Genomic DNA, 57,671 nt, shown 5'->3' on the forward strand with positions numbered 1-57,671 from the left:
TGGAAAGGCGAAAAGCGTAGTAATCAAAATTGAAAGGTTCGCGTTTACTGCTAATAACCTGACCTATTATATGGTGGGTGACAAGCTTGGTTATTGGCAGTTTTTTCCACCTGTTAATACAAGTAGCAACGAAAACTGGGGCGTTATTCCTGTATGGGGCGTGGGTCAAGTAATTAGCTCTAACAACGATGCAGTAGAAGTAGGAAGTCGCTACCTAGGTTATTTCCCGCCCGCTGAATATTTGGTGATGAGTAACACCACAGTTAATGGCGGTAACCTTATAGACTGTAGTCCTCATCGCTTGAAGCTGCCGCAAGGTTATAACGTCTATCGTCCACTGCCTGCCCAAAAGAGCGATGCTAACGCTGAATTAAACACTAAGCAGCACGAGCAAGAAAACTATCAGATGTTGCTGTGGCCGCTTTACGCAACATCTTACTGTTTATTAGAAGTAGTCGATGCTATACCTGAGCCAAAAAGACAACAGTTATTAGTTCTAAGTGCTTCAAGCAAAACCAGTTTAGGGCTTGCTTTTGCGTTAAAAGAAGCCGGTATTAGCGCGATAGGCGTCACCTCTGAAAAGCGCATTGCATCACTTGAAGCGTTAAATGTTTACAGCACCGTTATTAGCTATGAACAGCTGGAAATGTTGCAACTAAAAAGCACCGTTGTGGTCGACATGTCCGGCAATGCCAAGGTTAAAGACTCAATAAAACATAGACTTGGTGCGCACCTAACCAGATACATCAACGTTGGGCTTACTCATTGGCAGGATGTTAAGGCCACAAGCGATGAGGAGTTCTTCTTCGCGCCTGCTCATATACAGCAGCGCATGTCTGAGATTGGGGCTGCTGAGTACCAAAAGTTGAGTAGCGGGTTTGTATCAAAGGCCATTGCGTGGAGCGCCGGTTGGTTGAACGTTAAAGAGCGTGAAGGGTTGAGCGCATTACAAGATGACTTTAGCCAGCATCAACAAGGTCAGATTCCTTCAAATGAAGGAAGAATATACACACTTGTTTAGCGTGTAACCGAAGCACACGTTCTAAGTTCGAGCGCTTTGACAAAAGCGCTCGGTCAAAGGCAATATCACACGTATTGATTAAAGTAATCGGTGACTTTAGGCCATAAGCGCTGACATTTTCGTGAGAAAAACTTCATGTGGCCTATTTCTTTTACGTTGTTGGCCTGCGGGTCGAGTTCCTCCACCTCGGCTTCCATATTGGGGAAAACGCTAATCATATCGTGGACGTTGTGAATATTAGCAATGTCATCGTCATTGGCGAGTAGCCACTTAGAAGGTATCTGAATGGTGTCGTAGTGGTGCTGGTTTACATCACTGCCAAAGCCTGTTTTTACGTAGCCTTTACCGTTACACCATTTCTGCCATTGGCGCGCCACTTTTTTAGGCAGTGGCTCTCCCATGCCTACCCACTGAGATTTCGTATGGCCGAACAGTAAATTACTCACCGGGATATAGAAATTCATAAAGAAATGCGCTTTTAGCAAATAGCTTTTACGCATGTTCCGTAAGCTACCTGATGAACTACCAAAGTTACAAAAAGCAGTGAGGTCGTGGACGTTATACATCAAACCCAGTAGTTGACCACCTGCGCTATGGCCAACAAGAAAATAGGGTACATTAGGGAAATGAATCTTTAGTGCCTCTAGCACCGCCGGCATATCTTGTTCACCCCAGGTTACTAGTGATGCATCGCTTTGTTTAACGCTGCCGTTGACCGACTCGCCAATACCTCGGTTATCGAACGTGATAACGCCAAACCCTTGCTCACACAAATAAGTGGCAAATGCGCTGTAAAACTGACGTTTAATACCCGTAGCAGGACCAATCATTATAGCTGCTTTAGCAGGGCTGACTGGAGAGAAAAGGGAAGCTGCAAGCGGAGTACTATCAGCACAGGCAACAGTGATATCTTTAACACTCGTATTCTTTTGGGTGTCTTGTTGCTTTATTTTGCTCGACATGGAAAATCTCGAAAACTCATCTGGTCTAACCAGTAAACCTTCTGCACCAATAAAATGCAATATCCTAACTATTTATTTTGTTGATAGTTAGTGCTGAGTAATGAGTGAAGTCCAAGGAGAACGCAAATGCTATCGCTTAGCTGGGGTAAGTAAGCCATAGCATTAACGTTTTTAAATAGATAGGTCTCACACCGTAAGGGTAAACACCTTAGAATTACGCTGGAAGTTGTACAGCTCTTTTTTCACGGCAGGTAAAGCACTAATGTCTGCGGGCTCAAACCCTTGTTCTAGGAACCAGTGCGCTGTTACCGTTGTTAATACAAAAATGCTGTTAATACCCGCTTCTTTAGCACGCGCTCGTACTTCATCTAGAATCCGTTCGCCACGGTTTTTGCCGCGATAATCTTGGTGGGTCGCCACGCAAGCTAGTTCGGCACAGCCATCTTCTGGGTACAAATATAAAGCGGCGCAGGCGATGATCATGCCATCACGCACGATTACAATAAATTGATTAATCTCACTTTCTAAACGCTCACGAGAACGCTTCACTAACACGCCGCTTTCTTCTAGCGGTTTTATCAGTTTTAAGATACCACCCACATCTTCAATGGTTGCAGCACGTAATTGTTCGTAGTGATGCTCCATCACAAGCGAGCCCGTTCCGTCGCGAGTGAACAGTTCTTGAAGCAAGGCTCCGTCTTTTTCAAAGCTGATACAGTGAGCACGGGGCACACCGGCTGCTACGCTGGTGGTAAGAGCGCTTAACACCGTATCTTCGGTGGTAATGTCGCCCGCCATCATTAACTGTTCTAACTGAGGACGTTCAATGGTGCGAAGTAAACGACCTTCGCGGTTATATACGCCATCATAGTTTGAAAACACAATCAGCTTGTCAGCCTTAAGGGCGATAGCTGCCTGTGTAGCTACATCTTCATGGGATAAGTTGAACACTTCACCTGTTGATGAATAGCCCATAGGCGATAACAGCACAATCGAGCCATCGTTAAGATGGTCATTAATGCCAGTAGTATCAATACGACGCACTAAACCGGTGTTTTCAAAGTCTATACCGCCACGTACGCCCATAGGTTTGGCCACCACCAAGTTGCCTGAGCACACCCGTATTTGTGCACCGTGCATAGGTGAGTTTGGAAGCCCCATAGTAAGCAGGGCTTCTACCTGTGAACGAACCGAACCTGCGGCGTCTTTTACACATTCAAGGGTTTGCTTATCGGTAATGCGTACACCGCTTTCAAAGCGACCTTCAATATTGCGAAGGGCAACGCGCTGATCTATCTGCGGGCGTGCGCCATGCACTACGACCACACGTACACCAAGGCTGTTCAATAGAGCGATATCTTGAATTATGTTGGGAAAATTAGGATGTTCAATGGCTTCGCCACCGAACATCAGTACAAAGGTCTTTCCCTGATGAGCATTAATGTATGGCAGTGAACTGCGAAACAGTTTTATGCCATCTTGCTGCGCTAGTACCATCTAAGAAGTTCCTTACCGCTACCCTTGCTTATCTAAATCTTCCAACTCTTGATACAGTGCTTTGGTGACTGTTTCTTTGCTGGTTCCGCCAAGGATATTACGCTGGTTTACACCGTATTCTAATTGAAGTACTGGATAAACATCGTCTTCGATTTTATCGCAAATCGCCTGCATGTCGCTTAGCGGTAAATCTTCAATAGCGCAGCCTTTGTCGATAGCCTGAAGTACGACACGGCCCGCGATATCGTGGCCTGTTCTAAACGGTACCCCTTTGCCTACCAAGTAGTCGGCAAGCTCGGTTGCGTTAGAAAAGCCTTGAGTTGCCGCAGTACGACAGCGTTCTTCATTAAGCTGCAGTGAGTCGAGCACTTCACTAGCAATGCATAAACAAATATGCCACTGATTTACCGTATCGATAGCGCCTTCTTTGTCTTCTTGCATATCTTTGTTATATGCAAGTGGGAGACCCTTCATGGTAACCAAAAGTGCTTGTAACGAGCCAAATACTCGGCCGCATTTGCCACGCATTAACTCTAGTGCATCTGGGTTCTTTTTCTGCGGCATAAGCGACGAACCAGAAGTTACGCTATCGCCCAACTGCAAGAAACCTGCTTCGCCAGAGTTATAGAAAATCATATCTTCAGCAAGACGCGATAAGTGCATCATGCTAGTGCTGGCCACAAACAAAAGTTCAAGAACAAAGTCTCTGTCCGATACGGCATCAAGGCTATTTAGGCAAGGAGAATCAAAGCCTAGTTCTTCAGCAATGGCATGACGATCTACAGGAAACGTGGTACCTGCCAATGCGCCAGAGCCTAAAGGGCACTGATTCATGCGCACTTTAAGATCGTCCAAACGGCTTAAGTCACGCTTTAGCATTTCAACATAAGCTAAGCACCAATGCGCAAAGTGAATAGGCTGTGCACGTTGTAAGTGGGTGTAACCTGGAATAATGGCTTCTTGATGACGGCTAGCGGCATTTAGAAGTGATTTAATAACACCTAAAACATCAGCGCGAAGTGAGGCAATATGTTCTCGTACCCACAAGCGAAAGTCAGTAGCCACTTGGTCGTTTCGGCTACGACCTGTGTGTAGTTTACGGCCAATATCGCCAAGCTTTTCAATAAGCGCAGCTTCTACAAAGCTGTGAATATCTTCTTCGCTCGATGCGTTAAAGTCTAACTCTCCTGCATCGGCTTTCGCTTTTAACTCGCTAAGTGCTGCTTCAAGCTGGGCTTGTTCGTCAGCAGTTAGTACGCCTGCCTTTTGCAGCGCACGAGACCAGCTGATAGAGCCTTGAATATCTTGGCTTGCCATAACTTGGTCAAACGGCAGCGAGTCGTTAACCTGTTTAAACATACTACTTGCACCGGATTCAAACCGGCCACCCCACAACGCCATGCGATGCTCCTTAAATACTGTTTGTTGCCCTTGCTACCCGCGCGTAGCTGTTAAAAGCTACGCGCGGAATACAATTAACCTTGATTTTTTAGTGCTTCAATACGACTTGAAAGACTGAATAGGCGGATAAAGCCCTCAGCGTGCTTCTGGTCGTAAACATCGTCTGCACCAAAGGTAGCAAAGTCTTCAGAGTAAAGGCTGTTGGGCGATTTACGCTGGGTAACAGTAGCTTGGCCTTTATAAAGCTTAACCACTATCTCGCCTGTCACTTTCTTGGCAAAAGACGCAGCGCCAGCAAGCAGTGCATCGTTAAGGGCAGTAAACCAACGGCCATCGTACATAACGTGTGAGAACTCAAGGCCAATCTGCTCGCGGTATTTAAGCGCCGCTTTGTCTAGCACCATAGTTTCTAGCGCTTTATACGCTTTAAGTAATACAGTGCCGCCAGGCGTTTCATAACAGCCACGAGACTTCATGCCTACAAGGCGGTTTTCAACAATGTCGATACGTCCAACCCCGTGGGCTGCTGCTACTGTGTTTAGCTTAACCAGTGCTTGATAAGGCGATAATGCTTCACCATCAACATGGGTCAGCTTACCTTCGTCAAAAGACAGGGTGACGCGCTCAGGCGTATCTGGTGCATCTTCTGGGTCAACCGTCATGGTCCACACTTGCTTGGTAGGCTCTTGCCATGGATCTTCAAGCTCGCCGCCTTCGTGTGAAATGTGCCATGCGTTTGCATCACGGCTATAAATCTTTGTTGCTGACGCTGTTGTCGCGATATCGCGTTCAGCTAGGTAAGCAAGTAAGTCTTCACGGCTTACCATGTCCCACTCACGCCACGGCGCGATTACGGTTAGATCAGGGGCTAGAGCGGCAAAGGTGCTTTCAAAACGCACCTGGTCGTTACCTTTACCCGTACAGCCGTGGCATAGTGCGTCAGCACCTACTTTACGTGCAATCTCAACTTGCGCTTTGGCGATCACAGGGCGCGCCATTGACGTACCAAGTAAATATTCACCTTCGTATACCGCACCTGTCGTGATAGTAGGGAAGATATACTCGCTTACGAACTCTTCTTTCAAATCAACAATGTGGCACTCGCTTGCGCCAGATGCGATAGCTTTTTCATGAAGGCCTTCTAGCTCTTCATCACCTTGGCCCACATCTGCCGCAAATGCGACAACTTCACAGCCATAGTTTTCTTTTAGCCAAGGAATGATGGCTGATGTATCAAGCCCGCCTGAATAGGCCAGCACGATTTTTTTTACGTTTTGCATCTATGTAATCCTTTTAAGCGTCTTTTTAGGCGCCTGCTTAGGCGTTAAGTAATTGAGTAAGAATGGCGTTTTGGCCATGCATTCTATTTTCGGCTTGCTGCATTAATAGAGACTTATCGCTATCAATTAACGAGCCTGTAATTTCTAAGTCGCGATGGGCAGGCTGGCAGTGCATTACGTAGCTAGCCCCCGTTGCTTCCATCAGCGCTTCATTTACCTGATAAGGCATGAACTTCTCTTTGATCACCTCAAGCGGCGTATCGTCACCCATTGAAAGCCATGTATCTGCATAGATAACGTCTGCGCCGTTAGCGGCACTAAGGTCGGTGCTTTCAACAATCGATACGCCCGTTTTCTCAGCAATTGCTTTGGCCTGCGCCACTATCTCAGGAGCCGCTTCGTGACCTTCTGGTGTTACTACCACTTGGTTGCAACCTAAAAGCGCACCTACAATTAATAGTGAATGGGTCACATTATTGCCATCGCCTACGTATGCCATGGTAAGACCTTCGGTCTTGCCAAAGCGTTCAAACATAGTGAGGTAATCGGCAAGGCCCTGACATGGGTGGTATTTATCGCACAGTGCGTTAACTACTGGCACTTTTGCTGCCTTAGCGAAGGTCTCTAGGGTTTCGTGAGAAAACACGCGAGCGACAATCGCGTCAGCCCAGCAGGCTAGGTTAGCTGCGGTATCTACAGCATCTTCTCGACCTGCTAATTTGCCCGACTGTGCATCTAAGTACACCATATGACCGCCAAGCTTATTAATTCCAATATCAAAGCTTACGCGGGTTCGCAAAGACGGTTTTTCAAACAGGGCAACGATTGATTTTCCCGCTAGCACATTGCTGTAACTTGCCGGTGCTTGTTTAATTTCTACAGCCAATTGCAGCAAGTTTTTCATTGCGTCTGGTGTCCAGTCTGCAAAAGTAAGTAGGTCCTGTTTCATTGTACTTCTCCGGCATTGCCTTTTGTTACGTCGGTGTGGTGTAAGTCAGCGTTTGTCGACTCTGAGTTTGCCAGCGCTGCGGGCAGAATTTGTGTGCCCGTTTTCTTATTTAAAATATCGTTGATATCAGCTGCCCAGCTTGCGATGTAAACCGCGCGGTCTAGGCTTTCTGCAGACGCAAGTGCCGCATCTACTTTTACTTTCATTCCGTCCGTGATCACGCCTTCCTCAGCGTACTTTGAAATACTTGCAGCGTTAAGTTCGCTAACTAGCGCTTTGTCGCCGTCTAGTACACCTTCAACATTAGAAAGTAATAAAAGTTCCGCGTTAAGAAGTTCAGCGATAACCGTGGCTGCTTGATCAGCATTTACATTCAGTAACCTACCTTGTGGGCTTGAGCCAATAGAGCTAATTACGGGAAGTGTAGACTGCGCTAGTACGCTTTTTAGGAAAGAAGCATCAGCTGTTGAAGGTACACCTACCGCACCATATTGATCAGCTAGTGGTTCGCATACCACCATATTTCCATCTAGCAGAGATAAACCAACTGGCGTAATACCCGTGGCAAGTGCCGCTGCACAAAGCTGTTTGTTCGCAGAGCCTGCAAGTGCGCCACAGATATAAGGCATGTGCTCATCGGGCGTAACGCGAAGGCCATCAATTTTCGTACTTTGAAGACCTAGGCTTGCCATTAGGGTCTCAACCAACGGGCCGCCACCGTGCACGACCACTACGGGGCGTATGGCTTGAACTTCTTTTACGCTTAAAAATAAGCGTGTCATTGCTGCTGCATCGTCAAGCAATGCACCACCAACTTTAATTACGATAGGTGAAACACTCATAGTACTAACCCTGTTTCTACTGGTTGTTTCGTCATTATATTAAGGCACTGAATAGCCTGAGAGGCTGCGCCTTTCATTACGTTGTCAATTGCAGCGGTAACCACTGCATACCCAGATGCTTCATCTAGCTTCCAGTGAAGATCAACAAAAGGGGTATGAGCAACGTCGTCAATTTTTGGAAAACTGGTGCGTAAACGCACAATAGGTTTATCAGCATAGGCGTCAGTGTACGCTTGTTCAAGCTGCTCGCTGGTGGTACCAGCTTTAACCTTCACGGTGACCGTTGCCAAGATACCTCTTTTAAAGTTTCCAAGGTGCGGCGTGAAGATAACAGGCGTGCCTAGATACGCTTCAATTTCAGGCGTATGACGATGACCTAACACGCCGTATGCCTGAAGGCTGACCTCAAAAAAACTGGTGGTTAAACTGGCTTTTCTACCTGCACCCGATACGCCGGAAACGGCATTAATTACAGGGCGTACATTTGCATCAAGCAAGTTATTTTCAGCAAGTGGTTTAAGTGCACTAAGACTCGCAGTGGGGTAGCAACCCGGAACAGCAATTACATCTGCGCTGGCAATCTGTGCTTCGTGCCACTCGGCAAGACCGTAAACGGCTTGAGCTAGACTTTGCTTCTGCGTATGAGGGAAGCCATAAAACTGTTCGAAAACTTGGGTGTCTTTCAACCTAAAAGCGCCCGATAAATCAAGTACCTTTGCTTTACCTGAAGATAGAACAGGCATCCAGTCGTGGCTTGCTTCATGAGGTGTTGCCAGAAAAATAAAATCAACATCGTTAGCCATCTCTTTCAGGGCTGCATCTGAGATAGGCGTGAGCGTAGCGTTGACATGGGCCAAATTGCCGTGAAGCTGTGCGATATTTTTACCCGCATCGCTACTTTTCTCAGATACATAAGTACCCGCTAACTTAAGTTTTGGATGTTGAATAACCAACTGAACAAGTTGTGCACCTGTGTAACCACTGGCACCAATAATTGAAACGCTATACATAATTTAAAAATTCAATAAAAGGAGAAAAAAATCACTTTTTACCTTTGTAAACTGGTTGGGCGAATATCCTTGCCTAACCGCGACCACATTACAAAGGTAAAAAGTGTGCTACTGAATAAGCATAGATGTGCACACGCATCGTCGTGCGCTATGCATGGTGTAGCCAGCCAGGGGAGAGATAAACTCTTTATCGTTGCTAGTGGTTGAACCAACAACGCGAGTTGGTTGTGTCATCATCAATTCCTATAAAGTTACAACCCGAATTTACGGGTTGGATGCTTTAACCGTGGACTAGTGTATCTAATTTGAATGTTTATGCAATAAAAATGTATAAATATTTTATCTTATATTTATGCTGTTTCGTCTGTAAAAAGATACTTAATGATATATTTATAGTTATGACAGTAAGTTGACAACAAGCTCAATAGAACTGAATATTTATATTTGGCACCTAATAAGTAGTAGTTGTACTTATTTATGGCAGCGTTGCTGCTTAATAAGCTATGAATGTAGTCTGTTTCTGCAAAGGAAAACGGGCCCAAATTGTAAAGCGCAAGTAGCGCATGAAATCAGACAGTGATAAGTGATAGGTTGCTATAGGCCTAAGCAGAAGACTGTGAAAATAGGTTATTGGGATTGAACTCGGAAAATAAAATGAGCAAACTTACTTTAGCGCTGGTTGCGCACGATCATAAGAAGCCCGAATTGCTAGCATGGGTTAAACAGCATATTGACGTGCTTAAGCAGTGTAATTTGGTGGGGACAGGAACAACGGGCGGCTTAATTGCTAGCGAAACAGGATTAGACGTCACACGCTATAAAAGTGGCCCGCTTGGTGGGGACCAGCAAATAGGCGCGTTGATTGCAGAAAACAAGCTAGACGCGCTATTCTTCTTTTGGGACCCTTTAAATCCAGCGCCCCATGACCCCGACGTAAAAGCGCTATTGCGGCTGTGCTCAGTGTGGAACGTACCAGTAGCCTGCACACCAGCCACAGCAGATTTAGTGATCACATCACCGCTCTTCCTATCTCCTGAATACAAGCCAGTTAAACCCAACTTCTAAGGCCTTCGGGCAAACACTATTTTCTCTACGTGCGCTTGTTCAAAGTAGAGGCTTTAATTTAAGCCTCGTTGAACGAATTGGTAAGTAGCGTCCGCGGCCTTATTGGCTATTCCCGCCTTTATATCAGTAGTCTCGATAGACGTTGAGGCCAGTGCATTGTCATCAGAAACCTGTGAAGCACTATCTGCATTAATTTCGCTGAGGGACGATGACACTAGAGCTTGGCCCATTGACCACAGGTTATTTGAAATACTTTGCCCAGTAACGTTTTCAACGGCTAAGTCTACAGCGTTATACATAAGGCCACCTACGCCCCCATATAAAAAGCTACCAGCCAAACTTGCCGCGGCAGCAGTGTGGCTAGAAGTAGTTGCCTCGTAAATATCAGAAACTATAGGCAGGTGGTTTGCAATATTTAAGACATCAAAGCCATCTTTAAGGTTAAGCCCGTCATCACCAAATGCGTTTGTGTATAGGGTGTCGAATAAAGTTGGGCTGGCTTCATTTTGATTAATACTAGTATTGTCAATGTCAGAAGTTGCGCTGGTAGTAGCAGTATTAGTGGTGTCGCTATTGGAGGATAACGCTTGAAATATATTGTTTTGCAATGCAGTTAATAGCGTACCTTGCATAGCGACTATAGCATCATCTGAAAGTGCATTGCTCATGTTTGTCAGTGGTGAGAGTGCATCTGCTGCAAGGCTTGCAGCACTGATAGCCTCTTCTTTATCTGCAATAGTATCCGCACTGATATCCGCAACAATATCCGATGTACCCACTGGTTCATTCGTCTGGTTCTGTTGGTCAAGTAATAATGAGAAAATAGACGGCAAAGACTCGCCGCTTTTTGCCGCTTCATTATCTGATGTTGTTGAAGAATTTGTCGAATTTGCAGCTTTACTGTCATTGAAACCTGACGCTAAATCAAGTTTTGATAACAGTGCATTGAAGCCAGTTCCAACAGAGCTGGTGGTTGTGTTTTCTAAGGCCATAACATCCCCTTACCCGCAGGCATATAGTTGATTTGTAAAGGTTTTGCAAATAGAGAAAGTGAACGAGATTTCTTCTGATTTGTTCGTTTAAACTTGCTCCTGTCAGGTCATGGATGGCACTTAAATTACACACTGCATAAAAAATAATACTGAGCAATGTCATGAAAGTTCGATGCCATATACACACACTTATCGCAATCTTTACACTTGGGGGTTGCGCCCAAACAATTACTGAAGAAGAGCAGGTTGTTCAAAATAGCCCTACTAACCCCAATGTGTCGCAACGGGCAGTTAGCCAAATAGAAGACGAACCGAAACCTGGTCATCCGCGCTATTCACCACCCAGAGCGCAGCCCACACCCACTTTACATGTGCCTACCGGTTCTTTATTTAACCCTGAGCAATCAATAGGGCTTTATGAGCGCCATGCGAACTTTAAAGTAGGGGATATGATATTGGTTAAGCTCGATGAGCAGACCCAATCAGAGAAGTCTCTTGATTTTAATACCGACAAAAATACTTCGTTCGATTTGGCGCCCGTCACATTGAAACTAGGTGGTATTCGTGTTGAAGGCGACGATGTTGAAGTAGAGCATGAGCAAGACAGCGAATTTGCTAGCTCAGCTCAAACCAAACAATCAAATTCTATGAGTGGCAGCATTACTGTATACGTAACCGGTATAACCCCTGCTGGAAATTTACTTGTTACCGGAGAAAAGTGGATAACCATGAACAGGGGAAAAGAATACATTCGTTTTTCCGGAGAAGTACGCAAAAAGGACGTTGATGAAAGCAACACAGTATTGTCATCTAAAGTCGGTAACGCATTAATTGAATACAGCGGTACAGGTGATCTACAGGAAAATCAGCAGCCTACGGTAATCGGTAAACTGTTTTCAATTTTTGGTTAGTGACGAGAATTACATGTACAAGAGCCGATTACGTAAAACGCTTACTGGGTTAGTTTTATTCTCTTTTCTAATGGTGACTAAGTTAGCTTGTGCTCAATGGGTACAAGGCGAATCTACTGTAGCCCTCGCAGGGGCAGAGTTAAGCGATATAAGAACCAGTGCCATACAAAACGCTATCGCAGATGCGGCTTTTCATAGTGGCAGCACGATATCAGCGCAAGATATTATGGTAGATGGTTTACTGCTTTCTAGTAAGGCAGAAATTCGCTCTCAGGGAAGAATACAGCGTGTAGAAATTATAAGTGAAACACTTAAAGACGACCTGCTTACTGTAGTGGTGAACGTTAATATTACGCCTCTGTTTAACTGTACTAATAATGGATTAGCCCATCGGATACTAGTAACTGAATTTTCTCTAACTTCACCGCAGCAAGCTGCTACCGGTATGCTTTATTCATTTGGTAGTCATGTATCTCAACGTTTTACACAGCAGCTCAATGGGCTTTATAACGGCAATAGTGTTAGCCAAATTCCCGTTTCCCTCATTAACGTAAATACTTGGCTAACGTCTAGTCTCTCTGATGTCGATTTGACGGCGATGTCCACGTACCTTCGAAATGAGTATGGTCAGCAATTTGTGGTATTTGGGTTTGTTAAAGACATTTCGCTTTTTGAACAAGTGTCACAAGCAACGTCGGTATTTGAAAGCGATAGTACAGCACTTCGCAGAAACTTTACTGTTCAGGTTTACGTACTCGATACGTTTAAAGCAAAAGTTATTTTCAACGATAGCTATCACAGTGAAGCGGACTGGCCGTTCTCTCAACACGATTCTATAGATAGTAACAATAGCCTTTTGTGGCGAAGTGATTTTGGTCGAATGGTGCTAAACACTATACACGCTGCCATTACCGATATTCATGGGGCATTACAGTGCGAAACAACCTATGCGCAAGTTATAGATATATCGCCTGACTATATTGCAATCGACCTAGGTAAAAATAGCGGTTTGACGGCAGGAGATAAATTTTCACTCGTAAAGCAACGCGCGTTACCCACCCTAGGGTTATCAAGAAAATCGGGTTTATTTTCGAGTAATACCCTTACTTTAGAAGTATTTGAAGTGGCTGACGAGGTTAGCTTGCTTAAGGCTGAGCGAGGGAGTGATAGCGTACATCTTGGTGATTTTGTGACGCCACTGACCTTATCCGTAACACAAAAGTTGTCTGAGGCTCAGCCATAAAAAAGGCTGGCCGAAGCCAGCACTTTTTACGGTGGGTAAAAAGGTTAAAAAAGCTAAGCGTTAAAGCTTAAATAGCTCGTGTAGCTTACGTTCTTCTTCGCGCAGAGCTGCTAGTTGCGCTTGCTGCTCTGATGTTAGGACTTGAAACATGGCCTGATGCTGTCTAGCTTTTTCCACGCCGGCATTAACAAGGCTATCTTTGTATTGAGCGATAAGCGCGTCCCAAGCCTCTTCAGAGAAAGACTGGCTTCGAATTAAATCTCGCTGGGCGTCTTTAAAATTGCGTAGCGTCTCTCTATTTGTTTTCGATGTCTCTTTGAACGACTCGCGAAGCTCAGCAAGGCTTGCTATTTGTGCGTCGGTTAATTCAATGCCTTCGAACAAAAACTCCCTAGGCTTGGGTTTAGGACCTTGACCCTCACCATCCATTCGTTTGGCAAAGCGTGCTTCTTGTTTTTTGAAAGTATCATGATGTTTCTGTCTATCTACTTCTCTTTTAGCGTCTCGAGCTAACAGAATTGCTTGCTGTTCTTCATTCAGCACCTTGTAGATGTCGTGGCGTAGTTGAGCAAAAGCAAAATGCGTTGCTTCGCGCTCTTCAATCTGGGTTTGGATAAAAGCGCTGATCTGGGCTTCAGTGGCGGTAGCAAAATCTAAGTTAGGTTTTTCAATATCACCAAATTCAGGTCGAGGGTTAGCGTCTTTAAATGCGCTTACGAGTGTTTTTATTTCTTCGCGCTGCGCGTCACTTAAGCTGATGCCGCGAAGATGTTTAACAATTTCTTTTACCGGTTCGTGGTGACGCATTCCAGGCCCGGCAGGATGCGCAAGTGCGAGGCCACCTAAGCCAATTGCTGCTACTGTTACACTAGCAATTAATAACTTTTTCATTGTCGTCTCCTTTTTTTCGGACATGCTAACTCTAGCGTGCGCGTCTAAAAATGCAGTCAACGCAGTGTAAAGCTTATGTAAAGGTAAGACCGATTTGTGATTGTAAAGGTCTGAAAAGATATAGTACGCGTTTTGTCAGTGTTGTTTGTAAGCTTAAGGCGAAGCACCCCGAAAGCGTAGGTTGAGTTTTATCTAATTTACAGGCATTTTCATGAATCTAGCAGTTAAAGAGTTTAATACCATGAGTACAGATTTTCACTTGCAGTCTATCCTCGTTATTGATGATGACCTAGAGCTGACAGAAATGCTTTCCACCTACCTATCAGGTATGGGTTATCAGGTGCAAGTGCGCAACGATGGCGAAGAGGGGTTATCCGAAGCGATCTCTGGGCGTCATTACGACCTGATATTGCTTGATGTGATGATGCCTAAAATGGATGGGTTTGACGTATTAAAAAAGCTTCGAGCAAGTCACAGTACCCCTGTGCTTATGCTTACCGCGAGAGGCGATGACTACGACCGCATTTTGGGCCTCGAAATGGGGGCTGATGACTATCTACCTAAGCCCTTTAATCACAGGGAGCTCGTTGCGCGAATAAAAGCTATTGTTCGCCGTCATAATTTGTCATCAACGGGCGGAGCTGTTGAACAAGATTTATTTGTCAACGGGATCTTTTTAAGCCCTAGCAGTCAGCTGGCGAAAGTGGATGATGTCGAACTAACGCTTACAACAACGGAATTTTTAATTCTGCGACTGTTAATGCTCAATGCTGCTCAACGTGTTACGAAAGAAGAGATAAGCTTAAAGATACTAGGTAAGCCACTTCAGGCTTTTGATAGAAGTATCGATATGCACGTGAGTAACTTGCGCAAGAAAATCGGTGTAGTGGCCAGAGATGAAAAAATTAAAACCATCCGTGGTGTAGGGTATATGTTACTTGTTGGAAGCCACTAATGGTAAACCTGTTACGCAGTATAAGCCCAACCCGGGCCATTATGGGCCGATTGTTTCTTTGGTTTTGGGCAACATTCCTCGTTACCGCACTGTTGGCTATTTGGGGCAGCCGCCTTTTCTTTGAAGATCTTGAAATCGTGCCAATAAAGCCACGTGAAGTATCTGCCCTTAATCAAGTGGTGGAGCGCATTCAAAACGACCGTTTTCAAGATGCGCCATTACGCGGTGCGCTAGACCACCATTCTCGGGGAGGGAGAGGTCGAATGGTGGCTGTCGATATTAGTGATAATCGCGTCATTTCAGGTGGAGGCCCACCGCTTCGTAATGAGGATCGAGAAGATTTGCTCCGCTTAGTGAGTCAAACATCACCCATAGCGGTTAAGCGAGGGGCGTTTAAAATCTTGGGCCCAGTTTTCTTTGAGCGCAACGGCACTCGATTTGCGCTTTTTTCAGTAAGATTGGAAATGCCTGAAAAACAAACGCCTCCTGTCTTACTGTTTCTTAGTATCGCATTGATCACCACCATCTTGTTGAGTTGGTTGTTTGCGAAATCACTAACTAACCCCATATTGCGAATCCAAAGCTCAGCGAAACGCATAGCAAATGGCGATTGGCAGGCGCGAGTAGGCAGAGCAGCTAAGCGTCAGGACGAGCTAGGACAGCTTTCGCGCGACTTTAATAAAATGGCTGAGCAATTGGAGTCCATGTGGGGATCGCAAAAGCGCTTGTTAGCCGACGTTTCTCACGAACTGCGCTCACCGCTCGCGCGTTTGCAAATGGCGCTTGGTCTTGCCCATCAACAAAACGTAGATCCTGAAACGCTATCTCGGGTCGAGCGAGAGGCTGATCGCATGGAAGCGCTGGTAAGTCAGTTGCTTACACTAAGCCGTGCTGAAGCTGGCGAAGCGACAATGGAAGAGCAATTACTATCGCTAGTGCTCAACGATGTCTTTACCGATGCGAATTTTGAGGCGGCAAATAAAAACAAGCAGCTTAAAATTGATGATATTCCCACAAAGCGTGTAGTTATCGACAGTATGATGCTATGTCGCGCGGTTGAGAATGTTCTGCGCAATGCTATACGACATAGCGAGTTTTTAACACATGTTTCTTTTAGCGAAGATGCGAAGCAATGGTGCATTCATATTACCGATGACGGTAGGGGACTGACTGCAGAGGATTGCGAACGTATATTTTCACCTTTTTACCGCGCTACGCTTGCCAGAGAGCGAGAGTCAGGAGGTGTTGGGCTAGGTTTATCCATTGCAAAAGCGGCGGTTGAGTTGCATCATGGGCGCATTATCGCTGAACCTGTTGAGCGCGGTGGGCTGCGAGTCACTCTGTCATTCCCGAAGTAGTAACCTATACTTTGACAGTAGTATGTAGCTTCACAACGAGCGCAAATTGACCGTTATAGGGTATTTATGAACTGGACGTTCACGTCGGAAGAGAATTTAGCCAGCACCTTTGCCACTCACATCAACCCGTTTTGGCAGGAAAGTGTTACTGAAAACCACTTCACCGGCAAAGATGATATAAAGGTGCGTTACGCCTACTGTATTCCTGAATCGCCGCGAGCAACCATTGTTATCTGTTCTGGGCGTATAGAGTCTTATTTAAAATACAAAGAATTTATTTACGACCTCTATCAAAATGGCTTTGCGGTTTTTATTCTTGATCACCGAGGGCAAGGCCTCTCAGACAGAATGACACGGGATCCCCAACACGGCTATGTTGCGCATTTCGATGACTATGTAGACGATTTCGTTGCCTTCGTTGAGTCTATCGTTAAGCCTATGCAACAAGGTCCTCTGTTGTTGGTTTGTCATTCGATGGGCGGCGCTATTGGCGCGCTTACGCTGTTGCGTTTGCCCAACTTGTTTTCTAAAGCCGTTTTGGCTTCCCCCATGTTCGGTATTAAACCTTCATTGCCCAATTGGTTGGCGAACGGTTTAATTCGCACTGGTCTTGCGGTTAATAGAATGAAAAAAGCTGATGCAGGCTACTTTTTTGGGCAAACCCCGTATATCGCGTTTCCTTTTTCTTTGAATAAGCTTACCCATAGCAAATCCCGCTACGCATTGTTTCGTGAGCTTTATGATGAAGAGCAAGATATCCAGCTTGGGGGCGTAACGACTGAGTGGTTGGCCGCAGCCCATCAGGCCATGAATAGGATTGAAACTAGTGCGGGGGCAATCACTACCCCTTCACTAGTTTTAAGCGCAGACGATGACGCCATAATAGATAATAAGCGCCAACGGCGGGTGGCACACCTAATGCCAAATGCTGAGCTCGAAATTATACCAAGGGCTTATCATGAATTATTCACCGAGTCAGACGACATTCGCGAGCGCTCTCTTTCGACAATTCTAGACTTCTTGATCGCAGAGTAGGTGATGAATTTCCGTGTTTCGTTGTAGAATACGTCGGTTATTAACAGTGAAGGTCGTTTAAAAACATGCTTGATGTCGTACTTTATCAGCCAGAAATTCCGCCAAATACGGGAAATATTATCCGTCTATGCGCAAACAGTGGGTTCACACTACATTTAATCGAGCCTTTAGGTTTTGAGTGGGACGACAAGCGAGTACGACGTGCAGGTTTAGATTATCATGAATTTGCTCACGTTAAGCGCCATGCAAACTTAGAAGCCTACCTTGAAGATGCAAAACCGAAGCGAGTATTCGCTTGTACAACAAAAGGTAAAGCGTTTCATAGTGACGTATCGTATCAAAAAGGCGATGCACTCATATTTGGCCCTGAAACTCGCGGCTTACCGGACGAGTATATTCAATCATTACCTCCAGAGCAGCGCGTTCGTATTCCTATGTTGCCAGACAGTCGCAGCATGAACCTATCTAATGCCGTATCTGTCTTTGTATATGAAAGCTGGCGCCAGTTTGGCTACGAAGGTGCCCGATAGTAGAAGGTAGGCCAAAGCTGCCCGAAAATACACATGTTAAAAACGCCCTGTAACAAGGGCTTTTTTATGCCTAATGTAAAGACAGTGTAAAGCGCGCCAGAGTCAGTTTTCGTTCAGCTTCACTCATTAGTATAGCCATTGAATATACACAAATGAGTTAGGAGTAGCATTATGAAACGCATAACACTGAGTATCATTACTGGCGTTTGTTTACTAGTGGCCGGGCAGGCTAGCGCGCACTCAGGCCATCACTCTCATGGTAAAAGAGGCGGCAGTAAAACAGTAACTGTTATCTCGCAGCCCGTCCGTTCTTTGGTTGACGTAGTTATTAGCGTGCCTGAGATTGGGGTATTCGTTAACGTGTTACCAAGCGCACATAGGGTTGAGGTTGTTGACAACCACCGCTATTACGTTGCGAACAACCACTACTACCGCAAACATGGAAACCGCTATGTGGTTGTAGATTCACCCTATAAAAACGCGAAAAAAGCTAAACGTTATAAGCGCAACCAACACAGCTACCAAGGCAACAAGAAAGTTATCGTAGTAAGGGAAGGGCGTTAATAATTGGGTCTGAATGGTAAGGTCGTTAGCAGGAATTAAAGCGAAGCGTAATGAGAAATTACGCTTCGTTTTTCAAATCTCGCCCAAGCAGGGCTAAGGCCGCTTCCTTCGGTGATTTACCATGGTAAAGTACAGCATATATCTGTTCGCAAATAGGCATTTCTACACCCACCTTTTTAGATAATACATGCACTTCTTCTGTATTGCGGTAACCTTCAACAACCTGACCAATTTCTTCGATGGCCACATCTACACTTTTGCCTTGGCCTAACGCCAAACCAAAGCGACGATTGCGCGACTGATTGTCAGTACAGGTTAATACTAAATCGCCAAGGCCTGCCATACCCATGAACGTCTCTGGATTGGCACCTAGCTTTACGCCCAAACGGGTAAGCTCTGCCAAGCCTCGGGTAATAAGGGCCGTACGCGCGTTTGCGCCAAAGCCTAGACCATCTGCTAAGCCCGCGCCTATAGCGATAACGTTTTTAACTGCGCCACCCAACTGCACACCAGTAAAATCTGAGTTTTTGTATACCCGAAAAGACTTTGCGCAATGAAGCTTTGCTGCAAACTCGTCACTTAAGGTATCGTCGGTAGAAGACAATGAAATTGCAGTAGGTAATCCCTCTACCATTTCTTTAGCGAAAGTAGGCCCGGATAAAACTGCTAAGGGGTAATCTGTCCCTAGAATTTCTTCCGCCACATCGCGAAGCAAGCGCCCAGTCTTAGGTTCAAGCCCTTTAGTCGCCCAAATGATTCGTTGATGCGGTTTAAGCAATGGCTTCAAGCTTTGAAGCATAGCGGCAAATGCGTGACTAGGAACCACTACCAAGATGTCTCGGCTTGCAGCAACCACTTCTTCTAAGTTGGCATTTACAATAAGTGAATCGGGAAAAGTTGCGCCAGGAAGATATCGGCTGTTTTCTCGGTTCGCTCCCATTTCAGCAATGTGCTTTTCATCACGACCCCAAAGCAGTGTTGGGTTACCATTTCTGGCAAGACAAAAAGCAAGGGCGGTGCCATACGACCCCGCCCCCAATACTGAAACTGAAACCGACTCAGAAACCAAGTTCGACTTCATGTTCACCTGCTCCATGGTCACCTAATTAGGCGTCCATTTTAGGCGCTTCGCCTTGCGCTTGTTGTGCACGTTTTTGCACATAAGCCGCAAAGATAGCGTCAAAGTTAACAGGTGCAAGGTTAAGTGGAGGGAAGGTACCACGGTTAACCAAGTTAGAAATAGTCTCACGCGCATATGGGAAAAGCATGTTCGGGCAGAACGAGCCTAGTGTATGCGCTTTGTTTTGATCTGGCATTTCGCCGATAGCAAAAATACCTGCCTGTTGAACTTCACAAAGGAAGGCTGTTTCTTCACCTAGCGTTGCAGTAACGGTAACTGAAAGTACAACTTCAAACGTATTTTCTTCTAGCTTGTTAGTACTAGTGTCGATGTCTAGTTTAATTTCTGGCTTCCACTCTTTAGTGAAAATAGCCGGTGCGTTTGGCGATTCAAAAGAAATATCTTTTGTGTAGATACGCTGAATATTGAACTGAGCACCTTGTTGCGCTTGTGCGCCTGCTGCTTCACCTGGGTTTGTCTGATTTTCGTCAGCCATGGTATTTCCTATTTAATTGTCGTTTTAATTTAATGTAGTGCGTTGCCGTATGCGCTGACGCTTACGCTAAACCCAGCATTGGGTTTAGTTTGCTTTGTGCTTCCAAAGCCATCATATCGTCACAGCCACCAACGTGCTGATCGTCAATGAAAATTTGTGGGACAGTCCAGCCGCCATTTGCGCGTTCAATCATTTCGTCACGTAGTTCAGGCTTAACGTCTATTGGGTATTCGATAAATTCTACACCTTTTTGCGTTAACAGTGCTTTTGCACGGTGGCAGTAAGGGCAATGCCCCTTGGTGTAAAGTTCTACTTTGCTCATAAAGGTTACCTGTTATTTAGAAACGGGAAGGCTGGCACTTTGCCACGCGTTCATTCCGCCTTTTAATACATTCACATTCGCGAAGCCGTCTTTTAGCATCGCATTTGCTGTACCACGAGCCTGATTACCCATAGCGCATACTACGATAATGGGTTTGTCTTTGCTGTTTTCAAGTTTCTTGAAGTTTTTCTCACGCACTTCTTCAGGTTTAATTTGTCTGGCTCCTAAAATGTGGCCAGCTTTAAACTCTTTTGCAGGTCGTGTGTCTAACACTATCGCATCATCTTTATTAATTAAAAGCGTTGCTTCGTGTGTGCTTAATTCTTTTACCGAAGATGTCCATGTACTGATATAGCTAAATATCAACATGGCAATCAGCGCAACCCAAATACCAGCAAGAATAATATTGTTGCTAGCAAATTCTATTAGTTGATCCATTACCTCTAACCCTGTCTACAGACCATGAAAAGAGTGCAAAGTATATAGAAAAATGGGCGAGAAACCAGCTTACCTTTCAGTTAGCTAAGAGACTTTCACCATGCTTTGATCTTAAATACTTTAGATGATTGATATTACGGATAAATTGCACTGGGCATATGGGAAGCCGTCAGATACACTGGATGTTGTTATTAATAGTGGTGGTGAAATACAGCTGGTCAGGCAGTTATCACCATTGCAAAAGTAGAGGTTTTAAGCGCACGTTATGTCAGCACGTTCATTTCTTTCAGTTATCGGATGCATAGTAGCTCTGGCTGTTATGCCAATTGGAAGTGATGCGTTAGCCCAAGACAGCGAAGCTAGTGCGCAAAGAGAAAAGTTAGCAAAGCTGCAGGCCGAACTGCGTGCGAGGCAGCAAGTGCTCGAAAACAATAAAGCCAGCGCAGAAGAGCTAAAAGCTGTGCTAAAGGCGTCAGAGCTAGATATAGCGAAAGTAGCAAAAGCGTTATCTACCACTGAACAAACGCTTAAAAGCGTTAAGCAAGAAGAAGCTACGCTAAAAGAAGAGCAAGATGCATTGAAAGTTGCTATTCGCAAACAGCAATCTTTACTGGCAAGTCAACTCAAAAGTGCCTTCATGGCTGGTCACTACGACTACGCTAAGATGCTTTTTTATCAAGATGATGCGCGTACTTTTGAGCGTGTTATTACCTACTATCAATACGTGGCGAAAGCGCGCCAAAAAGAAATCGAAAGTTTTAGAAGTAATGTTGCAAGACTTGAAGACGTTACCGCCGAACTCAGTGAAAAAGCATTGTCGCTAGTCGCGCTTAAAGAGGAGCAGGAAGGGCAGCGGGCAGTGCTTATCACCCGGCAAGCCGACCGCAAAGCTACGCTAAAGAAGATAAATAAAACCATTGCTTCAGAAAACCAGCGAATTGCGTCTTTGCAGGCCGATGAGAAAGCGCTAAAAGGTGCTATAGAGGCAGCCCGCATTGCAGCAGAGCGGGCCGCGCGTGCCGCTGAGTTCAGCATGAATGGACTTGCTAAGCAAAAGGGTAAACTTCCCGCACCTGTGAAAGGCAAAATACGTCATTTGTTTGGTAGTCGCCGCCAAGGGCAGATTTCTTGGAAAGGTATTGTAATTGATGGTGCTGAGGGCGACCCAGTTAACAGCATTGCGCCCGGACGAGTATTGTATGCCGACTGGCTGCGTGGTTTTGGTTTGGTTGCCATCATCGACCATGGCGAGGGTTATATGAGTGTCTATGGACACAATCAAGCATTGCTGAAACAGTCGGGTGATGAGGTTCGGCAAGGGGAACGCATTGCTCTTGTGGGTCGAAGCGGTGGTCAGGAATATCCTAATCTTTACTTTGAAATTCGCCACAAAGGCAAGGCGCTAAACCCGAAAGCTTGGCTGGATTAAACCGTTAAAGTCACGATAAAATTTAGGCAGTAACTTCAAATGTTGCTGTATCGGGCAGTGGACGTTTAGGTTTACCTTCACCTAAACCAGCGAGTTCGCCGATTTGTTTTGCGTCAAAACCCGCACTGCTAAGTGCACTTTCTAATGCTTTTCCAGGCTCGATGCCTTCGCTTTTCAATTGTTCAACAATAGATGTTGCGTCTTCACTGGTTAGTGAATCAGCGTCATATTGCTCTAAAATGGATTGCAAAGTCTGCGTTTGCTCGTCAGTAAGTGATGTTTGCTGCCCTTTTGGTGGCGGTGGTGGAGAACTTGGTCTTAGTTGTTGAGCTGTCGAAGAGTCATTAATACCTGAAATCATAGTGAAGCCTTAAATGATGAGTAGTTGTTTACCATAAAGTATCGACCTCTCTCTGATATTTTTAGTGTGTAGCGCTAGATTTACGCAATATTTACTTCCCTTTACAAAAGCTGTTTATGACTTACCTGTAATAAGACAGTAATAAAACTCCTAGTTTTGTTGAAAGTGCGCTTGTTGTTGGTATGCTTAACCTTAAAGTGAATTCATTCACACAGTGCGCTTAATAATAATGATGAAAAACGGATGTGAACTAGATGCTTTTGCGTCTGCTACTGCCTTGTATAATCTTTGTTTTATGCGGGCTAATTAGCCCTAAAGTAAACGCAAAGTCAGACATATTAATAATATTAGATGACCTGGGATACAGGCCGTCCGACGTCGCTGCTTTTGCCCTCCCTAAAGAAATTACGTTTTCTATACTTCCACAAACCCCATTGGCAACTGAAATTGCGCACCGTGCTGAGCAAGAGGGCAGGGCGGTTATGCTTCATATGCCTATGCAAGCCCAAAATGGTAAAAACATGGGACCGCTGGGGTTAACCACGGATATGTTTGCCGGGGCTATTACTTATAATCTGCGCAAAGCGATGAAAAGTGTGCCAAACGCAGTAGGTGTAAACAACCACATGGGCAGTGCCTTTACCGGTCAGCAAGAAGGAATGGAAGCGCTGTTAAAAGAGGTAAAGCGCCAAGGTCTCTTCTTTGTAGATAGCAGAACTACTGTGCTAACTAAAGGTGAAGAAATTGCGCAACGTTTGGGTGTGCCTAGCGCAAGCAGGCAGGTATTTCTGGACCATAAACTAGAGCCTTCGTTCTTGTTGAAACAGTTTAATCAAATGAAACGCATCGCTGAAAAGAATGGGCATGTTGTGGTGATTGGTCACCCTCATCCTGAAACGGTCGAGTTCTTGAAAACCCATTTACCCTCACTTGAAAAAGAAGGTTTTACCCTTACTTCCGTAGCCGACTATTTTTCACACGCACCTAAAGTGGCTAAACAGTTTGGTAAAGAATGGAACCAGACTGCTCAACTCACTCGGGTAGATGAAAACAAAACCGGCTCAGAAATAAGTGAACAGGATAGGTTCGTTAGCAGAGGGTTTGTGCAGAGTTCCTCATATAAAGAGATAACTGAATTCAAAGAGAATACTGAATCTAAAGAGGTTACGGAACGCTCGACTACGGCGCCTAACGAGTAAAATCCTCGCCTTTTTTCTTACTTAATTAGTCTATTTTCATCTCAATAAGATCAAAATTTAATGTGGGAACGTTTCTCATTTTCGTGAGTCTGTTATAATATAACGTCTCTGGCGAATAATTCGCGTATACATTTTCAAGCACGGTGGTAATTAGAGTAATGACTCCAATTGACGAGAATCCAACAAAACTAGACAAACTTGGCATCTGGGTGTCGAGCTTGTGTGCGCTGCATTGCCTTGCGCTACCTGTTTTGGTGCCTCTGTTACCGCTTATCGGTTCTAGCTTTTTTGCCCAAGTATGGTTTGAAAGAACTATTTTGACGTTCTCACTGATTGTTGGGGCGGTAGCCTTGATTAGCGGTGCCATTCGCTACCACGGCAAATATTACCCGCTGGCACTACTGTTTACTGGTGGCGCAATTTACTGGCATAAAGATATTTTTGGGCATCATTACGAGCCATTTACTATTGCGGTAGGGGCAGGATTAATTGTAGCGGGTCACTGGATCAATATGCGCCTGTGTCGACAGTGTAAGTGCTGCAAAAATACAGTGTTTTCAGACCACCTATCTACTGAGTTTAAGTAGCCAGTAAAACAGAGTTTTAAGAAACGAGCCAATGGCTCGTTTTTTTATCTAATGAGTGTACATAAGATGTGTGTTCTACACACTTTACGTATTGAAAAACTGTTATTTAATTTGATAACACTTTAAGCGCAACATCAGGCACATTAGTAAATATGCCGGTTACCCCCCACTCTTTAAGCATTAGCATATCTCTGGGTTCGTCCACTGTATAAACGAATACATCAAAGCCTTCCTGCAGCGCAGTTTGTACGAACTGCTTATTAACCGCGTCTAGCGCAATATTTACCGAGTAAGCACTAAGGGCCCTTGCGCTTGCCGTGCAGTCTAGTTCATAGCTTGCGGTTAAAGCGCCAAATTTTACTTCGGGCCACAGGTGTGCAATCGCTTTAAGCCAATGGTGATTGAACGAAGAGATAAGTAGCTTATTAACACTAACGCCGCTTTGCTGCACCGCCGCTCTAACATCTTTTACCCAGCTATCTACGTCATGCAAGTGCTTAATTTCAATGTTGCACCACTTATCATTTGGAACACATGCCAAGGTCTCGGAAAGTGAAGGTATGCGTTCTCCATCGCCAATGTCCATTTGTTTGAGGGATTGCCACGGCGTATCTAACAAATAACCTGTCTCGCGGGCTCTACGTGTAAGGGTTCTATCGTGAAAAACAATAATGCCGCTTTCGTGTTGATAAGTATCAAACTCAATGCCGTCGGCATCTTGCTCGAAGGCCAATTTAAACGCTTTTAGTGTATTTTCTGGGGCGGCTTTACTGGCGCCTCGGTGGGCAAAAATTAGCATCGACATTCCTTCCTTAAATTTCAGCGCGAATGTTACTTATCGTTCGCGCTGTGTAACTTATGGGTGTTAAGCGTTTCATAGACTGACGCCGACGTTATAAGAATGCCGCCTAGCAATGCGCTTAAACCGGGCTTTTCATTAAGCAAAATTATGGCAAGAAAGACACCGTAAAGTGGCTGCATGCAGGCAATAAGTGAAAATGTCTTTGCCCGCAAGTGGCGCAGACTCGCCGCAATTAAAGCATGGGGAAGCGCGGTAAATACTGTGCCTAAAAGCAACAGCATTAGCCAAGAGCTCGTTGACGCCGAGGCTATTTCCGCACTGCCTATTGGCAGCATTAATACACTGATAACCAAAGTTTGCCATGCCATAGCTTGCGCACCGCTGTAGTGCTTAAAATGCTTACGGTGAATAAGGTTTCTAAACGAATACAATATGGCAGATGCAATACCGATAAGTACCCCAAGGGTAACGTCATTTTCCAACGACGTTTCAGGCACAATTAAATAAACACCAATAACTACCGTTAACGTAGATACAATGTCCTGCCACACCAGCCTAACTCGTTCGAAAAAAGGCTCAATAAGCACTGTAATGACAGGAAAGGTAAACAGCGCAATCATGCCCACAGATACGCCAGCATATTGCATTGCGGCAAAGTAAGTAACCCAATGTAGCGCCATTAAAAGCCCTAGACCAAGAGCGACGCCATAATCTTTTCTGGAATTTAGCTTTATTTTATTTCCGGCCAGTTTCAAAAATGCCAGCAGGGCGATGCAAGCAAATACTGAACGCACCAAGGTAATGTCACTGGCACTAAGTGGTACAAGCCGAGAGAAAAGGGCTGTACCACCTAACAAAATGACCGTGAGATGAAGCGAAATCAGGCTTTTTTTAACAGCATCCATAAACTAGCTGTCAGCGCCCTCAGATGGTGTTTCTTTTTTTGTCTCACCTGCATCGTCATCGAACTCATCGCTACTTTGCTCAGGCTCAGACGAAGCAAGGTCTTGGGAAACTATCTCTTGTGAAGATAGTTTTGAAGCCATAGGTTCACCTAGGCGAGTAACCATACCTGGGGCAATATCTTCAAAGTTGATCATGTCTTTTTCAAAACATACCACAATGGTAGAGCCCAGTTTGAATCGGCCAAGTTCGTCACCTTTTTCAAGGAAAACTGACGTTTCTGTGTCTTTTTCATATGACCAGTGCTGAACGTTTTTACCTGCAGGTGGCGTAACAGTGCCAGCCCAAACGGTTTCGATACTGGCCACAATCGTTGCGCCAACAAGAACCATTGCCATTCGGCCCACAGGAGTGTCAAACAGCGCCACAACACGTTCGTTACGTGCAAATAGCCCAGGTATATTTTGTGCCGTAAGCGGATTTACCGAAAACAATTCGCCAGGCACATACAGCATGTCAGTTAGGGTGCCCTCAACTGGCATATGAATTCTGTGATAATCGCGAGGAGCTAGGTAAATAGTAGCAAATTTACCATTTTTAAATGGTGCTGCTACTTCAGGTTTTCCACCTAACAACGTAGTTAAGCTAAAGTCGTGACCTTTGGCTTGAAAGATACTGTCGCTATGAATATCGCCAAACTGACTTACCGTACCGTCAACGGCATGGATAAGTACGTCATCGTTTTCATCAATCGTACGTGCTTCAGGTTTTAGAGGACGCGTGAAGAACTTATTGAAGCTTCGGTAATGCTCGGGCTTTTCATGCAGCGCTTCAGTCATATCAACATTGTATTGTTTGATAAACAGCTTGATGAAAAAGGTGGTCACGCTACCCATTTCCGCTTCTGCAAGTTTGCCCACAAGGCGTGAAAGCAGATGCTTGGGTGTAACGTATTGTAAATTAACTTTAAGCCAATCTAACACAAAATATCTCCGTTTCTTTTATGCAAGCAATAACGCATTGCATAGATAGCGTTATTGTATAGTAAGTTGTGGTAGTAAGAGTAACTTTAGGGTTATGAGTGCTTACACAAAAGCATAAGCATATGGTTCACACTGCAACATTTTCTTTACTGGTTTAGCCTCGCTACTCAATGCCAGTAAGCTCAATGTTAGTAAATTCAATGTCAGTAATAAGTGAGGTGCTATTCAGACGCTTCTGCAGGTTCGGCGTTTCAGCAACGTCAAAACCCTAGAGCATTTGTTATGCCCCAGGTGGCTGACTATGGCTAGGACGCTGCTCTTCCATAGTCGTCAAAATTCTATGGTAGCTATCGAAGCGTTCAGCGCTAATTTTTCCTTCTTCTACAGCTTCTTTTAATATGCAGCCGGGGTCATTTAAGTGCTTGCAGTCTCTGAATTTGCAGCCGCCCAAATAATCTCTGAACTCAATAAAACCCCATGTAATTCTCTCGGTAGGAATATGCCACAGGCCAAATTCACGTACCCCTGGAGAATCAATTAAATCCCCCCCAGCCGGTAAATGAAGCAGTTTAGCCGCTGTGGTTGTGTGTTGCCCCAGTCCTGAGTTATCTGAAATGTCACCCGTTAACTCATCCGCGTCTGGCAAAACTTGGTTAATAAGGCTCGATTTACCAACGCCCGACTGTCCTACGAAAACGCTGATATTATCGTTAAGGTATTTATTGAGTGTGTTGATCCCTTCGCCAGTTTTACAGCTAGTGAACAGTACTTCGTAGCCCAGTTTTTCGTAAGTTTTAAGCTGCTCTGCAACGTTTTCGCGCTCTTCATCGCTAAGCAACTCGACTTTGTTGAGTACAATCAGGGGCGTAATGCCGATATCTTCACAGGCTACGAGATAGCGGTCGATAATATTCAGTGAAAGAGTAGGTAATATAGCGCTGACCACAATGATTCGGTCGATATTTGCCGCAATGGGCTTAATGCCGTCGTAATAATCTGGGCGTGTAAGTACAGAATGCCTGTCTTTTACTATTTCAATAACACCCCTTACACCCGACTCAGCTTCATCTCCTTTGCTGAAAAACACCTTGTCTCCGCACACTACAGAGTCAACTGTTCGGCGAATGTGACAGCGGGATACGTCGCCACTGGCATCTTCAACGTCAGCGTGCTTACCGAAACGGCCAATCACAGTGCCACTTTCTAACGTGCTTTCATCTAGGTTGGCTGCGCCTTTAGTGGCGTGCTTTTCACGCAAGCGTTTGCTTCTGTTAGCTGCAACTTGTCGTTTCTGTCGTTGTGTAAGTTTTGGTTTTTTCGCCACGATTCTTTTCTAGTTTCACGTATACTATGTCAATAATACCGTTTGTAGGGCATGGTTGCCATGCCTGTAGCGCAAAGAGGAAAGTAATGAGTAAACACGACAGTAACCTTGTTTGGATAGACATGGAAATGACAGGGTTAGATCCTGAAACCTGTGTAGTAATGGAAATCGCGACCATTGTTACCGACGCACAGCTTAATGTTTTGGCAGAAGGCCCTGTGATTGCAGTACATCAAAGTGATGACGTGTTAGATAATATGGACGAGTGGTGCACACGCGTTCACGGAGAAAGCGGATTAACTGCACGTTGCCGAGAAAGTAAAATAAGTGTAGAAGAAGCGTCTGCACAAACCATTGCCTTTTTAGAGCAGTGGGTAGATGCAGGTAAATCGCCGCTGTGTGGAAACACCATTGGGCAAGACAGACGCTTCATGGTTAAGTACATGCCCGAGCTTGAAGCCTACTTCCACTATAGAAATATTGATGTAAGTACAATAAAAGAGCTAACGCGCCGCTGGAAGCCTGAAATATTAAATGGTTTTGAAAAGAAAGGCGTACACTTAGCCTTAGATGATATTCGCGAGTCTATTGAAGAAATGCGCTATTATCGAGAGAAAGTGTTTACGATTTAAGCATTCGAACATCGAGGTGCAAAAAAAGTAGAATTAAAGGTTGCGTTACCCCAAAATTTTTGTAAAATGCGCACCACTTCAAACGAAGTACCTCTTTTGTTGCGGGAATAGCTCAGTTGGTAGAGCACGACCTTGCCAAGGTCGGGGTCGCGAGTTCGAATCTCGTTTCCCGCTCCAAATTTTAATCTAGCTCTCTAGATTGCCTATAAGATGCCAGGCATCGACTCTATGCGGGAATAGCTCAGTTGGTAGAGCACGACCTTGCCAAGGTCGGGGTCGCGAGTTCGAATCTCGTTTCCCGCTCCAAATTTTTCTTCAGTATTCATATCCCATAATCGCAGTTACTTTGTAAGCGAAAGCTATCTGAACTTTCTGCTTTGGCAATGCTCAACTATTAGGTGCTTTTATGGATGGATGCATTAATGGTAGAGCCAAGGATTGATAGGTATGAGCTTGAGAGGAACTGTTTTACTCAAATAAGCCTGCCAAACGCTTCTGCACTCCGTGCGTTTATACTTTCTCTAGGTATCAATGGGGCACTGTTACTCGCGTTGGCATTCACCACTGGTAACGAGTCTGTAAGCCAAAAACACTCTACGCCCGTATTGTTAAAGGCAGTATTAGTAAGGCCAACGACTGCCCCTCAAAAGACCGAAATTGATTCAGAACCAGTGAATGAGAAAGGTAGCGACCTAGAACATAGCGTTGTCATTAAAAAAGCGAAAAAAGGTGAGAAAGTATCGAGCGCTAGCAAAGTGGTTGGCAAATCTAAAGAGCCACAGAAACTTTTGGTTAAAGAACCTTCACCACAATTTAAAGCAAGAACAGAAGAAACCAAGCTTAAAATTCGGGATGCCACACAAGATTATATCAATCGTCTGAACGCACAACGATTGCATGACATCGCCAATCAATCACCCTCAAACAAAACCCACTCGAATGTGAAAAGAAACACCAAGCTTTCTAGCTCCTTCAATACTGAAAACGAAGATTTTCTAAAAAGCATTGAAATAGTCGTTGATTGCAGTTCAATAAAAGGAAAGTTATTCAGCGCCCTCAGTAAAAATAAGGGAATTACGATTGAAGATCGCGATTTTCCTTCTTCACCCGACTCTATAGTTGTCCAGGGAACAGTAAAGTGTAGAGATAACAGTCGATTCAATGATTATATTAATCGTCGACTAAATAACGAATGACTTTTACGTTTCTCGTTTACATTACATTATTCTCTGGTTCTGGATATTAATTCTACCGTATTTGCATCAAATTGGTGCGTTCATGGTTAGGTTGTAGATTAAATTCTATAAATAGTTGAAATATAAATTAAAAAGCCATTTCCTTATGGGTTCTTATACAGTGCGCCTGCCTCTTCTTGTGTCATTCTTTGAGAATAATTGCACTTAATATGAATAAATACCCTGTTTTGATCTGGCTTTTACCTGTTTTTATATTAGAATGCGCGCAAATTCCGGCACGTATTCTGCTGAGCCATAGGTTCTAGACCCTTTTCAGTGAATAGTAACGATAGATAAGAGTAAGGCGATCAAGACCGAACCGGTACGCATAATTACCCAATTCACGCTAGAAACACTCAATCAGAAGGACTCTGTTTTTCCAATGGAATGGGCTAGTGACTTTTTAGTAATGTCCATTTAAAGAGAGAGAACATGCATATTAAGAATGCTCCTTTCCATATTTCCGCTGTAGCAGGTGCCGTGTTAGCCGCTTGCTCAAGCCAAGGCGCATACGCCCAAACGGTTGCAGTAGACGAAAAACAAATCGAAAAAGTAGAAGTAACCGCAACGCGCAGAAGCGGTACGCTACAAGAAGTACCTATTAATATCTCAGCGCTAACGTCAGACGTTTTAGACCAACAGAATATTGAAGATCTTGACGGCGTAGCCCGTTGGGTACCTGGTCTTACTGTGACTGATCAGGGCGGGCGAAACGACTCTCCAATTATCGTACGTGGTCTAAATACTAATTCATCAGGCCCCGGATCAAATGGGGGCACGGTAGCCACTTATTTTGGTGACATTCCTCTTTTCCTAAACATGCGTCTTGTTGACGTGGATCGAGTTGAAGTTCTTATTGGCCCGCAAGGTACGCTTTATGGAGCCGGTACTTTAGGTGGCGCTATTCGCTACCTTCCGAAGAAAGTTGACCTAGAGTTTATGTCTGGTGAAGTGACAGGTGATGTATTCAACATCAGCGAAAGTGACTCGCTAGGCGGAGAAAGCAGTATTGTCTTTAATGCACCTATTATTGATGGCGAATTAGCGGTACGTGCGTCACTAAACTATTTCAATAACCCTGGCTTCCTTGACTACAACTATGTAGTAAGAGAAGGCGGTGTATCGTTGCCTGATCCAGACTGGTCTAACGAAGAAGAAGTAAATAGCAACTTAAAACAGGTTGAAGATGCTAACGGTGAAGATACGCTAACAGGCCGTATTGCAGTACGCTGGGCGCCAAACGATTGGTTTGACAGCACTTTGACTTACTTCTATCAAAAGCAAGACGTTGAAGGCCGTTCTATTACCCACTACGACTCACTTTCCTCTGAAAATCCTTTGAGCGAAGTTATTGGTGAGTATGAGTCAGCGTATCGCTATGAAGAGCCTCGCGAAAAAGAAGACGAACTTCTGAGCTTAGAAATGAATGCCGATCTGGGCTTTGCTGAATTAGTGTCTGCAACAGGGTTGTCTAATTTTGAAGCTAATGGCCAGCGTGATCAAACAGACCTGCTGATTCGCTTAGACTATAGCTATGAAGAATTTCCAGCATTTTCTGCTTACACCGAAGAAGAATCAGAACGCGAAGTCTTTACACAAGAGCTTCGCCTAGTTTCGCAAACTGGCGGCCCTCTATCTTGGATAGTAGGTGGTTTTTATTACGATTTAGACAGTGAAGGCAGCAGTAAGGAATTTACGCCTAACTTTGATGTTTATGCTATCGAAGTGTGGGGCGTAGAGGGTAACTATCGCCCAGACTCCCTTGAATACTTTTCAGTAGACGAAAGCGAAGTGACGGAAAAAGCACTATTCGGTGAACTTACTTACGAGTTAACAAGAGACTGGGACGTAACATTAGGTCTGCGCGCATACCAATATGATGTCTATTCGCGTTCTGCAGTAGATTTACCGCTTTATAATTCTGTATTTGAAAGCCGAGCGTCTGATTCTATTGTGCTTGATTATGGTGAGACAGAGGCTGACGATAGCGGCACGTTATTTAAGTTCAACACTAGCTATCAGTTTACGAACAGTACTATGGGTTACTTGACCATCAGCGAAGGCTTCAGAATTGGTGGCGCGAATAGCGTTGGTGCTTGTCCTGATAATGTTGACGATCTGAATAACCAAATAGTTTGTGCTACGCCTGAAGAGCAACTCTATGAGGCTGACACTACAACTAACTACGAGCTAGGCGTTAAAACCAGTTTCTTTAGAAATAAGCTCCAATTAAATACAGCATTATTCTATGTTGACTGGCAGGACCCTCAGGTATCAGGTGCCACCATTAATGGCCAGCAGCCGATCATCGTTAACGCTGAAGGTGCAGAGTCGAAAGGCGCTGAATTCTCTGTTCGAGGCATAATTGGCGACAATATCACGACTTATGCAACATATGCCTACACACAAGCAGAGTTAACTGCAGACGCACCTTTCTTATTCGGCGTGTTCGATGACCAAGGCACAGAGCTTCAAGATTTTTACGATGGTAAAGATGGTGATCGTTTACCAGGAACTGCAGAACATCAGTTCTCGTTCGGTATTACGTATAGCCAAGAAGTATTCGACGATAAAATGTTAAACGTAAACTACGGTATCACTGCGCAGAGCGATGTGTATACCACCGTTGGTCTTCGTCAAGATGGTGAGGCGCTACCTGGTTATGCTGTAAGTAATTTAAACGCCACTATTTCAGATGAAGACTGGTCGGTAACGCTATATATCGACAACTTATTTGATAAGTATGCGTTTACTTCAACACGTCGTAACGTAGGTGATATTGGTCTTGGGCAATTTAACGATACCCTAGAACCAAACGGTACCGAGTTACAGCGAAATTATGGCCACTATGTGTTAACACCGCGTACTGTAGGGTTGATGTTTAAGTATCAATTTGGCATGTAGTATAGTTACTGCTGTACGATAGAATATAGGGGCGCTTACGCTTAACGTGTAAGCGCCTTATTTGTTTAATGACGGTTTAAATACAGATAAACAATGAATACAAGCCAAACTCGCTTAGATGATGCCGTTAGGTTCTTAACACAACGAGATTTTAAGCAAGCACACCGCTGTTGCGTTGAAGTGATCCAACAATACGGGCCGCATGCCCATGCCTATTTTTTACTTGGCATTATTCATATTGAAATTGGCCAAATAGAAAAGGCTATCGCCTTGTTAACGAAGTCTAACGAAATAGAAAACCGTCCTATTACCTTTGCCTATCTAGCGAAATGCTTTGCGTTAAAAGGCGATATGCAGCAAGCGCTTGAGCTTGTATCGTGTGCGCCAGTAGATAGCCTAACTCGTGCCCTCGACTTAGATACGGTTGGCGTTTCACTGTCTCGAGTCGGCCTACATGAAAAGGCTATCGCTTATTTTGAAAAAGCACTTACGCTAGCGCCAGCGAATCCGCAATATCACTACAACTATGCTGTCAGTCTGCAAGTTTGCGGGGAAGTTTGAGCTGGCTAGAAAACACTTTGAAAAAGCCATAGACAGCGAACCACATTTTTTTCAGGCACATTTTGCTTTGTCTGATCTCGGCGGTGTTTCAGATGAAAATAATCATCTAGCACGACTTGACCCCCTAGTTGAAAGAGTAAAGGACAATTTTGATGCGCGTCTTCATATAGGGCATGCGCTCTCCAAGGAGTATGAAGCTTTAGGTGATTACAGGCGTGCTTTCGACGCGCTAAATCACGCGAAAGCACCCCAAAAGGCGCGTAGCGAAAGCACGCTGAAAGATTATCAGGCTATATTCAGCACTCTTCATAGTAATTTGCAGGCACAGTTAAACTCCGATTCCTTTTCTAGTCGTGGTTCACAAAGCGACGCGCCAATTTTTGTTGTCGGTATGCCGCGCAGTGGCACAACGCTGGTTGAGCGCATTCTAAGTCATCATTCGTTAGTTGCTTCTGGAGGTGAACTGCAAGATTTTGGCGTTGCTGTTAAAGAGGTAACTCAAACTAGTAGTCAACTGGTGCTCGATACGCCTACCATTGAACGGGCATATGAGAGTGATTTAGGAAAGGTTGGAGAACGCTATCTTCAGCGCACCTCATTCTTGCGACAAAATTCAAAGCACCTAGTCGACAAACTGCCGTTTAACTTTTTCTATATAGACCTAATACGCCAGGCTCTACCAAACGCCAAAATAGTGTGCTTACTAAGAGATCCTATGGATACTTGCGTGGGTAACTTTAGACAGTTGTTTTCTATCCATAGCCCTTATTACGCCTATGCTTACGACCTTGATGTGATAGGACAGCTGTATCAAAGCTTCGAAAAGTGGGTGAGAAAATTTGCTGATACATATCCGAATGCTATTCGCCTGCAATCATACGAGCAACTTGCTCAGCATCCGGATACCGAAGTAAAAGAGCTATTGGCATTTTGCAATTTGCCTTGGGAAGAGCAGTGCCTACAGGTCGAAAACAACAAGCTTCCCGTATCAACAGCAAGTAAGGTTCAGGTAAGAGAACCAATAAATACTCGCTCAATAGGTCGCTGGAAACGCTACGCTTCGCAAACTGAAGCGCTACAGAAGTCATTAGGTATTATTTAATAGAAAAATCGTAGATTCGTTTGCAACCTTTAAACGTAACGATTATGTTAACGCTATATTTACTGGTCTAACCAGATTGCACGGATTGCATAAGAGCCGAAGTGTCGGCACCGCTTTCTGCAATAGCACTTTATAGAAAATGAGCGTGAACAACTATGTCAAAGAATTACGTACTAAATACATATAACAAATTTATGAAGCTGCCCTTTGGCAAAAAACTGTTTAGCTGGTACTCAGCGCGCAGAGCGCCTTACTTTTCTACCGTTTCCCCGCTTATTACTGACATTAAACCTAACTATTGTGAAGTGCTTATTAAAAAGCGTAAAGGGGTAGAAAACCACATTGGTACGGTTCACGTTATTGCGATTTGCAACGGGTTAGAAATGGCCATGGGCTTTATGTGTGAAGCGTCAATCCCTAAAAACTTGAGATGGATCCCAAAAGGCATGGAAGTAAAGTATCCAGCAAAGGCCGATTCAGACATTCGTTGTGTCGCTGAAGTACCAGCTGATGCGTGGAAGCCGGGTGATTTACCTATTTCTGTTAAGGCTTACAACGCCCAAGGGACCGTGGTCGTAGATGGTATTATTACGGTTTGGGTAAGCGAAAAACGCTAAACGATGCCGTGATACTTGAAGGTCGCTTTTGCGGCCTTTTTTTATGCCTAGTCACAGTTGCAATATTAAGTTTTTACGACATGCCTATTTCTAATTGACAGCATTCAAAAACACATCTAAGAATAGACTGGTAAGCGATTAAGGCGCTATATCGGAAGTCTATTTCATTCAACTTTTAAGTGGCAGCCCTCCTTTTAAGCAACACGAGGGGCCGCAATGAAAGAGGTTAAGATGTCTGTAATCACAAAAGAACAAGTCACAAGAAAACCCTTCGCAGATAAGAAGAACTATCCCTACGGCTTCGCACGCTCTGGTGATTTTTCAATTAATGAAAGCAAACTTCTACAAACTCATGGAAGTTTGTTTGCCGCTTTAGTTGACGGAAAGATCACACCAGAAAACGACGAAGAGCAAGCTTATTTGGAGTCGGCACTTGGGCACCGTGAACCCGCTACACCACAGGAAAAAGCGTGGTTAAAATACCAAGCGCGAATTAATAGACCGAAAACTGCAAGCATTTATGGCTCTAAGCGCCCGGCTGCAGAAGAAGTTGACGATGATGAAGATATAAGCGATAACAGTGACATTGATATTGATCTAGACGATTAAGCTTATGCCTTTATGCACGTTAGTGGATAAAGGCGCATCGTTCTCATTCTTAAACTTTATTGTTCACACTGTTAATTTTGTGTAAATAAATATCCTATTTTCTGTCAAAATAAACCTTCAGTCGAAATATCCATCCTATTTATTACGAATATTGGGATATATATCTCACTTTTACGCAATTTGGTGTTTTATCTTCCTATTACCTTAGTTATAGTCGGGGCATCGTCAACGTACGCTGACAAACCCCCCAACCCATTACAGGAGAAAAGCACTGTGAAAATGATGTCGGGCGCAGCCATGGTGGTTGAAGCGCTAAAAGATGTAGGAGTGACACACGTGTTCGGTTACCCAGGTGGTGCCGTACTAGACATTTATGATGCGTTATTTGCGCAAGATGATGTCAAACACGTCCTCGTACGTCATGAACAGGCAGCCGCCCATATGGCGGATGGTTATGCACGTTCAACTGGCAAAACCGGCACAGTGCTCGTCACATCAGGTCCAGGCGCTACGAATACTATTACAGGTATTGCTACTGCGTACATGGACTCTATCCCGATGGTAATTTTATCGGGGCAGGTGCCGTCGAAGCACATTGGTGAAGACGCATTCCAAGAAACTGACATGGTAGGGTGTTCGCGTCCTATCGTTAAGCACAGCTTTTTGGTTAAGCGCGCGGTTGATATTCCAGAAGCCATTGCTAAAGCCTATTATATTGCTAACACAGGGCGTCCTGGGCCGGTAGTTGTAGATTTACCGAAGGATATTGTGAACGTAGCGGAAGAACACCCTTATGTGTATCCAGCCGACGTTACTATGCGCTCTTATAACCCTACCGAAAAGGGCCACCCCAAGCAGGTTAAGAAAGCGGTTGAGTCGCTACTCAAAGCAGAACGTCCGGTATTATATGTAGGTGGTGGTGCAGTAGCGTGCGACGCATCAGAAAAAGTTATTGAATTAGCTGAGAAGCTAAATGCTCCGGTAACTTGTACGCTAATGGGCCTTGGTGCTATGCCGGGTACACACAAGCAATTTATCGGCATGCTAGGTATGCACGGTACGCTTGAAGCGAACAAGACCATGCATAATGCCGACTGCATCATTGCACTAGGTGCACGTTTTGATGACCGTGTTACCAACAACGTTGATAAATTCTGCCCTCATGCAGACATTATCCATGTTGACATCGACCCAGCATCAATTTCTAAGACCGTCAATGCGCATATTCCTGTGGTAGGTTCGGTAGATAAAGTACTTGATCAAATTTTAAGTCAGGTAAATAAGAAAGATTTATCTGGGCAAAGCGAAAAGCTAGCCGATTGGTGGCAGCAGATAGAAACATGGCGTGCTCGTGAGTGTTTAAACTACACACAGGGCGAAGAAGTCATTAAGCCACAGCGCGTTATCGAAGCACTGTACAAACACACCGACGGTAAAGCCTATGTAAGTTCTGACGTAGGTCAGCATCAAATGTTTGCTGCGCTTTATTACCCTTATGATAAACCGCGTCAGTGGATCAACTCAGGTGGTCTTGGCACTATGGGCTTTGGTTTACCGGCTGCAATGGGCGTGCAGTTTGCGCACCCGGGCTCCACCTCTGTGGTAGTAACCGGTGATGGCAGTATTCAAATGAATATTCAAGAGCTATCTACCTGCTTGCAGTACAACCTGCCTATCAAGATTATCTCATTGAACAACCGTGCTTTAGGTATGGTTCGTCAATGGCAGGATATGATTTATAAAGGGCGACACTCACACTCGTATATGGATTCAATGCCTGACTTTGTGAAGTTAGCAGAAGCTTACGGACACGTAGGCATTAAAGTAGACAAGCTCGAAGAGCTAGACGCAGCAATGGAGAAATGTTTCAGCTACACAGATCGCTTAGTGTTTATGGACATAGCAGTAGACCAAAACGAACACGTATATCCAATGCAAATTAAGTTTGGCGCAATGGATGACATGCGCTTAAGCAAGACGGAGCGAACCTGATGAAACGTATTATCTCTGTATTAATGGAAAACGCCCCTGGCGCACTATCTCGTATCGTTGGTGTATTCTCACAACGTGGTTACAACGTTGACTCACTGTGTGTGGCACCAACCGACGACGCGAGCCTTTCGCGTCTAACGATTATCACGCACGGCGACGACAAAGTCATAGAGCAAATTACTAAGCAAGTGAATAAGCTTATTGATGTGCTAAAAGTGGTAGACCTTACCGAAGGTACGCACATTGAACGCGAACTTATGCTGATTAAAGTTGCTACCCGCACAGAGTCAGTACGTGCTGAAGTGAAGCGGAACTCTGATATCTTCCGTGCGCGTATTGTGGATGTGAACGTAAACAATTACACCATTGAAATTACGGGCACCACAGATAAGCTAGATGCATTTGCCACGACTATGGGGCAGTGTGCTGAAATTATCGAATCATCGCGCACCGGTGTTTGTGGTCTTGCGCGGGGTGATAGGGCGCTTCGTCCTTAAATTTCACTCATTATATTGTTTTCGAAAAAGCTGTCTTACGACAGCTTTTTTATATGTGCTCACTTAAGTTAAGTATCTCGCCCATAGTAAGCTTCAACGCGCAAAGCTAAGCCATAAGAGGTTTTAAAATCCTCTTCACGTAGCCACAACACGAAGGGCTCTACTTCAAAGAAAAGCCAATCGCGTAACATATTGTTACGCCATCTAAACCCGCCGTAAATTTCTTCTACGCGATAGTTAGGTTGGCTCAGCCCCTCCACCATTAAGTGGGGAATAACGGCGTTATGTTGATCTACTGAAAACAAATGATGTACTTCGTGGCGCCACAACCAGTCATTTGTATTGTCTCGAAAATAAAAGCGGTTGTTTTGGCGAATGAGATGTTTTTTGCTCATCTCGTATTGAACTGCCCACCCAAGTTCAGCCCCTAATCGGTCACGGGTGTAATAATAAAGCTCTGCGTCGTAAAGCATGGCCCACTGTTTGGAAAAGGCGAAGGCGTCTTTGTATCGTGTCATGGCATAAAGTTGGTCGCGACGTCCTGCGCCGACTCTATACGAATAATGTGAATCTTGTTCTGGGCGAAATCTTAGTGCAATAGTCGTCCTATCGCGGTCGTTATTTCCGGTATCTCTTGCTGCCCGTATTGTATTGTTCTGCGTTTCGTCTTCATTGTCACTCAATAGTAAATCAACGCGCTCTTTTAAAGCCGGCAAACGAACACGAATACGAAAGCGTAAGTCAGTATCTGTAAGCATACTGCTTCTTGGCTCCCATGAGAGTTGAATACGGCCTTCCGCTCTTGCTTCTTTGCGTCCGGAAGTAATTGGAAGGCTGTCACTCATAAACAAGCCATCGAGCTGTTTTACCGTAAAGTCCATAGTGTCAGTAAAACTGCGCTGCCAAATATCAAACCACTGCTCATCGTCTTGCACCTGTGCGGCTGACAGTATGTCATTTTCCGAATTGACAGAATTTGTAGTAAGGGCATGCGTAGGTTTAATAGCGTCGTGGTAAGCAGTACTTCTACTGGTCGTGTTTACGGGTTGATTCAACGTGTGTGGAGTATTATTCAGCGTAGAAGGGGCAGAGAGCAACAAATGACAATAGACAATGGTAAGACACAGCATTGCTCACTAACTCCTTGTAAAAATTAGAATAGTTGAATGTATTTACTATTCGCTTTTAAGATATACAGAGGATGTATTGTCGATGCTAAAACGTCAATCTTTATTCATTCGAGTAAATATTCAGGTGAAAGCATTGGCGGGCAATGGCATACTGTGTACAACGATGTAATGGAGATTATTTTTATGGGTGGTATTAGTATTTGGCAGTTGCTGATCGTACTAGTTATCGTAGTGCTATTATTTGGTACAAAACGACTTAAAGGTATCGGCACTGACTTAGGTGGCGCAATCAAAGGCTTCAAAAAAGCAGTGAGCGAAGAAGACAAAGACGCCGACTTTGAGCAAAAGAAGCAAGTTGAAGAAAAGTCAGCGGCTGAGCCTGTTTCGACAAAAACACAGAGCGACGTTAAAGAAAAATCCTGATGTTTGATATCGGCTTTTGGGAGCTATTGGTAGTAGGCGTTTTGGCACTCCTTATTTTAGGGCCCGAACGACTGCCAGGTGCCATGCGCTCTACTATAAATACAATTCGCAGCGTGCGTAATGTAGCAACGGGCTTTAAGCAAGAAGTTGAGCATCAGCTGCGTGTGCATGAGTTGCATGAAAACTTGAAAAAAGCAGAGCAGCAAGGCCTTAAAGATCTTTCACCTGAACTTGAACAAAGTGTCGATGAGCTAAAAAAAGCCGCCGAGTCGGTTCAAGAACCATATAAAAAGCAATAGATGTCTGACGCTAACAATCTCATTTCTCATTTAATTGAATTACGCAGCCGTATTCTCAAAGCGCTTTTGAGCGTGCTGATCGTATTTGTGTGTCTTGCCGCTTTCGCACAAGACCTTTACCAGCTGTTAGCAATGCCATTACTTGCAACACTACCTGAAAACTCAAGTATGATTGCAACCGATGTGGCATCGCCCTTTTTCGCGCCTTTTAAACTTACCTTGGTGCTCTCGTTTTTCATTGCTATCCCCTATGTGCTTTATCAAGTGTGGGGCTTTGTTGCGCCGGGCTTATACCGAAATGAAAAACGCCTTGTTGCGCCTCTGCTTTTATCAAGTACCTTACTATTTTATGCCGGTATGGCCTTTGCCTATTTCGTTGTATTCCCTATTGCGTTCGCATTTTTCACCAGTGTGGCGCCTGAAGGAGTAACGGTAAGTACAGATATATCAAGTTACTTAAATTTCGTATTGAAACTGTTCTTCGCATTTGGGGTCTCATTCGAGATACCCATAGCTATTATTCTGATGTGTTGGACTGGCGTGACTGATGCTAAGTCGCTAAGAGCTAAACGTCCGTATGTGGTTGTAGGTGCGTTTGTAGTTGGCATGTTACTGACGCCACCAGATATTATTTCTCAGACTCTGTTAGCAATACCAATGTGGTTGCTATTCGAGGTCGGCGTCATTGTGGGTGGTTTCTACGCAGGTAAAAAGCCAAGTGACGATGAGTCAGAAGAAGTCACTGACAATACATAAAAGTTAAAAAGAGCAAGGAATAAGAATGAAAACTCGACTGATATCTATTGCCACATTATTGTGTGCTTTTGGAGCGCTTAACGTTCACGCCGAGACTGTAGCTGATGCTATGGAAAAATGCCGGAACACAGACAACAGCTTAAAGCGTTTAATTTGTTACGACAATATTGCGAAATCACTGAATCAATATGATGGCGCAGATGCATCTGTAAGCCAATTACAAGCGTACAAATCGCAGACGGTTGCTAAACCAAGATTGCAAGCTGAACCGAATACACGTCCTGCCGTAAGCAAACCTGCTAGCGCAGCAGAGCCTGAAAACGACTTCGGTCTAGAACATAAACGTGATTTATCTGCTGAAGCCTCTGAGATTTCACTCACTATAGCATCGTTTAAAGACTCCCTTCGAGGTAAAAAAATTATTACGTTTAGCGATGGCTCAGTTTGGAAGCAGAGCGATAGCGCTTACTTGAAGATTGAAGAAGGTCAGCAAGTATCAATTGAAAGAGGTCTGTTAGGGTCATTCTATTTAAGCGTAGAAGGTGTTAACAAGCGCATGAAAGTAAAACGCGTTAAGTAAATGTCTTGGTTCGACGCAGGCGTCAATCTGCTTGATAAGCGTTTTGACGCCGAAGAAGTCATACAACGTGCACAAGATGCCGGTGTTGATAAACTGTGTGTCATTACCACTCATCCGAATGAGTGGGATGCCGCGGTAGCGCTTTACGAAAAGTACCCTGATCAGTGCTGTTTCACCATTGGTGTACATCCTCATAATGCAAAAGATGTCACTGAAAGCGACTATGAGCGTTTACGTGAGCTCGCTCAACATAAAGGGTGTGTGGCTGTAGGTGAGTGCGGGTTAGACTTTAACCGTAATTTTTCACCTCAGGACGTTCAATTAGCGGTTTTTGAAGCGCAGTTAAAGTTAGCTACGTCATTGAACTTACCTGTGTACTTACATGAAAGAGATGCCTTTAACGAGCAGATTGGCTTGTTAACCCAGTATATGCCGAGCTTAAAAGGGGGAATTGCCCACTGCTTTACTGGCACAACTGAACAAGTAAAAGCGTATTTGTCGTTAGGCCTTTATATTGGTATTACAGGATGGGTATGTGACGATAAGCGCGGTGCTGACTTACGTGATGCCGTAAAGCATATCCCGCTGAATAAGCTTATTCTTGAAACTGATGCCCCATATTTATTTCCAAAAACACTTCGTCCGCGAAAACGCAATAATGAGCCCGCTTTTTTGCCCCATATCGCTCAGCAATTAGGTGAATATCTTCAAGTTGACACTGATAAATTGCGTATTAGCAGTTATGCTAATAGCTGTGAGTTGTTTTCTCTCAGCTAAACACGGGTTTATATGCAGACAAATCTAAAAGCGATCCGCAAGTATGATGCGGGTCTCATTCTTATTACAGCCCTTGCCGTTGTGACATTTGTCTTAGTTCTGCTTAACCTTTCACCAGCCACAAGCCTCTCCCCTCGGTTTTCACAGTTAACCTATCTCAAAGAAACTCAAGGGATGAAACTTGATTTTAATAGTGTTGTGCAAACCTCTGCTAGTGAATGGTCTCAAGTCTCGTCTCCAGTCAATTTAGGAATGGACAAAAATGTGCACTGGCTTTCAATGGTGGTTGAGCCTACTCAAAGCAACCAAAACCGGTTTCTTTTACATATAGACTATCCGCTGTTAGATAACTTGGATGTAGCTGTATATAGCCAAGTGGGCACTAAACCCATAGTGTCTTACTCTGGCGGCGACGGACAAAGCTTTGACGATAGACCCATTGCGCACGTCAAACCCTTATTCCCCTTACCTGACAGTGCGCAATCTCTGCGCATTATTATTAAACTGCAAACATCGGGCAGCATACGCCTTCCCATTCGTATTTGGGAAGAGACAGAGTTTATAGAATACACATCAACGAGAAACTTGGTGTTAGGCATCTTCTTCGGCGTTCTGCTAGCAATGGGGGTGAGTAATGCCTTTTTAACTGTCACAACCAAAAACGTGTCTTTTTTGTTTTACTCGGGTTATGTAATCAACCTAGCGTTCACTTTAATTACGCTTCATGGCTATGGCTTTTCTTATATTTGGTCTTCGAGCACTTGGTTTCAGAGTAAGGCGATTATCGTATTTGCAAACGCTACCATTATGTTTGCCGCGTTATTTACGCGTAGTCTTCTGCCTATTAAAAATTACAGCAATAAACTGGATAACGTGACCAAAGCGATTAGTTGGATTTGCGGCCTGAGTATTGTTGCAGGTCTTGTTCTACCTTATTGGCTAATGATAAAAGCATTTCTTTTATTGCTAAGCCTAGTGGTTATTTTTACTCTGTCTCTGGGCGTATGGCTTTCTCTTAAAGGAGAGGTGGTAGCTCGCTACTTTACTATTGCATGGGGCTTTCTACTAATTAGCGGGCTGAGTGCAAGTTTAGATAATGTAAATATTATCCAACTACCTATATCATCGAATAACTTGCTGATTATCGGGGGGACGGTTGAAGCCCTTATTTTGGCGCTAATCTTAGCGATTAATTACAGCCACAGTCGTGACGACCTAATTAATGCTCAGCAGTTTGCCCTTGAACAAGAAAAACAGGCGAATACCGCTAAGGAAAACTTGTTGGAGGTGCAAAAGCGCTACCAAGATGATCTTGAATATAAAGTTCAGGAGCGAACGCTCGAGTTAGAGATAACACTGCGTGAGCTTTCCGATGTGAATCAAGAGCTCGAAAGACTTAACGCAATAGACCCGCTTACAGGTGCCCATAACCGCCGCCACTTTGATAAGCGATTGCGTTCGGAGGGAAGGCGCAGCCGCCGTGAGCAAACGCCTTTATCACTGATCATTGTTGACGTGGATCACTTTAAAAAAATTAACGACCAATACGGACACGACGGCGGAGATGCGTGCTTAATTCACGTAACAAATGTCTTTCAAAAACTCATCCATCGTCCAACAGATGATTTGTGTCGCATAGGTGGTGAAGAGTTCGCGATTATATTGCCTAATACTGATTTGAACGGCGCGTACCACGTTGCTGAAAATATTCGACATAGCTTAGAAAACAGTCCACTTGAATACGAGGGACAAGTAATTAAGCTAACCGCCAGCGCAGGTGTTTCTACAACCGTTATCGCGGATGAAGAGCACGCGCAAAGTTTATTTAAATATGCTGATGACTGCCTGTACGAAGCGAAAGCTTCAGGGCGAAACACAGTAATACACAAACATTTACAGGAAAAACTATGACGTCTTCACCTTTCCCTCTCCGTCGTATGCGTAGACTACGTGCCAAAGATGCGTTAAGAGGGCTTGTGGCAGAGCACAGGCTAACTACGGATGATTTAATCTACCCCGTCTTTGTGTTGCCTGGTGATAACGCGAGGGAAGCCGTACCCTCTATGCCTGGTGTTGAAAGACTTTCTATTGATTTGTTGGTTCAAGAAGCCGCTAATTGGGTAGCATTAGGTATTAGAACTATTGCACTTTTCCCTGTAACACCTATGTCGCTTAAAACCGAATGCGCCAGTGAAGCATTTAATCCTGACGGCCTTGCTCAACAAGCTATGAGGGCGCTTAAAAAGGCGTTCCCTGAAGTCATGCTGATGTCTGATATTGCATTAGACCCTTTCACGTCTCATGGACAAGATGGCCTTCTAGATGAGGCTGGTTATGTGATGAACGACGAAACCGTTGAGGTTCTCATCAAGCAAGCTTTGTCACATGCCGAAGCTGGTGCTGACATTGTTGCACCTTCTGACATGATGGATGGCCGCATTGGCAGCATTCGTAAGGCACTTGAAGAGGCAGGCCATATCAACACATGTATTATGGCTTACTCGGCTAAATACGCATCGGCTTACTATGGCCCATTCCGTGATGCAGTCGGCTCTGCCGCAAACATCAAGGGCGGCAACAAGAAAACCTACCAGATGGACCCTGCGAATACCGATGAGGCCCTTCATGAAATTGCCCTTGATATAGAAGAGGGCGCAGACATGGTAATGGTGAAGCCCGGCATGCCCTATTTAGATGTAGTACGACGCTGCAAAGACGAATTTAAAGTGCCAACATTTGCCTACCAAGTAAGTGGCGAATACGCCATGCATCAAGCTGCCTTTGCTAACGGCTGGCTCAACGAAGAGGCGGTAATTTTAGAGTCTTTACTTGCATTTAAACGCGCTGGGGCAGATGGCATCTTAACCTATTTTGCACCTAAAGCAGCAGAGTTGCTGGCAAAGCATAGTGGTAAATAGACATTAAAATTTAGTGATATCAAATTGCGTATTCCAACAAAAAGCCGTGCTAAGCACGGCTTTTTTATTGATACGATAAGGTTGTGAGTATTTACTTACACACAAGCTCGCACCCTGCTTTGTGCTGTAGCCAGCACTCGTTAGCTAACTCAGCATTAATTAAAGGGTGAGACTTTAACCAGTCTTCGGGGAAAGTAAGTGTCCACTTACTACCATCACATTGTAGCGAAACTTCGGGAATATGTTTGTTTTGGCGGCGTAGACATAGGACTACCGCTATGCGTAGTACTCGAAGCATGCCTTTTAACATAGGGCGATAGTCTTCGTGGTACTTGTCAAAAATGTCTGCATCAATCGTTAAACGATGCTGCGCAACAAGGTCGCGAATTGCTGATCGCTGCAAGCGAGTAAACCCCGGTAAATCAATATGACTTAAAATATATTCACCATGTTCGTGATGGCGCTTATATTCAATGTGAAGACCAATTTCATGCAATTGTGCAGCGGCCCCTAAAATAGTTTCCGTATCTAGATGGCAAATATTTTGTTGAGCACAAAGCTGATGGCACAAAGCAAGGGATACATGGCGCACAGCATTAGCATGGTTTTTATCAACGTGATAACGCTGCTTTGCTTGGTTGAGCGTTTGTTGGCGTCTATCGTTTTCAGTAACGTTATCTAACATTCCGTAGATAAGACCTTCGCGCAATGCCCCGCCAGAAATATTCATATGGTTAATATTTAGCGCTTCAAACAAGCTGATAAGAATCGCCAAGCCAGAAGGGAAAATAGCTTTTCTATTGTCTTCTAATCCGTCGATATCAAGGCTTTTAATATTGCCGCATTCGATACACTGTTTTTCCAAGTGATACAGATAGTCTAAGCGAATGGCATCGCTGATACCCTGTGCTACCAATATCTCGGTAATCGCCTGCGGCGTCCCGGACGCACCTAAGCAATTCTCCCAGTCGAAACATAAAAAAGCGCTTGATACATCATCAATCAGTGCATGGGCCGCTTTTTTAGCATTTTCGAAGTTGTCTTCGGTTATGGTGCCGCCTGTAAAGTAACGCTCCATAAAAGTCACACAGCCCATATCCAAACTTTTCAAATGAATAGGTTGCATGTCGTTACCGATAATAATTTCGGTGCTTGCACCACCAATATCAATGACAAGGCTGTTACCTTGGTTAGCTGATGTATAGGCTACCCCTAGGTAAATTTGTCGTGCTTCTTCCTCGCCGCTTATCACATTGAGCTTGTGGTTAAGAATTTCTTCAGCTTTGCGAATGAAAACATGAGCGTTGGTCGCAAGGCGTAGGGTAGCAGTAGCGACTATCTTAATATTGGATGAAGGGATATCTTGCAGGCGCTCCGAGAAAACTTGCAGGCATTGCCAGCCGCGCTCCATGCTTACATCATCAAGTGCTAAGTTATCGTCTAAGCCAGCGGCTAAACGAACTTTTTGCTTAATTTTCCCTATTATTTGCACGCTGCCGTTAACAACGTGCACAATCACCATATGAAAGCTGTTAGAGCCCAAGTCCACGGCGGCATAATACTCGCCGTAAGTTTGTGCGTCGTGCTGGAGTTCTGCCTGCATAAAATCTCGTTTCTTATTGACTACCCTAGCGCCTTATTATTGCGCTCTGTTGTTTCGGTTTTGAGGCTTACCTCGGCCTCTACCGTTACCACGGCGAGAAGAGTTGCGGTTGTTAGGCGTACGTCTTCTGCGTGGCTTAGGTAGCGTCACATCGTCAAGTAAGGCACTGCGGTCATAATCGGTAACCGGAATTGCCTTTTGAATGTATTGCTCGATAGCAGGTAAGTTCAGTGCGTATTTCTCACATGCAAAACTAATCGCAACGCCGCTTTGACCTGCGCGACCAGTACGACCAATTCGGTGCACATAGTCTTCCGCATCATCAGGAAGGTCATAGTTAAATACGTGAGTTACGGCGTCGATATGAAGACCTCGTGCTGCAACGTCAGTTGCAACCAGAATATCAAGGTTACCCTTGGTAAAGCCTTCTAATATCCCCAGGCGTTTTTTCTGCGGTACATCACCGCTTAGTAAGCCTACGCGATGTCCATCAGCGGTAAGCCAGTCAGTGACTTTTTCACAGCTATTTTTAGTGTTGGCAAAAACAATCGCTTTTTCTGGCCACTCTTCTTCAAGTAACGTAAGAAGAAGCAACATCTTGTCATCGTCAGACGGGTAAAATAACTCTTGTGAAACGCGAGTCGCCGTGGTTTGTTCCGGGGCAACCTGAACATGAGTTGGGTTATTCATATGCTCATAGGCAAGTTCTTGTACGCGATAGCTTAGCGTAGCTGAAAACAGCATGCTTAGGCGGTCGCTTGCCGGTGGCATACGGCGGAATAAAAAGCGGATATCTTTAATAAAGCCTAAATCGAACATGCGGTCGGCTTCATCAAGTACGGCAACCTGAATATTATTCAGAGTAAACACATTCTGTTTATAGTAATCAAGAATGCGTCCTGTCGTACCAATTATAATATCCACCCCTTCTTCCAAAGTTTCACGTTGACTTTGGTAACCTTCGCCCCCATAAATCAAACCAAGCGACAATCCGGTATGCTCACTAAGCAGTTTGGCGTCGTTATAAATTTGAACGGCGAGCTCTCTGGTCGGCGCCATAATAATTGCGCGAGGGCCATTTGATTTGCTGTTATCTGCATTTTCTGCTTTGCTTAGCAAATAGTGAAATGTAGCCACCAAAAAGGCAATGGTTTTACCGGTTCCTGTTTGAGCCTGACCTGCAATGTCGTGACCTTCCAATAATGGAGGCAGTGCAAGTGCTTGAATTGGTGTACAATGTGAAAAATTAGCTGCCGTTAAGGCGTCAACAACCTTGCCGTTAATCGGCAGGTCGGAAAAATGAGTATCAGTTAAGTGAGTAGGCATAGCTTATAGCTTATCAGTGCTTGCATTAAAAAACAGTTTCTATATAACACTTATGGTCGGGCTGAGACAAATCAGCGACAGACCAATAATGGAGAAAAGAATGAGCGACAAAATTATCCAGTTATCTGACGATAAATTCGAAGCAGATGTTATCAATGCTGAAGGTCCTGTACTGGTTGACTTCTGGGCTGAATGGTGTGGCCCGTGTAAAATGATCGCACCAATCTTAGAAGAAGTTGCGACCGAGTTTGAAGGCAAGTTAACAGTTGGCAAGTTGAATGTCGATGAAAATAACGAAACTCCACCTAAATATGGTATTCGTGGTATTCCTACATTGCTACTTTTCAAAAACGGTAACGTTGCTGCTACTAAAGTTGGCGCGCTATCAAAAGCTCAATTAACAGAATTTCTAAACGAAAATCTGTAATTGAAACAAAATAAAAAACCGGTGCGAATAAAGCGCCGGTTTTTATTTGCATCACAGGTACTTACTAATTGTTTTAGAAAAGGGCATATCAATTTATTTAACATTTCGGTGGTAAAACGCTGGACGTTGATTAAATATAGTGCTAACTTTTCCTCAGCGCTCATCCGAGCAGCATTCTGCTTACGCCCACATCCGGGTGATATCAAATCTAAACTAGAACAGAGTGACTTTAAGTCCTGTAAGCGAAGTTCAAGCACAAAGACCCACCAGTATGAATTTAACTGAATTAAAGAACAAACCAATAAGCGAGTTGGTTAACCTGGCCGAGGAAATGGGCCTGGAAAACATGGCGCGCGCCAGAAAACAAGACATCATTTTCTCAATCCTAAAGACACACGCAAAAAGCGGTGAAGATATCTTTGGTGATGGGGTACTAGAAATTTTACAGGACGGTTTCGGCTTCTTACGCTCAGCTGACTCTTCGTATCTTGCAGGGCCGGACGATATCTATGTATCGCCAAGCCAAATCCGACGCTTCAACTTGCGTACAGGTGATACAATTGCTGGAAAAATTCGTCCACCAAAAGACAGTGAACGATATTTCGCTCTGCTTAAAATTCGCGAAGTTAACTTCGACAAGCCTGAAAATTCACGTAACAAAATCCTTTTCGAAAACCTTACACCGCTTCACGCAGCAGACCGCTTGCGTATGGAACGGGGCAACGGTTCAACGGAAGATATCACGGCTCGTGTACTTGATTTAGCATCGCCAATCGGTAAAGGTCAGCGTGGCCTTATCGTTGCACCACCTAAAGCCGGTAAAACACTCCTGCTTCAGAACATCGCCCAGTCAATCGCCGCTAATCACCCAGACTGTGAGTTAATGGTGTTACTTATCGACGAGCGTCCAGAAGAAGTAACCGAGATGCACCGCCTTGTTCAGGGTGAAGTTGTTGCATCGACCTTTGATGAACCTGCAAGCCGTCACGTACAAGTGGCAGAAATGGTAATCGAAAAAGCGAAGCGTCTTGTAGAGCATAAAAAAGACGTGGTTATTTTGCTAGATTCGATAACTCGTCTTGCTCGCGCATACAACACGGTAATTCCTTCATCAGGTAAAGTACTTACCGGTGGTGTTGACGCAAACGCACTACATAAGCCTAAGCGCTTCTTCGGTGCTGCACGTAACGTTGAAGAAGGCGGAAGCTTAACCATTATCGCAACAGCGCTAATTGATACCGGCTCTAAGATGGATGAAGTTATCTACGAAGAGTTTAAAGGTACAGGTAACATGGAACTTCACCTTAACCGCAAGATTGCGGAAAAACGTGTATTCCCAGCTATCGACTTTAACCGCTCAGGTACCCGTCGTGAAGAGCTACTTACTGCGCAAGACGAACTACAGAAAATGTGGATCCTTCGCAAAATTGTTCACGAAATGTCTGAAATTGATGCCATGGACTTCCTTATCAGTAAGCTGTCGATGACCAAGACTAACGATGAGTTCTTTGACGCAATGCGTAGACAAAAGAGCTAATCGCGACTTAGCAATAAGTTGATATATACATAAGGCGCCTCATGGCGCCTTTTTGTTTTCCAGATTAGTTTGTTTCCCAAATTAGTCAGCGGCTTGCCTTATACTTCCGTCTAATATTCACGGCTGGGCGAATGGGGTATTTTCAAGTGCCTGCTAATTCTTTGCTGCAATTGCAGAAGCATTAGTGTGTTCTCCTTTAAGATGATTTACTCTGTCTCAAAACATCAAAGGAAATAAGAGATATGAATCGGAAGTTGCTGTCACTTGTATTTGCCGGCCTAGCCTCTTTTACAGCTAGCGCTAACCCCATTAACGTTGATGAACTGGCTAACAAAGTAGAACCAGACGTTATTAAATGGCGCCATCATTTTCATGAGTTTCCAGAACTGTCTAACCGCGAGTTCAAAACCGCTGAGTATGTGGCTGATTACCTTAAAAGCCTAGGCTTACAAGTTCAAACCGGTGTAGCTAAAACCGGGGTGGTAGCAATATTAGACTCTGGCAAGCCTGGCCCTGTTGTTGCCCTACGAGCAGATATGGATGGGCTTCCGGTCAAAGAGCAAAACGACCTAGCATATCGCTCTACGCAAGTAGGCGAGTATAATGGTAAAGAAGTGCCAGTGATGCATGCCTGCGGTCACGATACGCATATGGCTATGCTAATGGGGGCCGCAAAAATCCTTACTGAAATAAAGGGTGAATTAAAGGGTAAAGTGAAATTTATCTTTCAGCCTGCAGAAGAGGGCGCCCCCGCTGGAGAAAAAGGCGGTGCTGAAGTTATGGTGGCAGAAGGCGTATTAAAGAATCCTGACGTCGACGCTATTTTTGGTTTGCATATTAATGCCAACACTGATGTGGGCAAAGTGCGCTATAACGCCGGTGGCACTATGGCCGCAGTAGATCCGTTCAAAATTGTTATTCACGGAAAGCAAGCGCATGGCGCTTATCCGTGGAAAAGCGTAGACCCAGTAGTTACTGCTGCGCAAATGATAATGTCTATTCAAACCATTGTAAGTCGTGAATTAAAACTGATTGACGATGCGGCAGTGGTATCGATTGGCTCAATCCACGGTGGTAATCGCTCTAACATCATTCCAAATGAAGTCGAAATGGTAGGCACTATCCGTACTCTTAACGAAGCCGCTCGCGATCACATTTACGAGTCACTTCCACGTAAAGTAAAAGCGATTGCAGAGAGTATGGGGGCAGAGGCAGAACTCACGTTACCACTAGATTACTATTACCCAATTACGTATAACGACCCAGAGCTTACAAAAGCCATGTTACCTACCATGCAGCGTACCGCTGGCGTCGAAAACACATTGCTTTCTAAGCCGGTAACCGGGGCTGAAGACTTTTCATTTTTCCAGGAGCAAGTTCCAGGCTTATACGTTTGGGTAGGCGGTAAACCGCTAGATGTATCAGAAGAAGACAGCCCTGCTCATCACACGCCAGAGTTCTACGTTGATGATGAGGGAATGAAGCTGGGTGTGAAGCTACTTACTAACTTTACTTTAGATTATATGGCGCAACACTAACACTGGCGGCTGGAGACATGTGTTGAAAATTGGTAGTAATTCGTTTTCCATTTCATGGTCTCTGGCCTTCCAAGCATTAATTGTATGTGTGTTGGGTGCAAGTTTAAATGCCCTTTCTCCACCTTTTGACAGCACTGGAATAGCCGCATTTGGTATAGGAGCGGCAGTTTACGCCTCCCTTCGCTTTTCCCCTTTTATTTCAATTCCCATTGGACTTCTAATCAGTCTGCCACTTTGGCTAAACGAAGGCAGCATTGTAGGCAAAGAAAGTCTCACTCTTTTGCCAATAGTACTTAGCTTTTTCGGCTATGATAAATCGCTAAAGCAAGTGATTAAAGTAGGCGCAGGCTTCTGGTCTATCGTCTTTTTACCCATTTTGCTGCTAGAACACTCTCTGTTCGATGATGGCAACGTGAACATGGTGTTCTCTGGTGTTTTAGTTACTTGGGTCAGTGGTGTATTTGGTTTGATCATCGGCCATTTCGCGTACTTAGCTATTTATGGCCTGAAGCGGCAAACTTCGTACAAATCCAAGCGGGTCACGCTTCACTTTCTCTTCGGGTATTTTTTCTCTGGATGCTTTTTTGTTGCTTCTATGGCGGTGATATATCTGTCAGTCAGCTTGTTTCAGCATCAACAAGAGCGGCAAATTTACAGTTATATGGCCCAGCGAGTTAAAGTGCTGGAGTTCCAGCTTTCAAACTTTTTACGTCATCATCAAAATGCTATTACCGCTACAGCGAAAGTACTTTCTAATAGTGGTTCGGAAAAAAATGCTGAAAACATCGCAGCCAAAAATCTACAAATTGTGGCTTCTCATAACCCTGAATTTTTAACCTTTCTGGTAGCCAATGAAGATGGTGATATTACGCATGCCTATCCACCAAGCATGTTGGAAAAAGCAAAGCGAAATGGGCGGCCCAATGTGTCTTATCGGCCTTACTTTTATGAAGTTATACAAAGTGGCGTGCCATTTTTATCTAACGTTTTCCAAGGCCGTGGCTTTGGTAACGACCCAATTGTCGCGCTATCTGCGCCTATATTAGATAGCAATGGGGCGCCTAAAGGTATTGTAGAAGGGTCACTATCACTAAAGAGCTTTCATGCCATTGATAGCCTTAGTCTCGGCGGATTCTCGATGTTAATCGAAGATCAAAAGGGTGAGGTAATTTACGCCTCAGAGGCGTTAGCGTTAAAGCCGTTAACTAAAGCACCGTTTTATTCATGTGAGCCCAAATGTTCCATTGAAGTTGATGATGGTCCTCAAGGTAAGACGTGGCTTAGATTTACCAAGAACATTTCTTTTGCCAATTGGAAGGTTAGCTATTATTTCGACAAACGGCTTTTGATGGCATCAATGAGTAGTTATTTACTCAAAGATTTACTTTTATTGCTGGCTTTATCTGCGTTCGGGACCTTTACAGGCTATGTAGTAGCGAAAATGGTGGGAGCACCCATTCGCCGTCTCGTTCGCTATATTGCAGACTTCGAACCTACACAGCAACAAGGAAAAAAAGCGCCGCAAAGAGCACTCCACATTCAAGAACTATCGTTACTAAGCGATGAGTTTATGCGCTTAGAAACCCGCTTGTCAGGTGCCTTTGATGAGCTTAAGAAAGCGAGAGAAATAGAGCAGGGGCTAAACGTAGAACTTAATGAGTTAAATCAGTCCTTGGAAAAGCGCATAGAGGAAAAGACTGAGCATCTAGCACAAGCGTTAAAAGAAGCTGAAGCTGCTAACGTTGCCAAAACGCAATTTCTCGCTAATATGAGTCACGAGATAAGAACGCCAATGAACGGTATCGTTGGTTCTTGCGAATTGATGTTAGACAACGACCTTCCTGAACATATCGCAGTGAGAGCAAAAACGATTTCTCGTTCAGCTACTAATTTATTGATTATTTTGGACAGTATTTTAGATTGGTCGAAAATTGAATCAGGCAAAATGCTCCGTGATATCCAGCGCTGTGACATTCGTGAATTGCTTGAAGCTTCCTGTGAACTTTATCGCCATACGGCGCAGGTTAAGGGGTACGACATTGCGCTTCATATTAGTGACCATGTACCCCATGCCTTAAACATTGATGCTGGAAAAGTAGCTCAGGTTATTAATAACCTTCTTAGTAACGCGATTAAATTTACCAATGAAGGTCAAGTTTCGGTTGACGTTGATTACGCGCACCAAGGGCTTAAAGTTTCGATACGGGATAGCGGCATCGGTATCGCTCCTGAAAAAATACACCTTATCTTTGAAAAGTTTGAACAAGCTGACACCTCAACCACCCGCCACTTTGGAGGAACCGGTCTAGGCTTGGCCATATCCAAAGGACTGGTTGAGTTGCTCGGCGGCGAACTCTACGTTGAAAGTGAATTGGGTAAGGGAACTAATTTTACCTTCCATATTCCGGCTACTACGAGTAATAGTGATAAGCAGGAGCAACGTAAGACCTCAGCAACACTCCCCAGTGGTCTTCGCGTACTTCTTGCAGAAGATAATGATATAAACGCTGACATCGTGATGGATATGCTTAAATCAGCGAACATCAAATGTATTCGAACCAAGAATGGCAGAGATGCTGTACAAGCAGAGAAAAAACATGATTTCGATCTAGTTTTAATGGACTGTCAGATGCCCATAATGGATGGATTAGCTGCATCCACACTTATCCGCAAAGAAGGTCGAAATAAAACTAAGATTAAAATTATAGCGCTAACGGCCAACGCATTTGTCGAAGATAAAAATGCCTGCTTAGAAGCAGGCATGAATGCGCATTTAAGTAAGCCTATACGCAAGCAAGTGCTATTTGACTGTATTGCCCGTGAGCTTGCTAGCGTTTGAGGCTACGTCAGTGTCATCACTCGGTGCATCACTTACCAGGCGCAATACAATGTAGCCCAAGCATGCAGACACGAGTGAGCCCGCTAAAATTCCGACCCGCTCATCAAAGATTTGATTAATCCCGGTTTGTTCAAAAGCAAGGCCTCCTATAAACAAACTCATGGTAAAACCAACGCCGCAAAGCAGCGCACAGCCATAAATATGCTTGAAGTTCAGGTCATCAGGTAACTTTGCTAGTTTCAGCTTTACCATTAAATAGCAAAACCCAAATACACCTATTTGTTTTCCCACAACCAAGCCAAGGAAAATGCCAAAGGTTACAGGGTGAAAAATTCCTTCTGGGCTAATATTGCCAAAACTAATGCCCGCATTAGCAAAGGCGAACAAAGGCAAAATGGCAAAACTTACAGAACCATTTAAACCGTGCTCAAGTCGAGTTACTGGAGAGTATGACGGGTCTTTTTGATCTCGCATGGGAATAAAACTAGCCAGTACCACACCGGCTAACGTCGCGTGCACACCCGACTTCAGCATAGCTACCCATAAAATGAGGCCTACAAAAACATAGGCTGGAATATCCACCACATTTCGCTTGTTCATTTGCCATAACAGCAACAAGCATCCAGCGGCCACGTATAACGCGCCAGCTGTAATGTTGTCGGTGTAGAACAAAGCAATAATTACAATAGCGCCGATGTCGTCGATGATGGCTAGCGTAACTAAGAACACTTTTAGGCTAGTAGGTACTCTACTACCAAGTAGCGCCAAAATACCCAACGCAAAGGCAATGTCTGTGGCAGCGGGAATGGCCCACCCTGCAATCGCCACTGGGTTATCCCAGTTTATACCTACATAGATTAATGCTGGCAGTGCCATACCGCCCACGGCACCAGCAGCAGGTAGAATAATATCTTTAGGGTTTGCTAGCTCACCTTCACACACTTCCCGTTTAAGCTCTAGGCCTACGTGAAAGAAAAAGACTGCCATCAAGCCATCGTTAATCCATAGCAGCAATGGTTTATCAATAGCCCACGACCCAGCGGATATTTGAACTGGCATGCTGATTAAATGGTCGTAAAGGGTATCTAATGGGGAATTGGCAATAATGAGTGCGAGTATTGTCGCTGCCATCAGCAAAATACCGGGAGCAGCCTCGCGGTTTAAGAAATCAGAGACCACGTCCTGCACTTCTTCTATGACTTCGTCAAGTACGTCGGGTTCATGCTTATCTGTCATCAATAACCTCTTGCGCCATTTAACTTCTAACACCGCAAAGCTTATAACGTAGCGGTTGCTAATCCGTGTTATACGGCAGTTTTTCTTCACAAATTAATTATAGTTAATACGGGTTGTTAGGTTTAGATAGATCACCGGTCAAGGTAGAGTGCTTTTATTCGCTCGTACTCTATAGCACTATATTTCACGCCATTTACGGTGGGATTTTGGACGGTTTTAAGCTACAATCGCGGCCTTTCCAAGGTTGTCCATTTTACCTACTCCGAGGATCTCTAGATGGCAAAAGTCGCGATTGTAATGGGTTCAACTTCAGACTGGCCTACCATGCAGCAGGCCGCAAAAATGCTGAAGTCGTTTGGTGTTGAATTTGAAGCGAAGGTGGTGTCGGCACATCGTACACCTAACTTGCTAGTAGAGTTTGCTGAAGGCGCTGCCGATGAAGGTTTTAGCGCAATAATTGCTGGCGCGGGCGGCGCAGCACACTTGCCGGGAATGATTGCCGCACACACCCATCTGCCGGTGTTTGGTTGTCCGGTGAAATCAAAAGCGCTCAACGGGTTAGATTCATTGCTTTCTATCGTTCAAATGCCGAAAGGCGTAGCAGTAGGCACATTAGCCATTGGTGAAGCTGGTGCAGCAAATGCAGGTCTACTGGCGGCGCAAGTCGTTGCGCTGCAAGAGCAGAGTGTGCGAGAAGCTGTTATCGCTTTTAGAAAGTCTCAAACTGAGACCGTACTTGCTTCAAGTAACACATTGGAGCTAGATGAATGAGAGTAGTTGTTTACGGCGCAGGCCAACTTGCTCAAATGATGTACTTAGCGGGAAGCCCGTTAGGTATTGAGGTTCAAGCTGTGGACGTAAACAACGATACCGTTGTACATCCAGTTAGCAAAACCCCACTCGATACACCACTAGCGCAAGCGCTAGAGGATGCCGATGCATTAACGGTAGAGTTTGAGCATGTACCTGAAAGATTGCTTGAAGAAGCGGCTAAAACAAACAAGTTGATGCCGAATATCGACAGTATTCTAGTTGGTGCCGACCGCGTACGCGAGAAAAAGCTTCTCGAAAGCATGAAGGTTGCAAACTGTGATCACCAGATAGTGACCGACCTTGCTCAGTTAGATGATTGCGTAAAACAGCTTGGTAGCAAACTTATTCTCAAAGCGAGCCGCGATGGCTACGACGGTTACGGACAGTGGCGTTTAAGTGATGAAGCCGATTTGCCAGCACTAAAAAGCTCGCTACAAGGCTTGGACTTAGAAAACGTGCCATTAGTGGTAGAAAAAATGGTGGCATTCGATAGAGAGCTGTCTTTAATCGGTGTACGCAATGCTAATGGCGACGTGAGAACCTATCCACTTGCTGAAAATCTGCATCACCAAGGTCAGCTTCATGTGTCGGTCGCGCCTGCGACTCGTGTAGATGACGCTCTTCAGGCTCAAGCTCACGATATTTTCGTGAAACTAGCTGAGGGTATGGACTACATAGGCGTGCTGGCAGTGGAGTTATTCCAAGTTGGCGATAAACTGCTTGTCAATGAACTTGCGCCGCGTGTACATAACTCTGGGCATTGGAGCCAGTCAGGCGCTGTCACCAGTCAATTTGAGAACCACTTGCGTGCTGTTTGCGGCTTGCCTCTTGGCGATACGTCAGCTATTGG

57 protein-coding genes and 2 tRNA genes (2 of these 59 cut by a window edge) are annotated in these 57,671 nt (G+C 44.6%); 36 read left to right on the forward strand and 23 right to left on the reverse strand.

Translation table 11 applies throughout. From position 1 onward, the window contains the following. Positions 1-1,021, forward strand: partial view of a DUF2855 family protein gene (locus tag ACYX4W_RS05540; protein ID WP_476074934.1) — the 3' portion only. The gene continues 92 nt to the left of window position 1, outside the view; the window shows 1,021 of its 1,113 coding nt (coding positions 93-1,113); the start codon falls outside the window, past its left edge; the stop codon is at positions 1,019-1,021. A 65-nt stretch (positions 1,022-1,086) separates the two neighbouring features. On the opposite strand, the gene ACYX4W_RS05545 is transcribed toward ACYX4W_RS05540, so the two are convergent. The 8 genes from ACYX4W_RS05545 to ACYX4W_RS05580 form a co-directional block, all read right to left on the reverse strand. Next, complete coding sequence (locus ACYX4W_RS05545; RefSeq protein WP_476074935.1) at positions 1,087-1,983, reverse strand: alpha/beta hydrolase family protein; 897 nt, start codon at positions 1,981-1,983, stop codon at positions 1,087-1,089. Between the two features lie 186 nt (positions 1,984-2,169). Beyond that, on the reverse strand, positions 2,170-3,480 hold the full coding sequence (gene argA, locus ACYX4W_RS05550; protein ID WP_476074936.1) for an amino-acid N-acetyltransferase: 1,311 nt from the start codon (positions 3,478-3,480) through the stop codon (positions 2,170-2,172). Positions 3,481-3,498: 18 nt separating this feature from the next. After that, positions 3,499-4,881: an argininosuccinate lyase gene (gene argH / locus ACYX4W_RS05555; RefSeq protein WP_118490460.1), complete on the reverse strand. Its 1,383-nt coding sequence runs from the start codon at positions 4,879-4,881 to the stop codon at positions 3,499-3,501. A 74-nt stretch (positions 4,882-4,955) separates the two neighbouring features. Further along, the gene (locus ACYX4W_RS05560; RefSeq protein ID WP_476074937.1) at positions 4,956-6,161 is read right to left on the reverse strand and encodes an argininosuccinate synthase; all 1,206 of its coding nucleotides are present in this window, start codon (positions 6,159-6,161) and stop codon (positions 4,956-4,958) included. A gap of 37 nt (positions 6,162-6,198) precedes the next feature. After that, positions 6,199-7,110, reverse strand: a complete 912-nt coding sequence (locus tag ACYX4W_RS05565) for an ornithine carbamoyltransferase (protein WP_474809054.1) — start codon at positions 7,108-7,110, stop codon at positions 6,199-6,201. After that, the gene (gene argB / locus ACYX4W_RS05570) at positions 7,107-7,952 is read right to left on the reverse strand and encodes an acetylglutamate kinase (protein WP_474809053.1); all 846 of its coding nucleotides are present in this window, start codon (positions 7,950-7,952) and stop codon (positions 7,107-7,109) included. Before argB ends, ACYX4W_RS05565 begins: the two co-directional genes overlap by 4 nt. Continuing rightward, on the reverse strand, positions 7,949-8,962 hold the full coding sequence (argC, locus tag ACYX4W_RS05575) for an N-acetyl-gamma-glutamyl-phosphate reductase (RefSeq protein WP_474809051.1): 1,014 nt from the start codon (positions 8,960-8,962) through the stop codon (positions 7,949-7,951). Before argC ends, argB begins: the two co-directional genes overlap by 4 nt. A 108-nt stretch (positions 8,963-9,070) precedes the next feature. Beyond that, on the reverse strand, positions 9,071-9,199 hold the full coding sequence (locus ACYX4W_RS05580) for a hypothetical protein (RefSeq protein ID WP_476055132.1): 129 nt from the start codon (positions 9,197-9,199) through the stop codon (positions 9,071-9,073). A gap of 417 nt (positions 9,200-9,616) precedes the next feature. Here ACYX4W_RS05580 and ACYX4W_RS05585 point away from each other — a divergent pair, with 417 nt between their 5' ends. Then, positions 9,617-10,027 carry a methylglyoxal synthase gene (locus tag ACYX4W_RS05585; protein ID WP_461853264.1) on the forward strand — a complete coding sequence of 137 codons (411 nt, stop codon included), beginning with the start codon at positions 9,617-9,619 and terminating at the stop codon, positions 10,025-10,027. 53 nt (positions 10,028-10,080) lie between these two features. Here the strand turns inward: ACYX4W_RS05585 and ACYX4W_RS05590 are convergent, their stop codons facing one another. Then, positions 10,081-11,019, reverse strand: a complete 939-nt coding sequence (locus ACYX4W_RS05590) for a hypothetical protein (protein ID WP_474809049.1) — start codon at positions 11,017-11,019, stop codon at positions 10,081-10,083. 161 nt (positions 11,020-11,180) lie between these two features. Here ACYX4W_RS05590 and ACYX4W_RS05595 point away from each other — a divergent pair, with 161 nt between their 5' ends. Both ACYX4W_RS05595 and ACYX4W_RS05600 read left to right on the forward strand, forming a co-directional pair. Then, positions 11,181-11,930 (forward strand): flagellar basal body L-ring protein FlgH, encoded by a 750-nt coding sequence (locus ACYX4W_RS05595; protein WP_474809047.1) that lies wholly within the window; start codon positions 11,181-11,183, stop codon positions 11,928-11,930. A 13-nt stretch (positions 11,931-11,943) separates the two neighbouring features. Next, positions 11,944-13,173: a flagellar assembly protein T N-terminal domain-containing protein gene (locus ACYX4W_RS05600; RefSeq protein WP_474809045.1), complete on the forward strand. Its 1,230-nt coding sequence runs from the start codon at positions 11,944-11,946 to the stop codon at positions 13,171-13,173. A 60-nt stretch (positions 13,174-13,233) separates the two neighbouring features. On the opposite strand, the gene ACYX4W_RS05605 is transcribed toward ACYX4W_RS05600, so the two are convergent. Continuing rightward, the gene (locus ACYX4W_RS05605; protein WP_474809043.1) at positions 13,234-14,064 is read right to left on the reverse strand and encodes a Spy/CpxP family protein refolding chaperone; all 831 of its coding nucleotides are present in this window, start codon (positions 14,062-14,064) and stop codon (positions 13,234-13,236) included. Positions 14,065-14,275: 211 nt separating this feature from the next. Here ACYX4W_RS05605 and ACYX4W_RS05610 point away from each other — a divergent pair, with 211 nt between their 5' ends. The 5 genes from ACYX4W_RS05610 (at position 14,276) to ACYX4W_RS05630 (ending at position 18,506) form a co-directional block, all read left to right on the forward strand. Beyond that, positions 14,276-15,019 (forward strand): response regulator, encoded by a 744-nt coding sequence (locus ACYX4W_RS05610; RefSeq protein ID WP_474809042.1) that lies wholly within the window; start codon positions 14,276-14,278, stop codon positions 15,017-15,019. Further along, positions 15,019-16,377, forward strand: a complete 1,359-nt coding sequence (locus tag ACYX4W_RS05615; RefSeq protein WP_474809041.1) for an ATP-binding protein — start codon at positions 15,019-15,021, stop codon at positions 16,375-16,377. Before ACYX4W_RS05610 ends, ACYX4W_RS05615 begins: the two co-directional genes overlap by 1 nt. Positions 16,378-16,443: 66 nt before the next feature. Continuing rightward, positions 16,444-17,412 (forward strand): alpha/beta fold hydrolase, encoded by a 969-nt coding sequence (locus ACYX4W_RS05620; RefSeq protein WP_474809040.1) that lies wholly within the window; start codon positions 16,444-16,446, stop codon positions 17,410-17,412. Positions 17,413-17,477: 65 nt separating this feature from the next. Next, positions 17,478-17,942: a tRNA (uridine(34)/cytosine(34)/5-carboxymethylaminomethyluridine(34)-2'-O)-methyltransferase TrmL gene (gene trmL, locus ACYX4W_RS05625; protein ID WP_474809038.1), complete on the forward strand. Its 465-nt coding sequence runs from the start codon at positions 17,478-17,480 to the stop codon at positions 17,940-17,942. Positions 17,943-18,113: 171 nt separating this feature from the next. Then, on the forward strand, positions 18,114-18,506 hold the full coding sequence (locus ACYX4W_RS05630) for an NAD(FAD)-dependent dehydrogenase (RefSeq protein ID WP_474809036.1): 393 nt from the start codon (positions 18,114-18,116) through the stop codon (positions 18,504-18,506). A 58-nt stretch (positions 18,507-18,564) separates the two neighbouring features. Here ACYX4W_RS05630 and gpsA read toward each other — a convergent pair whose 3' ends face one another. The 4 genes from gpsA to ACYX4W_RS05650 all read right to left on the reverse strand — a co-directional run bounded on the left by gpsA (position 18,565) and on the right by ACYX4W_RS05650 (position 20,882). After that, complete coding sequence (gpsA, locus tag ACYX4W_RS05635) at positions 18,565-19,602, reverse strand: NAD(P)H-dependent glycerol-3-phosphate dehydrogenase (protein WP_474809034.1); 1,038 nt, start codon at positions 19,600-19,602, stop codon at positions 18,565-18,567. A 10-nt stretch (positions 19,603-19,612) separates the two neighbouring features. Continuing rightward, on the reverse strand, positions 19,613-20,122 hold the full coding sequence (gene secB, locus ACYX4W_RS05640; RefSeq protein ID WP_269918203.1) for a protein-export chaperone SecB: 510 nt from the start codon (positions 20,120-20,122) through the stop codon (positions 19,613-19,615). A 61-nt stretch (positions 20,123-20,183) separates the two neighbouring features. Then, positions 20,184-20,444 (reverse strand): glutaredoxin 3, encoded by a 261-nt coding sequence (gene grxC / locus ACYX4W_RS05645; RefSeq protein WP_014948069.1) that lies wholly within the window; start codon positions 20,442-20,444, stop codon positions 20,184-20,186. Between the two features lie 12 nt (positions 20,445-20,456). Then, entirely contained in the window at positions 20,457-20,882 is a 426-nt protein-coding gene (locus tag ACYX4W_RS05650) for a rhodanese-like domain-containing protein (RefSeq protein ID WP_179982192.1), read from the reverse strand. A 265-nt stretch (positions 20,883-21,147) separates the two neighbouring features. Between ACYX4W_RS05650 and ACYX4W_RS05655 the strand changes: the two genes are divergently transcribed. Continuing rightward, positions 21,148-22,311 carry a murein hydrolase activator EnvC family protein gene (locus ACYX4W_RS05655; RefSeq protein WP_474809032.1) on the forward strand — a complete coding sequence of 388 codons (1,164 nt, stop codon included), beginning with the start codon at positions 21,148-21,150 and terminating at the stop codon, positions 22,309-22,311. Between the two features lie 22 nt (positions 22,312-22,333). On the opposite strand, the gene ACYX4W_RS05660 is transcribed toward ACYX4W_RS05655, so the two are convergent. Then, positions 22,334-22,672 carry a hypothetical protein gene (locus tag ACYX4W_RS05660; RefSeq protein ID WP_474809030.1) on the reverse strand — a complete coding sequence of 113 codons (339 nt, stop codon included), beginning with the start codon at positions 22,670-22,672 and terminating at the stop codon, positions 22,334-22,336. A gap of 254 nt (positions 22,673-22,926) precedes the next feature. Between ACYX4W_RS05660 and ACYX4W_RS05665 the strand changes: the two genes are divergently transcribed. Further along, the gene (locus ACYX4W_RS05665) at positions 22,927-23,871 is read left to right on the forward strand and encodes a divergent polysaccharide deacetylase family protein (RefSeq protein WP_474809028.1); all 945 of its coding nucleotides are present in this window, start codon (positions 22,927-22,929) and stop codon (positions 23,869-23,871) included. Between the two features lie 158 nt (positions 23,872-24,029). Continuing rightward, a complete protein-coding gene (locus tag ACYX4W_RS05670; protein WP_474809026.1) occupies positions 24,030-24,458 on the forward strand; it encodes a MerC domain-containing protein in 429 nt (142 codons plus the stop codon). A 106-nt stretch (positions 24,459-24,564) separates the two neighbouring features. Here ACYX4W_RS05670 and ACYX4W_RS05675 read toward each other — a convergent pair whose 3' ends face one another. The 4 genes from ACYX4W_RS05675 to rsgA all read right to left on the reverse strand — a co-directional run bounded on the left by ACYX4W_RS05675 (position 24,565) and on the right by rsgA (position 28,470). Then, positions 24,565-25,257 (reverse strand): glycerophosphodiester phosphodiesterase, encoded by a 693-nt coding sequence (locus ACYX4W_RS05675; protein WP_474809024.1) that lies wholly within the window; start codon positions 25,255-25,257, stop codon positions 24,565-24,567. Between the two features lie 32 nt (positions 25,258-25,289). Beyond that, complete coding sequence (locus ACYX4W_RS05680; protein WP_269918211.1) at positions 25,290-26,165, reverse strand: DMT family transporter; 876 nt, start codon at positions 26,163-26,165, stop codon at positions 25,290-25,292. 3 nt (positions 26,166-26,168) lie between these two features. Next, positions 26,169-27,146: an archaetidylserine decarboxylase gene (gene asd / locus ACYX4W_RS05685; protein WP_474809023.1), complete on the reverse strand. Its 978-nt coding sequence runs from the start codon at positions 27,144-27,146 to the stop codon at positions 26,169-26,171. A 280-nt stretch (positions 27,147-27,426) separates the two neighbouring features. Further along, complete coding sequence (gene rsgA / locus ACYX4W_RS05690; RefSeq protein ID WP_474809022.1) at positions 27,427-28,470, reverse strand: small ribosomal subunit biogenesis GTPase RsgA; 1,044 nt, start codon at positions 28,468-28,470, stop codon at positions 27,427-27,429. 86 nt (positions 28,471-28,556) lie between these two features. Here rsgA and orn point away from each other — a divergent pair, with 86 nt between their 5' ends. The 11 genes from orn to ilvN all read left to right on the forward strand — a co-directional run bounded on the left by orn (position 28,557) and on the right by ilvN (position 38,619). Next, positions 28,557-29,102, forward strand: a complete 546-nt coding sequence (gene orn / locus ACYX4W_RS05695) for an oligoribonuclease (RefSeq protein WP_474809020.1) — start codon at positions 28,557-28,559, stop codon at positions 29,100-29,102. A 101-nt stretch (positions 29,103-29,203) separates the two neighbouring features. Continuing rightward, positions 29,204-29,279: transfer RNA gene (locus ACYX4W_RS05700), tRNA-Gly, on the forward strand. Between the two features lie 53 nt (positions 29,280-29,332). Next, positions 29,333-29,408, forward strand: a tRNA-Gly gene (locus ACYX4W_RS05705). Positions 29,409-29,512: 104 nt separating this feature from the next. Further along, positions 29,513-30,298 (forward strand): hypothetical protein, encoded by a 786-nt coding sequence (locus ACYX4W_RS05710; RefSeq protein WP_476074938.1) that lies wholly within the window; start codon positions 29,513-29,515, stop codon positions 30,296-30,298. 471 nt (positions 30,299-30,769) lie between these two features. Further along, complete coding sequence (locus ACYX4W_RS05715; RefSeq protein WP_474809016.1) at positions 30,770-33,241, forward strand: TonB-dependent receptor; 2,472 nt, start codon at positions 30,770-30,772, stop codon at positions 33,239-33,241. Positions 33,242-33,334: 93 nt separating this feature from the next. Further along, entirely contained in the window at positions 33,335-33,802 is a 468-nt protein-coding gene (locus ACYX4W_RS05720) for a tetratricopeptide repeat protein (protein ID WP_476074939.1), read from the forward strand. A gap of 67 nt (positions 33,803-33,869) precedes the next feature. Beyond that, positions 33,870-34,904 carry a sulfotransferase family protein gene (locus ACYX4W_RS05725; protein ID WP_476074940.1) on the forward strand — a complete coding sequence of 345 codons (1,035 nt, stop codon included), beginning with the start codon at positions 33,870-33,872 and terminating at the stop codon, positions 34,902-34,904. Positions 34,905-35,059: 155 nt separating this feature from the next. After that, entirely contained in the window at positions 35,060-35,521 is a 462-nt protein-coding gene (locus tag ACYX4W_RS05730; RefSeq protein WP_476074941.1) for a hotdog fold domain-containing protein, read from the forward strand. 216 nt (positions 35,522-35,737) lie between these two features. Further along, entirely contained in the window at positions 35,738-36,130 is a 393-nt protein-coding gene (locus ACYX4W_RS05735) for a MaoP family protein (protein WP_474809012.1), read from the forward strand. A 273-nt stretch (positions 36,131-36,403) separates the two neighbouring features. Next, positions 36,404-38,122, forward strand: a complete 1,719-nt coding sequence (locus ACYX4W_RS05740; RefSeq protein ID WP_474809010.1) for an acetolactate synthase 3 large subunit — start codon at positions 36,404-36,406, stop codon at positions 38,120-38,122. After that, positions 38,122-38,619 (forward strand): acetolactate synthase small subunit, encoded by a 498-nt coding sequence (ilvN, locus tag ACYX4W_RS05745; RefSeq protein WP_014975513.1) that lies wholly within the window; start codon positions 38,122-38,124, stop codon positions 38,617-38,619. The genes ACYX4W_RS05740 and ilvN overlap by 1 nt, the downstream gene beginning before the upstream one ends. A 68-nt stretch (positions 38,620-38,687) precedes the next feature. Here the strand turns inward: ilvN and ACYX4W_RS05750 are convergent, their stop codons facing one another. Next, positions 38,688-39,749, reverse strand: coding sequence for a hypothetical protein (locus tag ACYX4W_RS05750; protein WP_476074942.1), 1,062 nt, complete (start codon positions 39,747-39,749; stop codon positions 38,688-38,690). 177 nt (positions 39,750-39,926) lie between these two features. Here ACYX4W_RS05750 and tatA point away from each other — a divergent pair, with 177 nt between their 5' ends. The 7 genes from tatA to hemB are packed head-to-tail and all read left to right on the forward strand — an operon-like array spanning position 39,927 to position 45,502. After that, a complete protein-coding gene (gene tatA / locus ACYX4W_RS05755) occupies positions 39,927-40,172 on the forward strand; it encodes a Sec-independent protein translocase subunit TatA (RefSeq protein WP_232091269.1) in 246 nt (81 codons plus the stop codon). Then, entirely contained in the window at positions 40,172-40,471 is a 300-nt protein-coding gene (gene tatB / locus ACYX4W_RS05760; protein WP_012517066.1) for a Sec-independent protein translocase protein TatB, read from the forward strand. Before tatA ends, tatB begins: the two co-directional genes overlap by 1 nt. Then, entirely contained in the window at positions 40,472-41,227 is a 756-nt protein-coding gene (tatC, locus tag ACYX4W_RS05765) for a twin-arginine translocase subunit TatC (RefSeq protein WP_474808999.1), read from the forward strand. A gap of 25 nt (positions 41,228-41,252) precedes the next feature. Beyond that, positions 41,253-41,807 carry a hypothetical protein gene (locus ACYX4W_RS05770; protein WP_476055102.1) on the forward strand — a complete coding sequence of 185 codons (555 nt, stop codon included), beginning with the start codon at positions 41,253-41,255 and terminating at the stop codon, positions 41,805-41,807. Continuing rightward, positions 41,808-42,584, forward strand: coding sequence for a TatD family hydrolase (locus ACYX4W_RS05775; RefSeq protein ID WP_476074943.1), 777 nt, complete (start codon positions 41,808-41,810; stop codon positions 42,582-42,584). 12 nt (positions 42,585-42,596) lie between these two features. Then, on the forward strand, positions 42,597-44,495 hold the full coding sequence (locus ACYX4W_RS05780) for a sensor domain-containing diguanylate cyclase (protein ID WP_476074944.1): 1,899 nt from the start codon (positions 42,597-42,599) through the stop codon (positions 44,493-44,495). Further along, positions 44,492-45,502, forward strand: a complete 1,011-nt coding sequence (gene hemB, locus ACYX4W_RS05785) for a porphobilinogen synthase (RefSeq protein ID WP_476074945.1) — start codon at positions 44,492-44,494, stop codon at positions 45,500-45,502. Before ACYX4W_RS05780 ends, hemB begins: the two co-directional genes overlap by 4 nt. Before the next feature lie 91 nt (positions 45,503-45,593). Here hemB and ACYX4W_RS05790 read toward each other — a convergent pair whose 3' ends face one another. Together ACYX4W_RS05790 and rhlB are read right to left on the reverse strand one after the other, a co-directional pair. After that, on the reverse strand, positions 45,594-47,105 hold the full coding sequence (locus ACYX4W_RS05790) for a Ppx/GppA phosphatase family protein (RefSeq protein WP_476074946.1): 1,512 nt from the start codon (positions 47,103-47,105) through the stop codon (positions 45,594-45,596). Positions 47,106-47,141: 36 nt separating this feature from the next. Next, the gene (rhlB, locus tag ACYX4W_RS05795; RefSeq protein ID WP_476074947.1) at positions 47,142-48,431 is read right to left on the reverse strand and encodes an ATP-dependent RNA helicase RhlB; all 1,290 of its coding nucleotides are present in this window, start codon (positions 48,429-48,431) and stop codon (positions 47,142-47,144) included. Positions 48,432-48,531: 100 nt separating this feature from the next. On the opposite strand from rhlB, the gene trxA reads away from it, so the two are divergent. From trxA to ACYX4W_RS05815, 4 genes are all read left to right on the forward strand, one after another. Beyond that, positions 48,532-48,858, forward strand: coding sequence for a thioredoxin TrxA (trxA, locus tag ACYX4W_RS05800; RefSeq protein WP_118490421.1), 327 nt, complete (start codon positions 48,532-48,534; stop codon positions 48,856-48,858). A 271-nt stretch (positions 48,859-49,129) separates the two neighbouring features. After that, complete coding sequence (gene rho, locus ACYX4W_RS05805) at positions 49,130-50,395, forward strand: transcription termination factor Rho (protein ID WP_014948094.1); 1,266 nt, start codon at positions 49,130-49,132, stop codon at positions 50,393-50,395. Positions 50,396-50,637: 242 nt separating this feature from the next. Next, a complete protein-coding gene (locus ACYX4W_RS05810) occupies positions 50,638-51,933 on the forward strand; it encodes an amidohydrolase (protein WP_474853427.1) in 1,296 nt (431 codons plus the stop codon). Positions 51,934-51,952: 19 nt separating this feature from the next. Further along, the gene (locus ACYX4W_RS05815) at positions 51,953-54,772 is read left to right on the forward strand and encodes a hybrid sensor histidine kinase/response regulator (protein WP_476074948.1); all 2,820 of its coding nucleotides are present in this window, start codon (positions 51,953-51,955) and stop codon (positions 54,770-54,772) included. Here ACYX4W_RS05815 and nhaA read toward each other — a convergent pair. Further along, positions 54,734-56,008 carry a Na+/H+ antiporter NhaA gene (gene nhaA, locus ACYX4W_RS05820; RefSeq protein ID WP_476074949.1) on the reverse strand — a complete coding sequence of 425 codons (1,275 nt, stop codon included), beginning with the start codon at positions 56,006-56,008 and terminating at the stop codon, positions 54,734-54,736. The two genes, ACYX4W_RS05815 and nhaA, sit on opposite strands and share 39 nt — an antisense overlap. Positions 56,009-56,284: 276 nt before the next feature. Here nhaA and purE point away from each other — a divergent pair, with 276 nt between their 5' ends. Together purE and ACYX4W_RS05830 are read left to right on the forward strand one after the other, a co-directional pair. Then, complete coding sequence (purE, locus tag ACYX4W_RS05825) at positions 56,285-56,779, forward strand: 5-(carboxyamino)imidazole ribonucleotide mutase (protein WP_476074950.1); 495 nt, start codon at positions 56,285-56,287, stop codon at positions 56,777-56,779. Continuing rightward, positions 56,776-57,671: the 5' portion of a 5-(carboxyamino)imidazole ribonucleotide synthase gene (locus ACYX4W_RS05830; RefSeq protein ID WP_476074951.1), read on the forward strand. It continues 241 nt past the right edge of the window; 896 of the gene's 1,137 nt are visible here — the first part of the coding sequence; its start codon is at positions 56,776-56,778; its stop codon lies beyond the right edge, outside the window. Before purE ends, ACYX4W_RS05830 begins: the two co-directional genes overlap by 4 nt.

It is taken from the genome of Alteromonas sp. ABH4_454 (assembly GCF_056311775.1).

Coding starts and splice junctions, on each gene's coding strand:
- ACYX4W_RS05615 (WP_474809041.1), top strand. CDS start 15,019: ATGGTAAACCTGTTACGCAGTATAAGCCCAACCCGGGCCATTATGGGC.
- ilvN (WP_014975513.1), top strand. CDS start 38,122: ATGAAACGTATTATCTCTGTATTAATGGAAAACGCCCCTGGCGCACTA.
- secB (WP_269918203.1), bottom strand. CDS start 20,122: ATGGCTGACGAAAATCAGACAAACCCAGGTGAAGCAGCAGGCGCACAA.
- ACYX4W_RS05595 (WP_474809047.1), top strand. CDS start 11,181: ATGAAAGTTCGATGCCATATACACACACTTATCGCAATCTTTACACTT.
- ACYX4W_RS05565 (WP_474809054.1), bottom strand. CDS start 7,110: ATGAAACAGGACCTACTTACTTTTGCAGACTGGACACCAGACGCAATG.
- ACYX4W_RS05715 (WP_474809016.1), top strand. CDS start 30,770: ATGCATATTAAGAATGCTCCTTTCCATATTTCCGCTGTAGCAGGTGCC.
- ACYX4W_RS05605 (WP_474809043.1), bottom strand. CDS start 14,064: ATGAAAAAGTTATTAATTGCTAGTGTAACAGTAGCAGCAATTGGCTTA.
- nhaA (WP_476074949.1), bottom strand. CDS start 56,008: ATGACAGATAAGCATGAACCCGACGTACTTGACGAAGTCATAGAAGAA.
- orn (WP_474809020.1), top strand. CDS start 28,557: ATGAGTAAACACGACAGTAACCTTGTTTGGATAGACATGGAAATGACA.
- ACYX4W_RS05655 (WP_474809032.1), top strand. CDS start 21,148: ATGTCAGCACGTTCATTTCTTTCAGTTATCGGATGCATAGTAGCTCTG.
- ACYX4W_RS05665 (WP_474809028.1), top strand. CDS start 22,927: ATGCTTTTGCGTCTGCTACTGCCTTGTATAATCTTTGTTTTATGCGGG.
- ACYX4W_RS05660 (WP_474809030.1), bottom strand. CDS start 22,672: ATGATTTCAGGTATTAATGACTCTTCGACAGCTCAACAACTAAGACCA.
- argA (WP_476074936.1), bottom strand. CDS start 3,480: ATGGTACTAGCGCAGCAAGATGGCATAAAACTGTTTCGCAGTTCACTG.
- ACYX4W_RS05770 (WP_476055102.1), top strand. CDS start 41,253: ATGAAAACTCGACTGATATCTATTGCCACATTATTGTGTGCTTTTGGA.
- tatC (WP_474808999.1), top strand. CDS start 40,472: ATGTCTGACGCTAACAATCTCATTTCTCATTTAATTGAATTACGCAGC.
- trmL (WP_474809038.1), top strand. CDS start 17,478: ATGCTTGATGTCGTACTTTATCAGCCAGAAATTCCGCCAAATACGGGA.
- ACYX4W_RS05630 (WP_474809036.1), top strand. CDS start 18,114: ATGAAACGCATAACACTGAGTATCATTACTGGCGTTTGTTTACTAGTG.
- tatB (WP_012517066.1), top strand. CDS start 40,172: ATGTTTGATATCGGCTTTTGGGAGCTATTGGTAGTAGGCGTTTTGGCA.
- ACYX4W_RS05675 (WP_474809024.1), bottom strand. CDS start 25,257: ATGCTAATTTTTGCCCACCGAGGCGCCAGTAAAGCCGCCCCAGAAAAT.
- argC (WP_474809051.1), bottom strand. CDS start 8,962: ATGTATAGCGTTTCAATTATTGGTGCCAGTGGTTACACAGGTGCACAA.
- trxA (WP_118490421.1), top strand. CDS start 48,532: ATGAGCGACAAAATTATCCAGTTATCTGACGATAAATTCGAAGCAGAT.
- ACYX4W_RS05650 (WP_179982192.1), bottom strand. CDS start 20,882: ATGGATCAACTAATAGAATTTGCTAGCAACAATATTATTCTTGCTGGT.
- argH (WP_118490460.1), bottom strand. CDS start 4,881: ATGGCGTTGTGGGGTGGCCGGTTTGAATCCGGTGCAAGTAGTATGTTT.
- ACYX4W_RS05545 (WP_476074935.1), bottom strand. CDS start 1,983: ATGTCGAGCAAAATAAAGCAACAAGACACCCAAAAGAATACGAGTGTT.
- grxC (WP_014948069.1), bottom strand. CDS start 20,444: ATGAGCAAAGTAGAACTTTACACCAAGGGGCATTGCCCTTACTGCCAC.
- argB (WP_474809053.1), bottom strand. CDS start 7,952: ATGAGTGTTTCACCTATCGTAATTAAAGTTGGTGGTGCATTGCTTGAC.
- ACYX4W_RS05810 (WP_474853427.1), top strand. CDS start 50,638: ATGAATCGGAAGTTGCTGTCACTTGTATTTGCCGGCCTAGCCTCTTTT.
- ACYX4W_RS05600 (WP_474809045.1), top strand. CDS start 11,944: ATGTACAAGAGCCGATTACGTAAAACGCTTACTGGGTTAGTTTTATTC.
- ACYX4W_RS05720 (WP_476074939.1), top strand. CDS start 33,335: ATGAATACAAGCCAAACTCGCTTAGATGATGCCGTTAGGTTCTTAACA.
- ACYX4W_RS05735 (WP_474809012.1), top strand. CDS start 35,738: ATGAAAGAGGTTAAGATGTCTGTAATCACAAAAGAACAAGTCACAAGA.
- ACYX4W_RS05620 (WP_474809040.1), top strand. CDS start 16,444: ATGAACTGGACGTTCACGTCGGAAGAGAATTTAGCCAGCACCTTTGCC.
- ACYX4W_RS05680 (WP_269918211.1), bottom strand. CDS start 26,165: ATGGATGCTGTTAAAAAAAGCCTGATTTCGCTTCATCTCACGGTCATT.
- ACYX4W_RS05610 (WP_474809042.1), top strand. CDS start 14,276: ATGAATCTAGCAGTTAAAGAGTTTAATACCATGAGTACAGATTTTCAC.
- ACYX4W_RS05790 (WP_476074946.1), bottom strand. CDS start 47,105: ATGCAGGCAGAACTCCAGCACGACGCACAAACTTACGGCGAGTATTAT.
- hemB (WP_476074945.1), top strand. CDS start 44,492: ATGACGTCTTCACCTTTCCCTCTCCGTCGTATGCGTAGACTACGTGCC.
- ACYX4W_RS05670 (WP_474809026.1), top strand. CDS start 24,030: ATGACTCCAATTGACGAGAATCCAACAAAACTAGACAAACTTGGCATC.
- gpsA (WP_474809034.1), bottom strand. CDS start 19,602: ATGGAGCAGGTGAACATGAAGTCGAACTTGGTTTCTGAGTCGGTTTCA.
- purE (WP_476074950.1), top strand. CDS start 56,285: ATGGCAAAAGTCGCGATTGTAATGGGTTCAACTTCAGACTGGCCTACC.
- ACYX4W_RS05560 (WP_476074937.1), bottom strand. CDS start 6,161: ATGCAAAACGTAAAAAAAATCGTGCTGGCCTATTCAGGCGGGCTTGAT.
- rho (WP_014948094.1), top strand. CDS start 49,130: ATGAATTTAACTGAATTAAAGAACAAACCAATAAGCGAGTTGGTTAAC.
- ACYX4W_RS05590 (WP_474809049.1), bottom strand. CDS start 11,019: ATGGCCTTAGAAAACACAACCACCAGCTCTGTTGGAACTGGCTTCAAT.
- rhlB (WP_476074947.1), bottom strand. CDS start 48,431: ATGCCTACTCACTTAACTGATACTCATTTTTCCGACCTGCCGATTAAC.
- ACYX4W_RS05585 (WP_461853264.1), top strand. CDS start 9,617: ATGAGCAAACTTACTTTAGCGCTGGTTGCGCACGATCATAAGAAGCCC.
- ACYX4W_RS05750 (WP_476074942.1), bottom strand. CDS start 39,749: ATGCTGTGTCTTACCATTGTCTATTGTCATTTGTTGCTCTCTGCCCCT.
- ACYX4W_RS05580 (WP_476055132.1), bottom strand. CDS start 9,199: ATGATGACACAACCAACTCGCGTTGTTGGTTCAACCACTAGCAACGAT.
- ACYX4W_RS05780 (WP_476074944.1), top strand. CDS start 42,597: ATGCAGACAAATCTAAAAGCGATCCGCAAGTATGATGCGGGTCTCATT.
- ACYX4W_RS05775 (WP_476074943.1), top strand. CDS start 41,808: ATGTCTTGGTTCGACGCAGGCGTCAATCTGCTTGATAAGCGTTTTGAC.
- ACYX4W_RS05730 (WP_476074941.1), top strand. CDS start 35,060: ATGTCAAAGAATTACGTACTAAATACATATAACAAATTTATGAAGCTG.
- ACYX4W_RS05710 (WP_476074938.1), top strand. CDS start 29,513: ATGGATGCATTAATGGTAGAGCCAAGGATTGATAGGTATGAGCTTGAG.